Raw genomic sequence first — 57,671 nt, 5'->3', positions numbered from 1 at the left:
GCCCGCTCACCGCGACCATGGTCGCCGACAACATCAACTTCGTCGGCGACCCGAAGAACGCGTCGTCGCGGATCGGGGCGTTCGTCCCGGCGGGCGCCACCGCGAAGGCTGACGACGCGGCCGGCACCGTGACGGTCACGTCGCCCGCGCCGGCCTCGTTCCTCGCCCGGATGGTCGGCGGCCTGCCGATCGTGTGCGACAAGGGCATGAAGGACCGCAACCTGCTCAAGCAGGGCGGCGACGGCACCGGCATGTTCACGCTGACCGAGGCGGTGGCGAACGACCACTACACGTTCACCCGGCGCAAGGACTACGCGTGGGGCCCCGGCGACTGGAAGGCCGACCAGCGCGGCCTGCCCGACACGGCGGTCCTCAAGGTCGTCACCAACGAGTCGACCGCGGCCAACCTGCTGATGTCCAAGCAGGCGAACGCGGCGCAGCTGGTCGGTCCGGACCGGCAGCGGGTGCAGGCGGCGAACCTGCACCAGCGGCAGATCGAGGCGACGCTCGGCGAGCTGTGGTTCAACCACAAGAGCGGGCTGCCCGGCGCCGACGAGCAGGTGCGCAAGGCGCTGGTCCAGGCGCTGGACCTCACCGAGCTGGGCAAGGTCGTCAGCAGCGGCAACGGCAAGCCGCCGACCGGCCTCGTCTCGTCGGGCGGCGCGCCGTGCAAGCAGAACACGGTCGAGGGGAACCTGCCCGGGCACGACCTGGACGCGGCGAAGGCCGCGCTGGACGCCGCCGGCTGGACGGCCGGCGCGGGCGGCGTGCGCGCGAAGGGCGGGCAGAAGCTCACCATCGCGATCGCGTACCCGGCCAGCCTGGGCACCGGCTCGCAGGCCGGCGCCGAGCTCACGCAGAAGGTCTGGACGAGCGTCGGCGCGGAGGTCACCGTGAAGCCGGTGACCGACGCCGAGATCGGCACCGGCCTCCTCGGCGGGCAGCTCGCCTGGGAGGCGGCGTTCCTGCCGCTCAACACGCCACTGCCCAGCCAGGTCGTGCCCTACGTGTCCGGGCCGTCCGCGCCGAACGGCGTCAACTTCTCCAGCATCGACAACGCCGAGTACACCAAGGCGGTCACGGAGGCGTCGGCGGTCGCCGGCACGGCCGGCTGCGAGCAGTGGGCCGCCGCCGAGAAGGCCATCTTCAAGCACGTCGACGTGGTGCCGTTCGTCAACTCGACGGTGCCGATCTTCGGTCAGGGCGCGCGGTTCGAGATCGGCGACGGCGCGATGATCCCGCAGTCCATCCGGATGCTGGTGTAAGGAGGTGACCGGCGTGCGAGCCAGGACGGAAAAACTGACGGAGAAACTCACGGAGAAACTGACGGACAACGCGTGGGTGCGGTTCGCCGCACGCCGGTCGCGCAGGCTGCTGCTGTCGGTCTGGGTGCTGCTGACCGCGGCGTTCGGCATGATCCACCTGATCCCGGGTGACCCGGTGCGGGCGGCGCTCGGCGTCGCCGCACCGGCCGAGCTGGTCGCCGCGCGCCGGGAGCAGCTGGGCCTGGACGACCCGCTGTGGCGGCAGTACCTGGACTACCTGGGCGACCTGTCCGCCGGACGGTTCGGCACCTCGACGGTCTCCGGCCTGCCGGTCTCCCAGGTCATCGCGGAGCGCTACCCGGCGACGCTGGAGCTCGCCGTGTACGCGTTCCTGGTCGCCGTCGCGCTCTCGGTCCCGCTCGGGCTGACCATGGCGGTGCTGACCCGGGGCGGCCGGCGCCGGCGGCTGGAGCTCGGCTTCACCTCGACCAGCGTGTTCTTCGGCGCGGTGCCGGAGTTCCTGGTCGGCGCCGGGCTGGTGTACCTGTTCGGGGTCCAGCTCGGGCTGGTGCCGATCGCCGGGCGGGCCGGGCCGGACTCCTACGTGCTGCCGGTCCTTGCCCTGGCCCTCGGCCCGGCCGCGGTGCTCGCCCGGATCATGCGGGTGGAGACCCTGGCGGTGCTGGACGCCGACTACATCCGCACCGCCCGCGCGAAGCGGCTGCCGGACCGGCGGCTGTACCTGCGGCACGCGCTGCCCAACTCGGTGACGGCCACGGTCACCATCGCCGGGCTGCTGCTGGGCGGGCTGGTCGCGGCGACCGTCCTGGTGGAGAACGTGTTCGCGTGGCCGGGCCTGGGCAGCACCATCGTCCAGTCGATCCTGGCCAAGGACTACCCGGTGGTGCAGGGCATCGTGCTGATCTACGGCCTCGGCGTGCTCCTGGTCAACCTCGTGGTCGACGTCGGCCTCGCGCTGCTCGACCCGCGCTCGACGATCCGGGAGAGCTGAACCGTGCCGAAGCGACTGCGTACCCCGCTCGGCGTGACCGCGGCGGTCCTGCTCACGGCGGTGCTGGCCCTGGCGGTCCTGGCGCCTCTGCTCCTGCGCGGGCGGGCCGACGCCGTGGACACCGCGAACATCCTGCAGGGCCCGTCGGCGGCACACTGGGCCGGCACCGACGGGCTCGGCCGGGACATCTTCTTCCGGGTCCTGGTCGCCACCCGGCTCTCGGTGGTGCTGGCGCTGCTGTCGACCGGCCTGGGCGTCGTCATCGGGCTGCTGCTCGGCGCCGCGCCGCAGCTGATCGGCGCGCGCCTCGGCCGCCTCGTGACCGCCGGCGTGAACGTCGCGGTCGCGTTCCCCGGGCTGCTGCTCGCGCTGAGCTTCGCGGTCATCTTCGGGGTGGGCACCAAGGGCTCCGTCCTCGCGATCGGCTTCGCGGTCGCGCCCGCCTTCGCGCGGCTGACCGGCACGCTGGTCGCCTCGGTCGCCGAGCGGGACTTCGTCGCCGCCGCCCGGATCGCGGGGGTGGGCCGGCTCCGCGTCCTGGTCCGGCACGTCCTGCCCAACATCGGCGAGCCGCTCGTCGTCAACGCGACCGTCGCGGCCGGCGGCTCGCTGCTCGCCTTCGCCGGCCTGTCCTACCTCGGCCTCGGCGTGCAGGCACCGTCGTACGACTGGGGGCGGCTGCTCGGCGAGGGCCTCAACAGCCTGTACGTCCACCCGCTCGCGGCCCTGGTCCCGGGCGCCGCGGTGGTGCTCGCCGGGCTGGCGTTCAACCTCACCGGCGAGGCGGTCGCCCGGCAGATCGGCCAGAGCACGCCGCTGTTCACCGCCGTGCGCCGCTCGCCCCGGCAGGAGCCGGCCGCGCCGTCCACAGTGGACAAGGACGGCGACACCGTGCTCGCCGTGGAGAACCTCCGCGTCTCGTTCGGCGAGCTGACGCCGGTCCGCGGGCTGAGCTTCACGATCCGCCGCGGCGAGGCGGTCGGCGTGGTCGGCGAGTCCGGCTCCGGCAAGAGCCTCACCGCCCTGGCGGTCGCCCAGCTGATCGAGGCGCCCGGCGAGGTGCGCGCCGACCGGCTGGAGTTCGCCGGGGAGGACCTGCGGCACGGGCCGAGCCGGGCCCAGCGGCGCCTGCTCGGCACCTCGTTCGCGATGGTGTTCCAGGACCCGATGTCGTCGTTCAACCCGACCCAGCGCATCGGCCGGCAGCTCGCCGAGCCCGCTGTCCAGCATCAGGGCCTCAGCCGCCGGGAGGCGTTCGCGCGGGCCGTCGACCGGCTGCGCGCCGTCCGGCTGCCCGCGCCCGAGCGGCGCGCGCACCAGTTCCCGCACGAGTTCTCCGGCGGCATGCGGCAGCGGGCGATGATCGGGATGGGCCTGATGGGCACCCCCGCGCTCATCGTCGCCGACGAGCCGACCACCGCGCTGGACGTGACCGTGCAGCGGCAGGTGCTGGCGCTGCTGGAGGACATCCGGGCCGCCGACTCGGTCGCGTTGCTGCTGATCAGCCACGACATCACCGTCGTCGGTCAGGTCTGCCAACGGGTGCTGGTGATGTACGCGGGGCGCCTGGTCGAGGACGTGGACGCCGCGGCGCTGCCGGGCGGGGCGCGGCACCCGTACACCCGGGCGCTGCTCGCGGCGGTGCCGCACCTCGGCACCGACCGGGACCTGCCGCTGACCGTCATCCCGGGCAGGCCGGTCGAGCCCGGCGAGGTGCCCGCCGGCTGCGCGTTCGCGCCCCGCTGCGGGTACGCCGACGAGCAGTGCCGGCGCGAGGAGCCACCGTTGGAGACCGACGCCACCGGGGCGCGGGTCGCCTGCTGGCACGTGGGTGAGGTCCGGTGAACGAGCTGCGCTTCCGGGACGTGTCGGTCCGCTTCGGCGGGCGGCGGCGCGGCGTCACCGCCGTCGACCGCGTCGACCTCACCGTCCCCGCCGGCAGCGTCGTGGGGCTCGTCGGCGAGTCCGGCTCCGGCAAGTCGACCCTCGCCCGCTCGGCGGTCGGCCTCGCCCCGCTGTCCGGCGGGGAGATCCTGCTGGACGGGCGGCGGCTGCCGCGCACCCCCGGCACCGACGCCGGGCGCCGCGTGCAGATGGTGTTCCAGGACCCGTACTCGTCGCTCGACCCGCGGATGACGATCGGCGCCTCCATCGCCGAGGCGGTGCCGCGCGGCACGGCCGCCGCCGCCCGCCGCGCCGAGGTCGCCCGGCTCCTCGACCTGGTCGAGCTGGCGCCGGAGCGGGCCCGGCAGTACCCGGCGCAGCTGTCCGGCGGGCAGCGGCAGCGGGTCGCCCTCGCCCGCGCCCTCGCCGCCCGCCCCGACGTGATCGTCGCCGACGAGATCACCTCCGCGCTGGACGTGTCCATCCAGGGCACCGTGCTGAACCTGGTGCGCGACCTGCAGCGCCGGCTGGGCCTGTCGATGCTGTTCATCTCGCACAACCTGGCGGTCGTCCGCTACGTCAGCGACGTCCTCGCCGTCATGTACCTCGGCCGGATCGTCGAGTGCGGGCCGGTCGACGACGTGCTCGGCGACCCGCAGCACCCGTACACCCGGCAGCTGCTCGCCTCGGCGCCGCAGCCCGGCGGCCCCCGGCCGGCGCTGCTCGGCACGCTGACCGGCACCAAGGCCGTCCTGGACGCCGCGGAGCCCACGGACCCGCACCACCCGCCGGCCGGCTGCCGGTTCCACCCCCGCTGCCCGGCCGGCCCGCTCGTGCTCCAGCGCGACGTCTGCCGCGACACCGAACCGGACGGCGCCGCCCACCGGCACCTGGCCGCCTGCCACTTCGCCGCGCCGCGACCCGGCCTTGAAAAGCAAGCCCCGCTTCCCACGAGGAGTCTGTCGTGACCCGACGCCAGCGCATCGACGACCTGCCCACCCTCGCCGCGCCGGAGCAGCCGGCGATCGCGCCGGACGGCTCACGGGTCGTCTATGTGCTCCGCACCGTGGACGCCGGGGCGGACCGCACCCTGCACAACCTCTGGTGGGCCGGCACCCGCTCGGGCGGGCCGGAGCAGCTCACCCGGGGCGGCGCCGACACGGCGCCGGCGTGGTCGCCGGACGGCACGCGGATCGCGTTCCTGCGGGCCGGCGGCGGCGCCACAGGGGGCGCGGCGCAGGTGTGGCTGCTGCCCGCCGGCGGCGGCGAGCCCGAGCAGCTGACGACGCTGCCGCTGGGCGCCGGCCGGCCGGTGTGGAGCCCGGACGGCACGGCCATCGCGTTCGCCGCGCCGGTCGACCTGCACGCCTCCGACGGCGAGGACGACGCGGCCCGGCAGCGGCGCGGCGCCGCGCCGATCGTCGCGGACCGGCTCGACTACCTCGCCGACGGCGCCGGCTACCTGCGCACCATGCGCAGCCACGTGCACGTCGTGGACGTGGCCACCAAGGCGTGCCGCCGGTTCACCGACGGCGACTGGCACGCGGGCGACCCCGCCTGGTCGCCGGACGGCACGCGGCTCGCCTACGCGGCGGCCACCGCGCCCGACGCGGACCGGACGATGCATTGCCCGGTGTACGTGCGCTCCGCCACCGACCCGGCGGCGCCGCCACGGCTCGCCGGGCTCGCCGACGGCACCGGCGGCCCGGTCACCTGGGCCGCGGACGGCGGGACGCTGCTGGTCACCGGGTTCCCCGGCCCGCTCACCGGCCACGCGCACCTGCTGCGCGTGCCGCTGGACGGCGGGCCCGTCACCAGCCTGTCCGCCCCGCTGGACCGCAACGTCATGCCGGGCGGGCCGGGCTACCCGGGCGCGCTCCCGGTGACCGTCGACAGTGGACGGTCGGTGCTGTTCTGCGCCCGCGACCGCGGCGACACCCACCTCTACACCGTCCCGGTCGGCGGCGGCGACCCGCGACCGGTCCTCGCCGGCGCCGGACGCTCGGTCGCCGGCCTGTCCGTCGCCGGCGGCACCGCGGTCGTCCTGCTGCTCACCCCGACCTCCCTCGGCTCGCTCGTCGCCCTCGACCTGAGCACCGGCGACGAGACGGTGCTGGTCGAGCGGGACGCCGAGGTCGACCTGTTCCCGCGGCTGGAGCGGGAGTTCACCATCTCCGACGGCACCGTGGTGCACGGCTGGCTGGTCCGCGACCCGGCGGCGACCGGGCCCGGCCCGCTGCTGCTGGACATCCACGGCGGCCCGCACAACGCGTGGAACGCCGCCACCGACGACGTCCACCTGTACCACCAGGAGCTCGCCGCGCGCGGCTGGACCGTGCTGCTGCTCAACCCGCGCGGCAGCGACGGCTACGGCGAGGCCTTCTACACCGCCGCGGTCGGCGCCTGGGGCGTCGCCGACGCCAAGGACTTCCTGGAGCCCGTCGACACCCTCGTCGCGGAAGGGGTCGCCGACCCGGCCCGGCTCGCCGTCGCCGGCTACAGCTACGGCGGCTACATGACCTGCTACCTGACCGGTGTCACCGACCGGTTCGCCGCGGCCGTCGCCGGCGGCGTCGTCAGCGACCTGACCAGCGAGTCCGGCACCGCCGACGCGGGCCACTTCCTCAACGCCTTCGAGCTCGCCGGTGGCTCGGTCGCCGACATGTCCCCCATCACCCGGGTGGACCAGGTCCGCACCCCGACCCTGATCCTGCACGGCGCCGCCGACGTGCGGTGCCCCGCCGGGCAGGCGCAGCAGTGGCACACCGCGCTGCGCGAGCGGGACGTGCCGACCCGCCTCGTCCTCTACCCGGACGCCTCGCACCTGTTCATCCTCCAGGGCCGGCCGTCGCACCGGATCGACTTCAACCGCCGGATCGTCGACTGGGTCGAGCGGTTCGCCGCCGACCGCGAGCCCCGCCGGCCCGCCCTGGACGCGGCGCACTGGCAGCGCCGGCTGACCGCCCTCGCCCAGCGGCACAAGGTGCCCGGCGCGACGCTCGGCATCCTGCGCCTGCGCCCTGGAGCCGACAGCGGTGGCGACGAGCTGGTGGAGGCGGCGTACGGCGTCGTCAACAAGGACACCGGCGTCGCCACCACCACCGACTCGGTGTTCCAGATCGGGTCGATCTCGAAGGTGTGGACCGCGACCGTGGTCCTGCAGCTCGTCGACGAGGGCCTGCTCGACCTGGACGCGCCGGTCGCCGACGTGCTGCCCGAGTTCCGCCTCGCCGACCCGGAGGTCACCAAGCAGGTCACCATGCGGCACCTGCTCACCCACACCAGCGGCATCGACGGCGACGTGTTCACCGACACCGGGCGCGGCGACGACTGTCTCGAGCGGTACGTGGCGCTGCTCGCCGAGCAGACCCAGAACCACCCGCTCGGCGTCACCTGGTCGTACTGCAACGCCGGTTTCTCCCTCGCCGGCCGGGTCATCGAGAAGCTGACCGGCGGCACCTGGGACGCCGCGCTACGGGCCAGGCTGTCCGGCCCGCTCGGGCTGCGCCGCACCGGCACGCTGCCGGAGGAGGCCCTCGCCCACCGGACCGCGATCGGCCACGTCGGTGAGGACCCCGACGACCTGAAGGTCGCGCCGGCGTGGGCGCTGCCCCGCTCGCTCGGGCCGGCCGGCCTGATCAACGCCACCGCCGCCGACGTGCTCGCGTTCGCCCGGCTGCACCTCACCGGCGGGCTCGCCGCCGACGGCACCCGGGTGCTGAGCGAGGCGAGCGCCGCCGCGATGGCCGCCGAGCACGCCGAGCTGCCCGACAAGTACTCCCTCGGCGACTCGTGGGGGCTCGGCTGGATCCGGTTCGGCTGGGACGGCCACCGGCTCATCGGGCACGACGGCAACACCATCGGCCAGTCCGCGTTCCTGCGCCTGCTGCCCGAGCAGGGCCTCGCCGTCACCCTGCTCACCAACGGCGGCAACGGCCGCGACCTCTACGACGAGCTCTACCGGGAGATCTTCGCCGAGGCGGCCGGCGTCGCGATGCCGCGCCCGATCGCGCCGCCCGCCGAGCCGGTCCAGGTCGACTTCCAGCGGTACCTCGGCACCTACGAGCGGGCCAGCGTCCGCATCGAGGTCTTCGAGCGCGACGGCGGGCCGGTCATGCGGAGCACCGTCACCGGCCCGATCGCCGAGCTGATCCCGGACCCGGTGAGCGAATACGCGATGGTCCCGGTCGAGGACAACCTGTTCCTGGTCAAGGAGCCGTCGGCGCAGAACTGGGCGCCGGTCACGTTCTACGCGCTGCCGACCGGTGAGCCGTACCTGCACTTCGGGGTGCGGGCGACGCCGAAGGTCCACAATGGACACTGAGCTGGACACCGTTTCCCTGCTGCGGTCGATGCGGGCGGCGCTGCCGGCGCTGCTCGCGGAGATCGAGACGCTCGTGCGGGCCGAGTCGCCGTCCACCGACCTCGCCGCCGTCGCCCGCAGCGCCGACGTGCTCGCCGGCGTCGGCGCCCGGCGCCTCGGCGTCGCGCCGGACCGGATCGTCGTCGACGGCCGCACCCACCTGCGCTGGCGGCTCGGCGCCGGACCGGACCGGGTCCTGCTGCTCGGCCACCACGACACGGTGTGGCCGGTCGGCACCCTCGCCACGCACCCGTTCGCCACGACCGGCGGGCGGCTGCGCGGCCCCGGCTGCTTCGACATGAAGGCCGGGGTCGTGATGGCGCTGCACGCGGCCGCCGCCGCGGCCGGGCGGGGCGCCGCCGTGACCGTGCTCATCACCGGCGACGAGGAGATCGGCTCGCCGAGCTCCCAGGCGCTCGTCGAGCAGGAGGCGGCCGGCGCCCGCGCCGCGCTCGTCCTCGAACCGTCCGCGGACGGCGGCGCGCTCAAGACCGCCCGCAAGGGCGCCGGGTTCTACCGGATCCGGATCGCCGGCCGGGCCGCCCACGCCGGGCTCGAGCCGGAGCGCGGGATCAACGCCGGCGTCGAGCTGGCCCACCAGGTCCTCGCCGTGCACCGGCTCGGCGACCCCGCCCTCGGCACCACCGTCACGCCGACCGCGGTGTCGGCCGGCACCACCACCAACACCGTGCCGGCCGCCGCCGAGCTCGCCGTGGACGTCCGCGTCCGCGACGAGGCCGAGCAGCACCGGGTCGCCGCCGCCCTCGCCGGGCTGCGCCCCGTGCTCGACGGCGCGACCCTCGAGGTCGAGGGCGGCGGCAACCGCCCGCCGCTGACCGCCGCCGCGTCCGCCGGGCTCTTCGCCCGCGCCACCGCGCTCGCCGCCGGGCTGGGCCTGCCGCCGCTGACCGGGGCCGCCGTGGGCGGGGCGTCCGACGGCAACTTCACCGCCGGCGTCGGCACGCCGACGCTCGACGGGCTCGGCGCGGTCGGTGGCGGCGCGCACGCCGACGACGAGCACGTCCTCGTCGACGCGCTGCCCGGGCGCACCGCCCTCGTCGCGGCCCTGGTGCTGGACGTCCTGGCCGCCGCGGGAGGTGCGTGATGGCGACCCTTGAAACCGCCGCTACCGCTGCCACCGCCGGCGACGCGGCCGTCGCCGCCGACGCCGCCGACGCGCAGGCGCGGGCCGCCGCGGACGCGGCCGGGGTGACCGTCCGCGAGATCACCGGCGACGACGGCTTCCAGGCGATGCACCGGCTGTTCGACCGGATCTGGCGGCCCGACCCGGCCAACCAGCCGGTCACCGCCGTGCTGCTGCGGGCGTTCAGCAAGGCCGACAACTACGTCGCCGGCGCGTACGACGGGGACGAGCTCGTCGGCGCGTGCGTCGCGTTCTTCGGCCCGCCGGCGCACGCGACCATGCACAGCCACATCACCGGCGTCGCGGCCGGTGGCGGGCGGCGGGCGGTCGGGTTCGCGCTCAAGACGCACCAGCGCGGCTGGGCCGTGCGCCGCGGGCTGCGGACCATCTCGTGGACCTACGACCCTCTCGTCGCCCGCAACTCCTACTTCAACCTGGCGAAGCTGGCCGCGACCCCGGCGGAGTACCTGACCAACTTCTACGGCGGCATGAACGACGGGCTCAACGGCGCCGACGACAGCGACCGGCTGCTGGTCAGCTGGGACCTGGCCGCGCCGGCCGTGGAGGCGGCGTGCGGCGGGCGGCCGGCTACCCGTACCGTCGAACACGAACTGCACCGGGGCGCGGTGGTCGGCCTGGGACGCTCCGCGGACGGCCGCCCCGCACCCGGTGACCTCGACAAGGACACAGACGGGCGGGCGATCCTGGTGGCGGTGCCGCCGGACATCGAGACGCTGCGGCGGACCGATCCGGACGCCGCCCACGCCTGGCGGATCGCGGTCCGCGAGACGCTCGGCACGCTCATGGCCAACGGCCGGCGGGTGACCGGCTTCGACCGGGCCGGCTGGTACGTGCTCACCGAAGGGAACGACGGGACATCATGAAACTCACCGGGGTCGAGCTGCGGCGCGTCAAGATGCCGCTGGTGGCGCCCTTCCGCACCTCCTTCGGCACCAGCACCGACCGGGACCTGCTGCTGCTGCGGGCGGTCACCCCCGACGCCGAGGGCTGGGGCGAGTGCGTGGCGATGGCCGACCCGCTGTACTCCTCGGAGTACGTCGAGGCCGCCATCGACGTGCTCACCCGGTTCCTCGTGCCGGCGCTCGGGGCGGCCCCGCGGCTCGACGCCAACGCGGTCGGGCCGGTGCTCGCGCCGTACAAGGGACACCGGATGGCGAAGGCGGCCCTGGAGATGGCCGTCCTCGACGCGGAGCTGCGCGCCGCCGGCCGGTCCTTCGCCCGGGAGCTCGGCGCGGTCCACGACCGCGTGCCGTGCGGGGTCTCCGTCGGGATCATGGACTCGATCGGCGAGCTGCTCGACGCGGTCGCCGGGTACGTCGCCGACGGGTACGTGCGGATCAAGCTGAAGATCGAGCCCGGCTGGGACGTCGAGCCCGTCCGGGCGGTCCGCGAGCGCTTCGGCGACGCGCTGCTGCTGCAGGTCGACGCCAACACCGCCTACACCCTCGCCGACGCCCGGCACCTGAGCCGGCTCGACCCGTTCGACCTGCTGCTCATCGAGCAGCCCCTCGACGAGGAGGACCTGCTCGGCCACGCCGCCCTGGCGAAGCTCATCCGCACCCCCGTCTGCCTCGACGAGTCGATCACGTCGGCCCGCAGCGCGGCCGCGGCGATCACGCTCGGCGCCTGCGAGATCGTGAACGTGAAGCCCGGGCGGGTCGGCGGCTACCTGGAGGCGCGCCGGATCCACGACGTCTGTGTGGCGCACGGCGTGCCGGTCTGGTGCGGCGGGATGCTGGAGACCGGCATCGGGCGGGCCGCGAACGTGGCGCTCGCCGCGCTGCCCGGTTTCACCCTGCCCGGCGACACGTCCGCCTCCGGCCGCTACTACCGCACCGACGTCACGGCGCCGTTCGTGCTCGACGACGGCCACCTGGCCGTGCCGGCCGGGCCGGGGCTCGGCGTCGAGCCGCTGCCGGACGTCCTCGCCGGGATCACCACCGAGACGACCTGGATCCGGATCTAGAATTCCTGGTGTGCGACCACAGGCCAGCCTCGGGCGTGTCCTGGACGACCTCGGCGCGACCCTGCTCGAGCTGGTCCACGGCGACCCGGACCTCCACCCGCGGCAGGCCGCCGCGATCGGCGGCGTGGTCATCCACGATCCCCTCGACGAGCCGGTGCTCCCCCAGCACGCGCTGGTCCTCGGGGTCGGCGTCGGCGACGCCGCGGAGACCGCCCGGCTGCTGCGCATGCTCGGCCGGCAGGAGGCCGTCGCGCTGGTCGTGCGGGCGCCGGTGCCGGCCGACCCCGACCTGGCCGCCGCCGCGGCGGAGTCCGGGGTGGCGCTGCTCGGGCTGACCCGCGGCGCGTCGTGGGCGCAGCTCGCCGCGCTGCTGCGCTCGCTGCTGGCCGAGGGCGACGTCGGCGACGCCGAGCCGCAGACCCTCGGCGGGGTGCCGGCCGGCGACCTGTTCGCGCTCGCCAACGCGATCGCGGCGCTGCTCGACGCGCCGGTCACCATCGAGGACCGCAGCTCCCGCGTCCTGGCCTACTCGGGCCGGCAGGACGAGGCCGACCGGTCCCGCATCGAGACGATCCTCGGCCGGCAGGTGCCCGAGCGGTACTCGCGCCAGCTCACCGACCGGGGCATCTTCCGCGACCTGTACCGCAGCGACCAACCCGTCTACGTCGAGCCCGGCGGCGACGACTTCTTCCTGCTGCCCCGGGTCGCGGTCGCGGTCCGGGCCGGCGACGAGATCCTCGGCTCGATCTGGGCGGCCGTGCAGGGGCCCCCGAACCTCGACCGGATGCAGGCGCTGCGGGACGCGGCCCGGGTCGTCGCGCTGCACATGCTGCGCATCCGGGCCGGCGCCGACGTCGAGCGCCGGCTGCGCACCGACCTGCTCAGCACCGCCCTGGAGGGTGGGCCGGGGGCGCTGGACGCGCTGACCCGCCTCGGGCTCGCCGACCGGCCGGTCGCCGTGCTCGGGCTCGCGCTCCTCCCCCGCCCCGACGACCCGTCCGGCGTCACCGCCGACGCGGGCCTCGCCACCGAGCGGCAGCGGCTGGCCGACGCGCTCGCCATGCACATCGGCGCGGTGCACCCGCGCTCGGCGGCGGCCCTCGTCGGCGACGTCGTCTACGGGCTCGTCCCGGTCGCCCGCGGCCGCGCCGACGGCGCCGTCCGCATCGCCACCGACTTCCTCGACCGGGTCGGCGAGCGCACCCCCGCGGTCGCCGGCATCGGCCCGGTCGCGCAGGACGTGGCGGGGCTCGCCGCGGCGAGGGCGGAGGCGGACCGGGCGCTGCGGGTCCTGCGCACCGGCAACACCGCCGGGCGCCGGGTCGCCCGGCTCGCCGACGTGCACGTGGAGGCGCTGCTGCTGGACCTCGCCGACGTCGTGTCGGCCCGCGGTGACCGGCCCAGCGGCGCGGTGGCGAACCTGCTCGCCTACGACGCCAAGCACAACACCAACCTCGTCGACACGCTGCGGGCCTGGCTGGACGCCTTCGGCGACGCGGTCGCCGCCGCCGCGGCCATGTACGTGCACCCGAACACCTTCCGGTACCGGCTGCGCCGGGTGGCCGAGGTCGGCCCGCTCGACCTGCACGACCCCGACGCCCGCTTCGCCGCGATGCTGGAGCTGCGCCTCGCCGCCCGCCCGACCGAGTGACCCGTCGAGGCCGGCGCCAGGTCAGGCGACGGCGGCGAGCAGGCGGTCCGGGGCCTCCAGCTGCGGCAGGTGCCCGGCGCCCGGCAGCAGCGTGAACCGGGCGCCGGGGATGGCCTTGGCGTAGGCGCGGCCGTAGTCGGGCGGGGCGATGCCGTCGGACTCGCCCCACACCACGTGCACCGGCAGGTCGACCGCGGCGAGCCGGTCCCGCAGGCCCGGGTCGGTCATCGACATCCGGGTGTACGCGGCGAGCGCCGCCAGGTCGGGCTTCGGGCGGTCCGGGTCCGGCGGGAAGCGCGCCGGGTCGTGGAACGACAGCGCGGCCAGCCCGGCCGGGGTCAGGCCGGACACGTCGGTGACCGGGTGCTCCGGCACGTCGAGGCCGACCGCGTTCACCAGCACGACCCGGTCGACCCGCGGGCTGCGCAGCAGCGCCAGCTCGGCGGCGACCCAGCCGCCGATCGAGTTGCCGAGCACCGTCACGGCCCCGACGTCCAGGCGGTCGAGCAGGCCGGCGTACAGCGCGGCGAGCCCCGCGACGGTGGTGAGGCCCGCGGGCCGGGGCGTGCCCGCGAAGCCGGGGTGCGTCGGCACGATCACCCGCGCGTCCCGGGACGCGGCGAGCAGCCCGGCGAAGGGCAGCATCGAGCGCGGGCCGGCACCGCCGTGCAGGAGCAGGAACGGCTCGGCGCCCGCGCCGAGCTCGAGGAAGGTCACGTCGTCATCGGTCACCGGTCCAGGATTCGGTCCCGGAGCGGGCGGCGGGAGAGGATGGTCCATCGTGGGACCCGCACCAACACCCAACGCCGCCCGTCGCGCCGCCCTGGCGGACTTCCTCCGGACCCGCCGCGCAGCGCGGCGCCCGCAGGACGCCGGCCTGGACCCCGGCCCGGGCCGCCGCCGCACGCCCGGCCTGCGCCGCGAGGAGGTCGCGCAGCTGTCCGGCGTGGGCCTGTCCTGGTACACGTGGCTCGAGCAGGGCCGCGACGTCGCGCCGTCCGCGCAGGTGCTGCTCGCGCTGAGCCGCGCGCTCGCGCTCACCCCGTCGGAGCGCGACCACCTGTTCCTGCTCGCCGCCGTGGCCCCGCCGCAGCCCGGGGACGGTCCGGTCGACGAGGAGACGGCCGCGTTCGTCGACGCGCTGCTGCCGCACGTCGCGTTCGTGCTGGACCCCCGGTTCGACGTGGTCGCGCACAACCGGGCCGCCGAGATCATCATGTCGGGCCTGGTCGCGCCCCCGGCGGGCGGCCGGCGCAACCTGCTGCTGTGGCTCTTCGACCCGCCGGCCTGGGACACCGGGTCGCCGGCGTGGCAGCGGACCGCCCACGCGAACCTGCTCGACTTCCGCAGCGAATACGCCCGGCACCCCGGCGACCCCGCCTCCGTGGCGCTGGTCGAGGAGCTCATCGCGCGCAGCCCGGCGTTCCGGGACTGGTGGGCCGGGCACGACGTGCGGGTCCTGGAGCCGTCCCGCAAGCGGATCCCGCACCCGGTGCTCGGCGACCTCGCGTTCCTGTCGGCCCAGAGCCGCCCGGCCCATGCGCCGTGGCTGCGCCTGCGGATCCTGGTGCCCGCGGACGACCGCACCCGTGCGGCGATCGGGGACCGCCGGCTATGACGGCTGGAGGCAGGGGTCTCGGCGGTGGCGAGCGGGGCGGCGGTCTGCGGGGCGGTGATCTCGACCGACACCGCGACGCAGCCCGGCCGGCGCCCAGGACGTTGCCGAAGACGCTGAAGACCTGGGGCGGGACCATGTACGGGTAGTCGAACCCGCTCGTCCCGCCGTCGGCGGGGCGGGTGGCGCGCAGCCGGATCGTGGCGCCGGTCGGGACCCGTTCGGTGGAGACGAACAGCGGCCACGCGGCGTGCGGCGAGAACCGCAGGGTGAGGCTGCCGTACGGCGGCTGGGCCGCGTCGCGGTCCGGGACGGGCACGGTGCGGGTGCTGACCGCGTCGAGCTGGCAGCGCTGCTCCTGCGGGTCGCTGCCGTCCGCGGCGGCGGACCCGGCCGCCGATGCCGCCCCGGAGGCGTTCGCGGCGGGTGTACCGGACGTGCCGGCGGACGGGGAGGTCGCCGGCCCGGACGTGAACGCGCCGGTGGTGGCGGCGACCGCGACGACCAGCGACCCGACCAGGGCGGCGATCCCGACCGTCAGCGCGAGGGGGCCACGGGCGGGGCGGTCCGGGGATCCGGGCGAGGCGACCACGTCCGCCGGCCCGGACAGGGCGGCGGCGGCCCGCCGGAACTTCCGTTTTGACCCGTCATGGACGCTCCCTGCCGTGTAAAGCCTGGTGTCAACCGGCCCGTCGCTGAACATCCGGTCCGGCCCGGGCACCGGCTACGGCTCGGTCGGCTCCGCCGCGTACGGCGCCGTCGTGAACATCACCTGCTACACCTTCGGCGAGTACGTCGGCGGCGGCTACTGGCCGTCCTCCACGTGGGACCGGATCACCAACCCGGCCACCGGCGCCACCGGCTACGCGGCCGACACGTGGATCTCCACGACGTACGACGTCAAGACCATGGTGCCGCAGTGCTGAGGCGGGCCCTGGCCGCCCTGGCCACCACCGCGCTGCTCGGCGCCGTCCTGGTCGCGCCGCAGCCGGCCACGGCGGCGGAGTACGTCAGCAACGGCACCTTCTCCGGCGGGACGGCGAGCTGGCTTCAAAGTCGTGGCGGTAAATATTATAATTCACAATCGCCTATGTAATAGGCCGTTCGGCCCCCTGGTGAATGCGCCTTTTCCACTTGCACGCCATGCATTCGGCAGGAATCAGGTCGATGCCGCGAGGGCGGTCCAGGCGGCGGAGACCGGGGTGAAGCCGCGCAGGTCGCCCGGGCCGCCCATCCTGTTCATGGCGTAGGCGTAGGTCGCCCGGGCGCCGAGGTCGATGACGGCCAGGGAGCCGCCGGCGCCGCCCCAGTACAGCGTGTCCGGGCCGGGCATGAACGGCCCGCCGACCGCGAAGCCGAGCCCGAAGCGCACCGGCATGCCGAGCACGAGGTCGGTGCCCTCGACCTGGACCTCCAGGGCGCTGCGGCAGGTCGCCTCGGACAGGAGGCGGCGGCCCCGGGCGACGCCGCCGCAGGCGAGGACCGTGTGCACCAGGGCGACGGACCGCGCGTTGCCGGTGCCGCCGCCGGCGGGGATCTCCGCGGCCCGCCACGCCCGCGAGTCGGCCACGGCCGTGTCCAGCCGCGGGTTGTGCGCCGCGTTGTCCTGCAGCTCGGTCAGGCCGTCGGTGAACGGCTCCTCGTCCGGCGGGACCAGGTCGGCGACCCGGGGCTCCTCGGACGCCGGCAGCCCGATGTGGAAGTCCGCGCCGAGCGGCTCCGCGAGCTCCTGCCGGAACACGGTGCCCAGCGTCCGCCCGGTGATCCGCCGGACGATCTCGCCGATCAGGAACCCCTGCGTGACCACGTGGTAGCCGGAGGCGGTGCCGGGCGGCCAGAACGGCTCCTGCGCCGCCAGCAGGGCGGTCACCTTCTCCCAGTCGTACAGGTCCGCGGGTGCGAGGGGCTCGCGCCAGCCGGACAGCCCGGCGGAGTGGCTCATCACCTGCGCGACGGTGACGTCACCCTTGCCGCCGGCCGCGAACTGCGGCCAGTACCGGGCGACCGGCGCGTGGAAGTCCAGCTCGCCCCGGTCGGCGACCAGCAGCGCCGTCAGTGCCGCCATCGTCTTGGTGATCGAGTAGACGTTGACGATCGTGTCCCGCTCCCAGGGCCGGGCCCCGGCCGCGTCGGCGTGCCCGCCCCACAGGTCGGCGACGATCTCACCGTCGACGGTGGCGCAGAAGGACGCCCCCGCCTCGGCGCCGTCGGCGAAGTTCCGCTCGAACGCGGCGCGGACGGCCGCCAGGTCCTGCCGCACGAACCCCCGTACGTCGGTCACGGGCCGACCGTAACGCCGCCCGCGCCCCGCCCCAACCGAAATACCGGCCCGGGGCTGAACGTTTCATCGGCCGGACGGTCGGCTAGTCGACAGATACGCGTCGATGTTGACGGGGCGTTCACGGACAGTTCACGTGGCCGCCGCGGGGAAGGGTGACTTGCCGCTTCTGTCCGCATCGACCAGTTGCGATGTGTTGGAAGGCTGTCGGTGCCCGGGCACGCTGCGTGCCCCACCGACGACCGCGAGGTGATGATGGACCGAAAGCGGAGAACCCGGACGGTGGTGCTCTGCGCCTTCCTGGCGCTCATGGGCGCCTGTACGCCGGACGGCGGGCCCGGCGGGCCCCATCAGGACGCCGTCAAGCTCACCGTCCCGGCGGACACCGACCGCGGCAGTGTCGTCGTCGCCGGCCGGACCTTCGCCCGCGGCGCCGTCCGCGTCGACGGCGGGGTCCTGCCGGCGACCACGTTCGCCGGGCCGGACGGGAAGTTCGCCGTCGAGGTGCTGCTGCACCCGCAGCGCGCCAACGGCCTCGACGTGCGCGCCTGGGACCCGTCGGGCGGCCGCACCGGCACGGCCCGCGCCCAGGTGCGGCAGCGGATCGCGGCCACCGCCGCCGGCCAGGTCGCCGGCCGGGTCGTCGACCCGGTCACGAAGCTGCCCGTCGCCGCCGCGGTCGTCTCGTACGGCGGCCGGACCGCCACCACCGGCGCCGACGGCGGCTACGTCCTGCGCGGCCTGCCCGACGGCGGGATCGCCCTGGTCGCGAAGAAGGCCGGCCGGCTCGGCGGCCTGAGCGTCGCCCGCGTCGACAAGGCCGCCGGGACCGCGCCGGACCTGACCGTGCAGGCGCTCGCGGCGCCGGTGCGGCTGAGCCCCGACGGCGGCGTGTTCACCGGCCCCGGCTGGCGGGTCGTGGTCCCCCGCGGCGCCGTCAGCCGGCCGACCGACCTGCACATCACGCCGCTCGGCTACAGCGGCGCCAAGGATGTGTTCGGCGCGCCGATCGTCGACCTGTCACCCGACGGGCTGCGCTTCGCCAAGCCGATCACCGTCGCCGTCGACCCGTCCGTCCTCGGCCTGGAGCCGGCGACCGCCAGGATCGTCGGCGTGAACCCGGGCGGCCCGACCGCCACGGTCATCCCGTCGCGGGTCGTCGGGCGGGAGCGGGTCGTCCAGCTGTCGGTGCTCGACGGCGAGGAGATCCGCACCGAGCCAGAGCCCGGCGTCCTCAACCAGTGGGGCGGGCCGGCCGCGTACTGCACGCCCTTCGCCACCTCCGCCGACGCCGACCGGGCCGTCGCCTACCTGCGCGCGACGCTGCTGCCGTTCCTCGGCGCGGTCATCGGCGCGACGTCGCGCGACCTGTGGACCAAGTACCTGCTCGGCGGCGTGCCGACCACGGCCCGCGAGACGATCACCGACGCCGACACGATCCGCCAGTTCCGCTGGAACGCCCCGACCATCGACGCCCGCGACAAGGTCGTCGACCAGCTCGTCGCCGCGCTCGGCACCCCGCCGCAGCTCGCCGCGCCGGCCACCCCGACCACCAAGCAGGTGTCGGACTACCCGCCGATCGGCCGCGGGGTCGACGTCAACTTCAGCTGGCCCTACGACGTGCCGGGCAACATCGCCGGCGCGGTCGGCGGGGTCCAGCTGCCGTCCGGCTACGTCCGCGACGACCGCACCTTCACCGGCGACCTGCGCTTCGTGCCGGCCGCCGACGCCAAGGGCGTCCGGACGAAGGTCGAGCTCGTCGCCGACCTCACCATGACCGTGCAGGACTCGATCGACCTGTGCGACGGCGACCCCGGCGCCTGGCTGGAGACCAACGCCACGATCCCGCTCAGCCGCCTCGAGGCGACGCCGCTGCCGTCCGGCACCGGCACCTATGCAAGGCCGATCCTCTTCGAGGCCGCCGTCCCGCTGAAGGACGACCTGCTCCAGCCGAAGCGGCGCGACATCACCGCGCTGTACCCGACGAACGACAAGGACGGCGACGGCGTCCCCGACGCGCAGCCGTGGAACGGCGCCGCCTTCACCCTCGACAACTGCCCGGCGGTCGCCAACCCCACCCAGGCCGACGCCGACGGGGACGGGGCCGGCGACGCCTGTGACGAGCCCGACGACCCGGACCCGGGCGACGGCGGGCTCCCGCCCGGCGGCACCGAACCCCCGCCCGGCGGGGACGGCGGCACCACCGGCGACACCGGCGAGGGCGGCGGCCGCGGCACCGGCGGCTCCTACGGCGACCCGCACCTGGTGAGCTTCGACGGCGGCTCGTTCGGCTTCCACGCCGCCGGCGACTACGTCCTCGCCGAGTCCACAGTGGACGGCTTCGCGGTCCACGGCCGGTTCGTGCGCCGGCCCGGCACCACGGCGATCAGCCTCAACCGGGCCGTCGCCGCCCGCGTCGGCACCTCGGTCATCGCGTTCGGCGACACCGCGACCGGCGAACGCTTCGACCCGCTCGTCGCGACCCTCGACGGGCAACCGGTCCCGCTCACCCCCGGCATGCGCACCACGCTGCCCGGCGGCGCGGCGCTCACGTTCACCACCGCCGGCGGCGCCGTCGTCACCTGGCCCGACGGCACGAGACTCGCCGCCGGGCGGTGGACCGGCGACAACATGTTCGTCACCCTCGCCGAGTCCCGCTACGGGAAGGTCCGCGGCGTGCTCGGCGACGCCGACGGCAACCCGCGCGACGACCTCACCGCCCGCGACGGCACGCTCGTGCGCGACATCCGGGACCGCGCGCAGCTGTACGGGTCGTTCGCCGCGAGCTGGCGGGTGACCGGGCAGGCCTCCCTGCTGCGCAGCGTCCTGCCGGCCGACCGGGTCACCCCGGTGGACCCGGTGGACCAGGCGTCGGTGGCGGCGCTGCCGGCCGCGGCCCGGGCGCACGCCGAGACCGTCTGCCGGGCGCTGCGGCCGGGCGCCGGGCTCGAACAGTGCGTGCTGGACGTCGGCATCACCGGCGACGACACGTTCGCCGCCGACGCCGGCGTGGTGGCGAACCGGCTGCGGTCCACGGTGGACCTCGCCGCGCTGGCGCGAACCGTGGAGACCACCACCGAGATCACCCTGGGGCAGAAGGTGACCGGGTCGCTCGACGCGCCGTTCGCGGTCGACGTCCTCACCGTCACCCTCCAGGCCGGTGACTCGGTCACGGTGTCCACGTTCGGGGTCTGCCCGGGCGACGGCACGTTCGCGGTCACGCTGGTCGCGCCGAGCGGCCGCCCGGTCGGCCGGACCCGCGGCGAGGGCTGCGGCACGCTCGGGTTCACCGGGCTGCGCGAGTCCGGCCGGTACGAGCTGCGCGTCACCGACCAGGGCGGCTTCACCGGCCGGTACGAGCTGCGGGCCGACGGCCGGCAGCTGGACCTCACCTGCAACGCCACGGAGGTCGCCCCCAACGACGACCAGTCGAGCCCGGAGGTGACCCTGCCGTTCGACCTGAACTTCCACGGCCGGACGTTCGGCTCGCTGTGGGTCAACAACAACGGCAACGTCACGTTCGACGGTCCGCTGTCGACGTTCACCGCGGTGCCGATGGACACCATCCGCACCCCGATCGTCGCGGCCTGGTTCGCCGACGTCGACACCCGCGGCGCGGGCTCCCAGCCGGTCCGCTACGGCGGCGGCACCGTCGACGGCCGGCGCGCCTTCTGCGTCGACTTCAACAGGGTCGGCTACTACGACCGGCACGACGACAAGCTCAACGCGTTCCAGCTGTACCTCGTCGACCGCGGCGACGTCGCACCCGGCGCGTTCGACATCGTGCTGCGGTACACCCGCCTCCAATGGGACAAGGGTGACCTCAGCTCCGTGCCCGCCGGGGTCGGCTACTCCAACGGCACGGGGCAGCCGGGGACGTTCGTCGAGCTGCCGGGGTCCCGCACCGACGGCGCGCTGCTGGACCCGTCGCCGACGGGGCTGACCCGCACCTCGACCGGCGGCACCCAGCCGGGCGTGCACATCCTGCCGGTCCGCCCGTAGCGGCGCGACGTCGAGGAAGCCTCAGCGCCTGACGGTGAGCCGGAGGGCGTTGAGGCGCTCGGCGGGGGTGTCGGACCACGCGCCGCCGTCCAGATCGCCGGGCGCGGTGACGCCGGCGCGGTCGAGGGCGGCGGCCACCCGGGCGGCGAGGTCGGCGGCGACGTCCCCGCCCGGGACGGTCTCCATCCGCTCGCCGAACTCGTCGGACCAGCCGAACCGGGCCGTCACCCGCTCACGGGTGAACTCGCCCTCGGCGACCATGGTCCCGCTGGTGCGGCGCAACCGCCAGCGGGCGCTGCTGGCGTACGGGTGCAGCATCGGCAGCGCGGAGCACCACGACGCGAACAGGACCCGCAGCTCGTCCACGGTCCCGTCGAGGGTCTCCGACGGCGAGTGCCAGTAGGTCATCATGCCGTGCAGGGCCTTCGCCTGCGGCGCCTCGACGTCGGGCTCGGTGAACCACAGCTCGTCCGGGGCCCAGTCGTCCGGCGTCATCATCCACTTCTGCTTGTTGTAGATGACGTTCTCGCGCGGGCCGGTCGGCTCCGCCGTCAGCCGGATGTGCCGGCCCCACAGGGCCTCGAGGGTGAGCGTGGTGTCCTCGCCGCGCCAGCGCGCGAGGGGCATCCGGCCCTCGGAGCCGACGATCGGCGGGTGGCCGAGCACCGCGACGGCGGCGGCGAGCGCCCGGCGGAAGTCGTCGGCGACGCCGGCCTCGCCGACCGGCAGCCGCGCGCTCAGCGAGCTGATCTCGCCGTGCCCGTAGTACCCGGCGTCCCAGTCGTGCGCCTCGATCCGCTCGCCGCCGGCGGCCAGGAGCTCGTCGCCGTCCGGCTGCCAGCCCTGCTCGGCGACGAGCCGGTCGAACGCGCCGCGGGACCAGTCGCCGAGCCCGCCGGCGAAGACCGCGCACAGCCGCCGCCACGCCGGTGAGGGCGCCGGCAGCAGCGTGGCCGGGTCCCGGTCGTCGGGCACCTCCTGCCCGGCCTCGGCCGCGACCGTGCGCAGCTGCGGCGCCCGCATCCCGTTGTTGTCGAACGACGTGTACGTCACCTCGGCCGGGTCGGCGAAGCCGTGCACGTCGCGCAGTGTCCGGACGATCACGTCGGCGAGCCGCCGGGCCGTGGCGGGCTCCACCGGCGCCGGGACCTCCGGGAAGCACAGGGTCTCCGTCCCGTCCTCGTCCGGCTGCCACCCCAGCGCGGCGAGGTCCGCCGCCCGCTCCGGCACGTCCCGGGTGAGCATGTACACCGACGGCACGTCCAGCCTGTAGCCACGGGTGAAGCGGATGAACTGCACGAACCCGTCGCCGCCGGAGAGGGAGATCGCCGCCTCGGGCCGCAGCGCCGCGAGCGCCCCGACGAGCTCGTCGGCCACTTCCGGCCACCCCGCTGCTGCCATCACGCACTCCCCCCGTCGTCCGGTGACGGGTTGGAGCATAGGCGTCCGGGAGCCGGCCGCCGGTGTGAGGGCGGGTGAGGGCGGGTGAGGGCGTCCGGCAAAGCCGCCGGTGGTCGATGCGGTGGCGGTTAGACTCGCCGCAGCCCTGCCATCCGGGAGGCCTCATGGCCACTGCGCCGCAGATCCACGGCTACCGCGACCTGACGCTGATCAGCGCCCGGGGCGGGCAGGCGCACGTGTACCGGGCGCGCAAGGCGACCATGGACTCCTCCGCCGTCGCGATCAAGGTGTACCGGCGGGACCTCGACGACGCCGACCGGCGGCGGTTCCGCCGCGAGGTCCAGGCACTCCAGGCGCTGCAGGGCCGCCCGCACGTCGTGCGGCTGCTGGAGGCCGACTTCACCGCCGACGGCCGCGGATACGTGGTCATGGACCTCTACGCCGGGTCGGTCGCCGACCGGCTGGCGGTGGAGGGGACGCTGCCCGTCGGCGACGCGCTGCGCATCGGCGCGGAGGTGGCCGAGGCCCTCACCCACACGCACGAGGCGGCGGCGCGCATCCTGCACCGCGACATCAAACCGGGCAACATCCTGCTCACCGGCGACGGCGCGGCGGTGCTGTCCGACTTCGGCATCTCCGCGATCCACCGCGACGACGGCCGGTTCACGGCGACGGCGCGGATCGGCACGCTGGGGTACACGGCGCCGGAGGTGCACGCCGGGGACTCCGAGAGCGTCGCGTCGGACATCTACTCCCTCGGCGCCACCCTGCACACGCTGCTGACCGGCGGCCCGCCGGCCGGGCCGGGCCGGTCGGCGCTCGACGCGGTGCCCGAGCCGGCCGCCACGGTGCTGCGCCGGGCCCTGTCGCCCGACCCGGCGCACCGGCAGGAGTCCGCCCGGCGGCTGCGCGAGGACCTGCTGCGCGCCGCGGACCTCGTGACCACCCGGGAGTCGTCGTTCGCCAGTCCCGCGCCGGCGTCGACCAGGGTCCTGCCGGACGACCCGCCCGGGGCCGTCCGTCCGCGGCTGATCGAGCCGCCGACCACCGACCCGGACCTGGGCCGCAACATCGCCGCCGGCGTGCTCGCCCTGGCCGGCGGGCTCGGCGGGCTGGTGCTGCTCGACTGGGCCTGGTGGGGCGGCGCGCTGATCGTCGCGGCGCCGGTCGGCGTCGCCGCGGCCCTGCGCCGGGGGCTGGGCACCCGGCGGCTGTTCGGCCCGGCCGCCGCGGCGACGCTCGCCTGCTACGCGGTGCCGGGCGTGACCTACCTGACCCGCATCGACGAGGACCCGTTCATCAACCTCGTGATGGTCGTGTTCACGCTGGTCGCGTTCGGCGGCCAGGTCGCCGCGGTGCACGAGGTCGAGCGGTACGCCCGGCAGGACATGGCGCAGTCGGAGACCGCCCGCGCGAACCAGGAGCGCGGGCAGCTGTTCGAGCGGTTCCGCGAGCGGTACTGGCTGGACGGCGCCCATCCGCCGGACTGGCTCGACGACGTGCTCGGGCCGCTGCCCGCGGCCCGGGCGATGCCCTGGCGGGGCGGCGGCGCGCTCCGGTTCGCGGTGGTGTGCGACCGGAGCGTGGCGTTCGTGGCCGTGCTCGACGGTGTGCGCCCCGGCCGGTACGAGCTGAACCCCGCGAACGGGCACCCCTGCCGGGTGTTCGCCGACGGGCGGCCCAACACGTCCGTCGACACGCGGCTCAAGGACCTCGCCCGCGGCGTCGACGCCGCCGGCTGGGGCACCGCCGGGGTCAGCGCCGGCTGCGTCGTCGTGCTGACCACCGACGGCGCGCAGTCCGACGGCATCCGGCTCGCGCCGGCGCAGCTCGAGTCGACGAGCCTGACGGTCGTCGTGGCGCGGGACGCCGGGCCGGCGCTCGTGCGGCTGCTGGCGGGCGCGGACCCGCAGGTCATCGACCCCGTGCTCCTGCAGATGGTCACCGAGCGCGCCCAGCAGGCCTGACCCCCGCCCGGCACACACTCGGCACACGCTCGGTGTAACGCAACCCACACGTCTTGACACCCGTCGCTCCGCAACTATTCTATTCCTACCTACTAACTAGACAAGATAGGCAATGGCAGTACCGGGGGACCCGATCGGAGCACAGCGAGGTGCACATCTCTGTCCGTGCCGACTACGCGATCAGGGCGATGCTCGCGATCGCCGCGGCGGAGCCGGGCCGGATCACGGCATCGGAGCTGGCGCACAGCGAGCGGATGTCCATCGGATCCCTGCAGACGGTGCTTCTTGAACTACGCCGCGTCGGGCTCGTGCACAGCCACCGCGGCACGGAGCGGGGATACGGCCTCGCCCGACCGGCGGCAGCCATCACGGTCGGCGAGATCCTCCGCGCCATGAACGGCGCACTGACCACGGTGCGTGGCCTGCCGACCGGGCAGGCGACGTACGACGGGGTCGGCCGCGGGTTGCGCAAGGTCTGGCTGTCGGTCGACGACGCGGTCAACGCGATCGTCGACCGGGCCACCCTCGCCGACCTGCTCGCCGACCCCGGGCTGGAACTTGACGACGACCACCGCAGCACCCCCTTGAGCACAGCCGACCCCAGGAGGACAGGTTCCCCATGAAGCACCGGATCAGAGCGGCCGCCGCTCTCATGCTCACCGCCGGCTTACTGCTGTCGGCGTGCGCGGGGACCACCAAGAAGGACGACGCCGGCGCCGCCGGCGCGTCGACCACGCTCAACATCGTCGGTTTCGCGGTGCCCGAGGCCGCGAACAAGGCCATCGCCGCGGAGTGGAACAAGACCCCGGCCGGTAAGGGCGTCAAGTTCCAGACCTCCTACGGCGCCTCCGGCGACCAGAGCCGCGCGGTCGTCGCCGGCCTCAAGGCCGACTACGTGCACTTCTCGGTGTCCAGCGACGTGACCCGCCTGGTCGACGCCAAGCTGGTCGACCCGAGCTGGAACGCCGGGCCCACCAAGGGCATCGTGTCCTCGTCGGTCGTGGTCCTCGCGGTGCGCCCCGGCAACCCGAAGGGCATCAAGGGCTGGGACGACCTGGTCAAGCCCGGTATCGGCATCGTCACCCCGAACCCGGCCTCCTCGGGCGCGGCCCGCTGGAACGCCCTGGCGGCATGGGGTCACGTCACCGCCAACGGCGGCACCGACGCCCAGGCCGGCGAGTTCCTCACCAAGCTCTTCGGCAACGTCGTCGCGCTGCCCGGCAGCGGCCGCGACGCCACCACCGCGTTCCTCGGCGGCACCGGCGACGTGCTGCTCGCCTACGAGAACGAGGCCATCCTGGCCCGGCAGAGCGGCGAGAAGCTGGACTGGGTCTACCCGGACACCACGATCCTGATCGAGAACCCGGGCGCGATCCTCACCAACGCCGACCCGAAGGCGAAGGAGTGGCTCGACTTCGTGCTGAGCGTCAACGGTCAGCGCCAGTTCGCGCTCAAGGGCTTCCGGCCGATCATCTCCGGGGTCGACACCAAGGGCGTCGAGGGCGCCATCGACCCCGCCAACCCGTTCCCGGCGCCGAAGAAGCTGCTCACCGTCGACAAGGACTTCGAGAGCTGGTCGAAGCTGTCCAAGAAGTTCTTCGACGAGAAAGAGGGCCTCATCGTCAAGATCATCGCCGCTTCGGGCAAGGCCAAGTGACATCCGAGACCACGGTCACGGGCCGGTCGGCGGGCAACCGCCGGCCGGCCCGGTCGGCCGTGTCCGGGCACCCCCTCACGCGCGTCTCCGGGCTCGGGCTCGGGGTCGCGATGCTGTGGTTCAGCCTCCTGGTGCTCATCCCGCTCGCCGCGGTCGTGGCCGTCGCCGGCTCCGAGGGGTGGAGCGGCTTCTGGGACGCGATCACCGCCGAGCAGACCCTCGCGTCGATCGAGCTCACCATCTTCACCTCGATCGGCGTCACGCTGGTCAACGTCGTCATGGGCACGCTCATCGCGTGGGTGCTGGTCCGGGACCGCTTCTTCGGCAAGCGCGTCCTGGAGGTCCTCGTCGACATCCCGTTCGCGCTGCCGACGATCGTCGCCGGTCTGGTGCTGCTGTCGCTGTACGGGCCGAACAGCCCCATCGGGGTCGACATCGCCAACACCAGGGTCGCGGTCTTCGTCGCGTTCCTGTTCGTGACGCTGCCGTTCATCGTGCGGACCGTGCAGCCGGTCCTCGCCGAGATCGACCAGGACGTCGAGGAGGCCGCCGCCTCGCTGGGCGCCAGCCGGTTCACGATCTTCTGGCGGGTCATCCTGCCCAGCCTCACCCCGGCGATCACCGCCGGGGCCGCGCTGTCCTTCGCCCGCGGCGTCAGCGAGTACGGCTCGCTGGTCCTGCTGTCAGGCAACCTCCCGATGCGCACCGAGGTCACCTCGGTGCGCATCTTCAGCAGCATCGAGAACGACCACCTGGAGAACGCGGCCGCCGTCGCCACCGTGCTGCTGGTGATCTCGTTCGCCGTCATCGTGATCCTCGACGTGATCCAGCGAAGGACGGTCCGCCGTGGCTGACACCGCCGTTGTGGAGAAGACCGCCGCACCCCCGGTCAGGAAGGGCGGCGGCAAGGCCTGGACCCGCCGCCGCGGCCCGGTCACCTACCTGGTCCGGCTGGTCGTCGTGGTCTACCTGTTCTTCCTGGTGGCCTGGCCGGTGTACCTCGTCGGCCAGAACACCTTCAAGAACGGCTTCGACGACCTGCAGGCCATCCTCACCGACCCGGACATCGTGCACGCGCTGCACCTGTCGGTCGAGATCGCAATCATCGCGGTGCTCATCAACACGGTCTTCGGCGTCGGCATCTCGATCCTGCTCGTGCGCTACCGCTTCCCCGGCAAGCGCCTGCTCAACGCCCTGCTCGACGTGCCGCTGTCGGTGTCGCCCGTCGTCGTCGGCCTGTCGCTGGTGCTCGTCTACGGCGGCCGCAACGGCTGGTTCGGCCCGACCCTGGAGAGCTGGGGCCTGCAGATCATCTTCGCCGAGGCCGGCATGGTGATGGCCACCGTCTTCGTGGCCCTGCCGCTGGTCATCCGCGAGGTCGTGCCGGTCCTCGAGGAGATCGGCGAGGAGCAGGAGCAGGCCGCCCGCAGCCTCGGCGCCAACGCGTGGCAGACCTTCCGCCGCATCACCCTGCCGTCGATCAAGTGGGGCATCATCTACGGCGTCGTGCTGAGCCTCGCCCGCTCGCTCGGCGAGTTCGGCGCGGTGAAGATCGTGTCCGGCAACGTGCTGGGGCTCACCCGCACCGCACCGCTCGTGGTCGAGGAGAAGTACCTCAACTTCGACAAGGGCGGCGCCTACGCGACCGCGTTCCTCCTCGCCCTCGTCGCGGTGGCGAGCATCATCGTCGTATCCGTCCTCCGGCCGAAGGAAGACCGTTGAGCATCGAAATCGCAGGGGTCGGCAAGCGCTTCGGGGACTTCGTCGCGCTCGACAACGTGTCGGTGAGCATCCCCTCGGGCCGCCTCACGGCGCTGCTCGGCCCGTCCGGCGGCGGCAAGTCCACGCTGCTGCGCATCATCGCGGGCCTCGAACGCGCCGACACCGGCCGGGTCGAGATCGAGGGCGTCGACGCGACGGACCTCCCGCCGCAGAAGCGCAACGTCGGCTTCGTGTTCCAGCACTACGCCGCGTTCAAGCACATGTCGGTGCGCCGCAACGTCGCCTTCGGCCTGCAGATCCGCAAGCGCCCGAAGGACGAGATCGCCGAGCGCGTCGACGAGCTGCTCAAGCTGGTGCACCTGCAGCAGTTCGCCGACCGGCTGCCCGCGCAGCTGTCCGGCGGCCAGCGGCAGCGCATGGCCCTGGCCCGGGCCCTCGCCATCAAGCCGACGGTGCTGCTGCTCGACGAGCCCTTCGGCGCCCTGGACGCCAAGGTCCGCAAGGAGCTGCGCGACTGGCTGCGCCGCCTGCACGACGAGGTCGAGGTCACCACCGTCTTCGTCACCCACGACCAGGAGGAGGCCCTCGAGGTCGCCGACGAGATCGTGGTCATCAACGACGGGCGGATCGAGCAGATCGGCTCGCCCGACGACCTCTACGACCGCCCCGCCAACGACTTCGTCATGCGCTTCCTCGGCCCGGTCACCCAGCTCGGCGGCCGCCTGGTGCGCCCGCACGACCTGCAGATCGGCGCCGGCCCCGCGGACCCGTCCGCCCCGGACGACGTGACCGGGCAGGTCGCGCGGATCACCCGGATCGGCTTCGAGATCCGCATCGACGTGACCACCGCCGCCGGCGAGGACGTCATCGTGACCGTGACCCGCAACGAGTTCCTCGCCCTGGGCATCGACACCGGCGCGACGGTCCACCTGCGGATCGCGCCCGGCAGCCCGACCACCCCGGTCGCCGGGAGGCCCGCCGCCGAGCCCGACCTCGCGAAGACCGGCAGCCACTGAAGCGCCGGGCCGCGCGGCGGGTGCCGCACGGCCCGGCCCCGGAAGACCGGGTCAGGACGGCTTGATCAGGACGGCGGCCTGATCCGGAAGGTGACGTAGGCCCAGTCGGAGACCGGCCCGCCGTCGCTGGTGCTGCGGACGAGGAGGTCCACCCAGCCGCCGGTGACGGCCGGGTACTCCAGCGGCGTCCACCGCACCGTGGCCGTGCCGTCCGCCGCGGCGGCGACCGTCTGCTGCGGCTCCGCGCCGAACTGGTAGGTGTAGGACACGACACCGGCCGCGGTCGGGTGGAACACGAACGTGCCCTCGACGCCGGGCCCGCCGCCGCCCTGCCAGTCGCCGGGCGGGTAGTCCGCGGACGTCACGGCCGGCGCGATCGACGCCGGGAAGAACGAGACGCCGGTGGTCTCCGACTCGGTGCCGTCGGCCGTCCTGGAGGTGACCGTCAGCGTATTGTTGCCCGCCCGGCTCGGGGTGAAGCGGACCGTCGCGGTGCCGTCGGCGCCGGCGGCGACCGTCCCCTGCGGCTGCTCGTCCACCTGCCCCTGGTTGAACTGGTACGTGTAGGCGACCACGCCGTGCATGTGCGGCTTCAGCGTGAAGACGCCCTCGGTGCCGACCGGCCTGCCCGGGGAGCCGTCGGTCGGGTAGTCCGCCGACTCGACGAAGGGCTCCGAGTCGACGAACAGCGTCCGCGAGCTCGTGCCCGATCGCAACCCGGACGCGGCGGTGCTGAACACCGAGACCGTGGTGCCCTCGGCGCCGGGCACCACCGTGACGCGCGCCTTGCCGTCCGCCTCCGCCGGCACCGTCTGCTGGGTGCCGCCGTCGATCTGGTACGTGTAGCTGACCGTGCCGTCCAGGTTGGCGGCGAACGTCAGGCGGTGCGGGTCGCCCAGCCACGCGTCGGGGTCGGCGTCCTCGATCGCCGGTGCCGTGTTCCGGACCAGGAACCGGTAGGACACCATCTCGGAGAGGTTGCCCGCGCGGTCGACGCTCTGCACGTACAGCGTCAGGATCCCCGCCCGGGACGGCGCGAGCTGGATCGTGACCGGCCCGCCCAGGGTGGGGGCGGCGACGCTGGTCATGCTGAAGTAGGACTCGCCGTACTGGTAGCCGGCGACGTCGGCGACGCCGTTGGCCGTGAACGTGAAGGCGCCGGGGATCCCCGGGCCGCCGTGCGCGGGGGCGCCGGGCGGGTAGTCGGCGGAGGACACGACCGGCGGCGCGGGGTGGCTGGTGTCGACGGTGAAGCGGCACTCGGCGCTCCACGGCGACACGTCCATGTCGTCGCGGGACTGGGCGGCGACCGCGTAGGTGCCGCCGTCGGTGAGGATGCCGGCCGGGATGGTGCCCCACGACCGGGCCGGCGTGTACCCGGCGAAGTTCTCCGGCAGCTCGACCCGGTCCTGTGGCCGGTCGACCGGCCACACCGCGAACCTGCCGTAGGCGACGTCACCGCCGCCGGTGTCGTTGATGTCGGCGTCGGTGAGCAGCGCGGTCAGCTGCGGCGTGTCGGTCGTGACCCACAGCGGGCCACCCGTGTCGCAGGACCGCCCGTCGACGGTGACCTGGGCGGGTGTGCCGGGGATGCCGTTGGCGTTGATGATCAGCACCGGATCGTTGCGGACGTGCCGCCCGTAGTGCAGGTTGCCCTCCAGGCGGTCGGGGACCCGCAGCTCGAACGTGACCGTGTGCCGGCCCGCGGCGAGCGCGTCGCGCACGACGGTGCCGAGGTCGACGCCGATGTAGCTGGACGGGCAGGCGTCGGCGCCGGTCACCTCGAACCGCTGCCGCTCGCGCGGCGGCCGGTTCCACGACGTCGTGGACGTGACCGGGTCCGTGCTCCACAGCTGCCAGGTGCGTTCCTTGCGGCAGTCGGTGACCTGCGTCTCGGCGAGGACGAAGCCGGCCGCGTTGATCCGCATCCCCCGGTAGGCGCTGATGTCGTAGCTGAAGTAGGACCGGGACTTGTGCTTGCCCGCGGCGTCCCGCCAGGCCCCGACGGGCGCGTCGGCGGCGCTGCCGGTGTAGGCCTTGTCGGGCGTGCGGGAGTCGGTGTAGGTCCAGCTGGTCGGCCGGAGCGCCTGCTGGCTGGTGGCGGAGGCGGCCGGCGGGTGGATGAGCACCGCACCGCCGGCCGCGACGAGTACCGCGACGAGCCCGGCCCGCCGACTTCGTGATGACGCAGGGTTTCGTGACATTGGAGACCCCCCGTGACGATGGACGTCTGTCGAGGCGAACCATAGACCCGCGCCACGGTCCCCGTCGCCCCGTTATCTCCAATGTGGACAGAGGCCGCGAAGTCACCAGCGCTCGGGATGCTCCAGGTCCTGGACGGGCAGGTAGCCCGCCAGGAGCTGCAGGCCGTCCTGCTCGGTGTAGCCCTTGCCGCGGTCGGTGAGGAACAGGTCGACGAGGCACGGCTGCACGAGCATCTCCAGCAGGCCGTCGCCGGCGCGGGCCACCCGGTAGGGGCCCGCGACCAGGTCGCCGGTGGTGTGCTCCATCCCCGGCGGGGTGCGCTCGGCCCGGACCGTGAGCCAGCGGTCGTGGTCGCCGATCGTGAGGGCGCCCTCGGCGAAGCCGGTCTGCCGCCCGAGCGTCAGCGAGCAGCCCAGGACGTCCGCGCCGGCGGGGAACCGCTCGATGCCGAAGGGCACCACGCAGCGGTGCGCGGTGTCGAAGGTGATCCGGGCCGCGGCGGCCGTCGCCTCGTCGCTGCCGCCGGCGTACAGGTCGAGCCTGGCCCACAGGGTGCCCACGGGCTGCCAGCGCACGGACCACAGGGCCTGGCCGCCGGCGGGTCCCGCGTCCGCCCGCGCCGTCCCCGGCCGGTCGCCCACGGTCACGCCGACCGGCGCCCCCGGCGTCCCCGCCGACTCCAGCTGCGACCCCGCCGCGTCGAGCTTGTCGGCGGTGGCGGCGAGCGTGACCGTGGCGCGGCGCAGGAACTGGACGCTCTCGATGCCCGGGCCGGTGCTCCAGGTCGCGTACTCGGCGCCGGCCGCGAGGTCGTCGGCGGCGAAGTGGACGGTGCCCGGGTCGGATCCGACCGCGTCCGGCTGCTCCAGCGCGCCGGGCACGTCGGGGGCCGGCGGCAGGCCGAGCGCCACGGCCGGCGCGGCGGGCCCGTCCGGCACGGGCTTCGTCGGTACCGACGCCGCCAACGCGACGAGAACGGCACAGGCGACCGCGGCGGCCACGGCACCGGCCCTGCGCCGCAACCGGATCCGCTGCCCGCGGCGGCGGGCGTGCGCGACGATCGGCGCCGGGTCGGCGTCGCCGCCGGCGCGGTCCCGCAGCATGGTGGTGAGCCGATCGTCGAGGTTCATCGGGACCCTCCCGTGGAGATGGCAGACGGCGCGGCGCGCAGCGTGTCGAGGGCCCGTTTCGCGTGGGTGCGCACGGTGCCGGTGGAGCAGTCCAGGATCTCGGCGATCCGCGCGTCGTCCAGGTCCTCGTAGTAGCGCAGGACGATGACGGTGCGCTGCCTCTTGGGCAGCTGCCGGACCAGGCGCCACAGCGCGTCGCGCTCGGCCACCTCGGCGGCCTCGTCCCCGGTCGCGGGCCGCTCGCCGACGGCCTCGACGGTCACCTCGCGGCTGCTGCGCCTCCGCCACCACGAGTGGTGGGTGTTGACCAGCATCCGGCGCACGTAGACGTCCGGCCGGTCGGTGCGTGCGATGCGGCCCCAGCGGGCGTAGGCCTTGGCCAGGACGTCCTGCACCAGGTCCTCGGCGCGGTGCTCGTCATCGGTGAGCAGCCTGGCGAAGCGCAGCAGCGCCCCGGCGCGGGCGAACGCGTACTCCTCGAACGTCACGTCCCTATACACGCGGCGGGCCGCCCGTGCCGTAGACACGGGCGGCCACATTTCTTTCGTCAGGACTGCCGGATGACGACGTTGTCGACGCCGGCCTCGACCAGGCTGGCCGTCGACGCGTCCGCCGCCTCGAACAGGATCCGGACGCTCTGCCCGGCGTACGCGCTGAGGTTGACGCTGCCGGTCGACCAGGACGCGTCCCGGTCGGAGGCGGCGCCGGCCACCGTGGCCAGCACGGTCGTCCCGCTCGCCGTGACGACGCTGACCCGGAAGAAGTCCGCCGACGAGGCGTTGCTGCCGTGGCCGAGGTACCAGGAGTAGCTCAGCGTCAGCGTCCCGCTCGACGGCAGCGTGATGCTCGGCGAGCGCACGCTCGTCGTGCCGCCGTCGACGTCGTTGGCCCCGGCGTCGGCGCCGGCCAGGCGCGCCGTCACCAGGTCGTTGCTGCCGCTGACCGTGGTGCCGAGCTGCTTCGGGCCGCTGGAGTCGGTGGCCTCGGGGTCGCCGCGCTCCCAGGCGCCGGTGGTCGCGGTGTCGGTGCCCGACGGGTTGGTGGTCCAGCCGAGGTTCGTCTCGAAGTCGTCGGACCAGACCGTGGTGCCGGGCGCGGTGCCGCAGTACTGGGCCTCCTTGCCGATCACCCGGTACGGGCAGTCGGCGTACTCGGCGATCTGCAGGCTCGCCTCCCGGTTGAGCGCGGTCTGCGCGGCGATGACCTCGTCCGGCGGGTAGAAGCCGCCGCCGCCGGAGTTGCCCGGGTACATCTCGAACGTGTAGGACCACACGCCCTGGTCGGCCCACAGCCAGTCGTCGATGGTGCCGTCGGTGATGTACAGGTCGCTGGCCTGCTCCGGGGTGTAGCCGTTGGTGGCGGCCATCTGGGTGCCGAGGGTTCGGAAGGTGAGCTCCTGGTCGGCGTCCAGGCCCGGTGCGGTGTTCGAGGTGGTGTACCCGAAGGGCCAGAGCACGAGCTTGCCGTAGGTGTGGAAGTCGATGTGCGTCTTGATCTGCTGCACCCCGCCGACGCGCCGGCTCAGCACGAGGTCGCGCACCCGCTGGGTCTCCGGCGCGGAGAACGCCGACGGCCCGCGGTAGGTCTCCGAGCTGGTCGAGCTCGACGACCCGCCGCAGCAGCCGAAGTTGTAGCCCCAGTTGCGGTTCAGGTCGGTGCCGACGTTGCTGCTGCCGCTGTTCGGCTGCCGGTTCTTGCGCCACGACCGGTAGGCGCCGGTGGCGATGTCGTACTCGCCGCCGTCGGGGTTCATGTCCGGCACGATCCAGATCTCGCGCGAGTTCACCACGTTCGTGATCCGGGTGTCGGTGCCGTAGCCGTCGGTGAGCTGCTTGATCAGGTACAGCGCCATCTCGACGGTGAGGTGCTCGCGGGCGTGCTGGTGCGCCGTGTAGAGCACCTCCGGCTCGTTCTCGTCGACCGCGACGTTGTCGGAGATCTTGATGACCGGGATGTCCCGGCCCTCGTACGACGTGCCGAGGCTGCTCTTGCGCAGGATCGCCGGGTGGTCGGCGACGGCCTGGTTGAGCTCGGCGGTCATCTCCGCGTAGTTGTGGTACATCGAGTCCGCCGACGGGAAGTCGAGGATCGTCGCGGGCCCGCCCGGCGTCGCCGGCCGCAGCGCGCGGGTGACGGTGAAGCCCAGCTGCCGCAGCCTCGCGACCTCGGACGGGGTCGCGGTGATGTCCGCGACGCCGTGGTCGATGCCGTCGATCGCGGCGCCGGTCCCGGCGACCTGGTTGCGCTGGTCGAGCGTGCCGACCCCGCTCACCAGGTAGGGAGCGGACGTCTCGGCGGTCACCGCGTCGGCCGGCGCGGCGCCGGCCGGGCTGATCGCGGCGACCACGAGCGCGACGGCACCGGCCATCGCGAGTGGGATGGTGCCCCTGCGGGGGTGGCTCATCTAGCCTCCTTGGGTGGTGGAGGTGAACGAGCTACCAGGTGACCACCCAAGGCATGGTCATATCAACATCCGTCTTTCTCCCTACCGCGCGGGCCATGCCCGCATGGCCAGATCGGCGACCGCCTCCAGGGCCTCCCGGTCGGCGCCGTCGCGGGCCTGATGGGCCATGCCCTGCACGAGCACCGTCCACCGGTCGCCGAGCCGGGCGAGGAGGTCGCGGATGCCGCAGTCGTCGTCGCACGGCCCGGCCTGCGGGGTTACCCCGGTGTTCGCGACCGACACGGAAGTGCCTCCTTCTCCGCCCGCGCACCGCCGTCGATGCTCAGGACCATGATTCCCGTCAGCGGCGTCCCCGGCGACACCACCACCGTGCCCGGCGCCGGCCCGCAGCCCACTCCGACACTCGCCGTCACGGGCGTCGACGTGCTGGTCGGCCCCCTGGTCGGCCCCGCCGGCGTCCGGCACGCCGCACGCGTGGACGGCCGCGCGCCGGCGCCCGGCACGGCGGTCCTGCGGTGCGCGCCCGTCGCCGAGTCCTTCGCCGCGCTCGCCGCGGCCGCGGCCGTCTCCGCCGCGGTCACCGGGGTCCTCACCGCCCCGCTCGGCGACCGCCGGTGGCCACTCGTCGCCCTGCGGGACGTGACCGGCGCCGCCGCCCGCGTCGCCGCCGAGTCGGCCGCGGACCTCGCCGCCGGCCGCCCGGACCGGCACGCCGGCGCCACGTACCACCTGCACGGCGACACCCTCCTCGGCGGCGCGGACATCGCCGCACTGCTCGCCTGGCTGCTCGACCGTCCCGTCCGCTACGCCCCCTCCCCCGGCGACCCGCCCCCGCACACGCCACCCGCCGACCCTCGGCGCCTGCTGCCCGCGCCGGCCCCCGCCCTCGACGTCATCGAGCGCGCCGTCGCCGCCGCGATCGCCTCCGCCGTCGGCGGGAGCGAGGCCCGATCTTGTGGTGGGGCGGGCCCGGCGCCTATCGTGACCCCAGGACCGTAAGGGAAACACTGTTTCCCTACCGAGGAGGCCGCCATGGGCACCGAGACCGACCGTGGCGGGACCGTGCTGGTGGAGGCGTACGCCGGGCGGCCGAAGGTGGCGGTCGAGCCCGCGCGGACCGCGCCGCTCGGGTGGTGGCCGGCGATCTGCGTGGCGCTGGTCGCGTTCGTCGACCGGGTCGAATACAACCTCCTGGCCGGGGTCGTGCCGCAGATCCAGGCGGAGTTCGGGCTCAGCGACAAGGCGGTCGGCGCCATCCCCACCGCGGGGGCGATCGCGGGCGTGGTGCTGCTGCTGCCGGCCGGCCGGCTCGCCGACACCGGCCGGCGCAACTGGATCATCGCCGGCGTCGTCGGCACGTGGGCGGTGCTGACCCTCGGAACGGGGCTGGCCACGTCCTACGCGGTGCTCTTCGCGATCCGGGTGCTGCTCGGCGCGGCGGGGCAGCTCTACAACCCGCCCGCCTCCAGCCTGCTCGCGGACTACTTCCCGCCCGGCGGCCGGGCGCGCGCGTTCGGGCTGGAGCGCCTCGGCTACTTCGTCGGGCTGCCGGTCGGGGTGCTCGTCGGCGGTTCGCTCGCGCAGGCGGTCGGGTGGCGGCACGCGTTCCTGTTCGTGGCCGTGCCGGGGGCCGTCATCGCGCTGCTGTGCCTCACCGTCCGCGAGCCGGTCCGCGGCCTCGGCGACCGTATCGGCGCGCTGGCCGCCGGTGTCGCACCCGTCGAACGACCGGCGGAGGCCGCGGCGGTGCCCGTACACCGGCAGCTGCGGCAGCTCGTGCGGATCCCGACGCTGCGGTCGGTGGTCGCGGGGCTGACCATCATGTTCTTCGGCCTCGGCGGGCTGTTCTTCTGGATGCCGACGTTCTACCAGCGGGAGTTCGGCCTGGAGGAGGCGGCCGCGACCGGGATCGCGGGCGGGGTCGGCGGCGTCGGCATCGTCCTCGGGGTGATCGTCGGCGGCCGGTACGGCGACCGCTTCCACGGCCGGCGCCCAGGCTGGCGGATGGTCCTGGCCGGCACGGCCCTGTTCATCGGCGCGCTGGGCCTCGCCGTCGCCGCGCTCGTGCCGGTGCTGCCCGTGCAGATCGCCGGCTACTTCCTCGCCAACGCCGGGTTCTCCGCGGCGATCCCGAACCTGACGGCGGCCAACGCCGACGTGGTGCCCGCGCACCGGCGCGGCCTGGGCTTCGCGGTCCTCAACGCGGTCGTCACCCTCGGCGGCGCCGCCGGCCCGTTCCTCGTCGGGGCCGCCTCCGACGCGCTCGGCGGCGGCGGGTCCGGCTCGCTGCGCGGCGCGTTCACCGTGCTGCTGCTGCCGCTGGGGCTCGGCGCCTGGATCATCCTCCGGGCGCGGCGCACCTTCGACGCCGACATCCTGCGCGCCACCGGCGACCCCCGCCCGTCCGGCGATTGACGGCCGGCGGGCGGACAGCGCCGCCGGGGGTTACCCGCGACAGTTGAGTCGGCCCCTGTACCGATGACGGACCCCGGCGGGCGGCTGTGCGAGGCCTGCCCGCCGGGGTCAACAACGCTGTGCTTCGGACACCGTGATGCCGGACGGCGCCGGACGCCGTGCCGTGGTCTTGCCGGACGCCCAGCGCTGGACGCGCGACCCTGGGCGTCCAGCGCTGGGACACTCAGCGCTGGACGCGGGCGCCGCCGCCGCGCACCAGGGACTCGACCTCGGCGAGGCTCGCCATCGAGGTGTCGCCGGGGGTGGTCATGGCCAGGGCGCCGTGCGCCGCGCCGTACTCGACCGCGGTGGCGATGCCGCCGTCGCGCTCGAGCAGGCCGAAGATGAGCCCGGACGCGAAGCTGTCGCCGCCGCCGACCCGGTCGAGGATCTCCAGGGCCGGCCGGTGGGTCGCCTCGGCGAACTCGCCGCCCGCCCAGGCGACGGCGCCCCAGTCGTTGACGGTGGCGCTGTGCACGGCGCGCAGCGTGGTCGCGACGACCGCGAAGTTCGGGTACTCCTCGACGACCTCCTTGATCATCGCCTTGAAGTTGCCGGCGTCGAGCGCGCCGGCGTGGATGTCGGTGTCGGGCACGGCGAAGCCGAGGCAGGCGGTGAAGTCCTCCTCGTTGCCGATCATCACGTCGACGAGGCCGGCGAGGCGGCGGTTCACCTCCTGCGCGCGGGCCTTGCCACCGACCGCCTTCCACAGCGACGGGCGGTAGTTCAGGTCGTACGAGACGACCGTGCCGTGCCTGCGCGCGGCGGTCATCGCGGCCTCGACGGTGGCCGGCGCGGTCTCCGACAGCGCCGCGTAGATGCCGCCGGTGTGCAGCCAGCGGACCCCGAGCGTGCCGAAGAGGTGATCCCAGTCCACGTCCTCGGGGCGCAACTGGCTGGCGGCGGTGTGCCCGCGGTCGGACGTGCCGACGGCGCCGCGGACACCGAAGCCGCGCTCGGTGAAGTTGAGCCCGTTGCGGGTGGCGCGGCCGATCCCGTCATACGGCACCCAGCGCACGAACGACGTGTCGACCCCGCCCTGCAGGATGAGGTCCTCCAGGAGGCGGCCGATCTCGTTGTCGGCGAACGCGGTGACGATCGCGGTGCGCAGGCCGAAGCAGCGGCGCAGGCCGCGGGCGACGTTGTACTCCCCGCCGCCCTCCCACGCCTGGAAGGTGCGGGCGGTGCGGACCCGGCCGGCACCGGGGTCGAGGCGCAGCATCACCTCGCCGAGCGAGACGAGGTCGTAACGGCACTCGTCCTTGGGGCGCAGCGTGAGCGTCATGCCGCCGCCTCCACCGCGGCGGCGGCCCGCTCGGTCACCGTGTCCCAGCGCCCGGCCTGCAGGAGGTCGGGGGCGACGATCCAGCTCGCGCCGACCGCGAGGACCTGCGGCAGGGCGAGGTAGTCCGGCATCACCTCGGGGGTGATGCCGCCGGTGGGGATGAACCGCACCCCGCGGAACGGCGCCGCGAGAGCCTTGATCATCGGTGCGCCGCCGAGCTGCTGGGCCGGGAAGAACTTCACGATGTCCAGGCCGGCGTCGAGGGCCATCTGGATCTCGGTGGCGGTGGCGGCGCCGGGCACGACGAGCACGCCGGCGTCCTGGCACGCGGCGACGACGGCGGGCGCGAAGCCCGGCGTCACCACGAACCGGGCGCCGGCGGCGATGGCCCGCTCGGCCTGCCGGGCGGTGAGCACCGTGCCGGCGCCGACGACCAGGTCGTCGCGGCCGGCGATGGCCTCGATCGCGTCGAGGCCGGCGGCGGTGCGCAGGGTGATCTCGGCGGCCTTGAGGCCGCCCTTGACGAGGGCGTCGCCGAGCGCCGCCGCGTGCCGGGCGTCCTCGAGGACCACCACCGGCACGACCCGTCCCATATCGAGCTGTTCAGCCTGTTGAACGTCAGTCACGGGTATGAACATAGTGCACGCGCGGCGTGTTCGCTACAGTGGCGCCGTGCAGGACGACTTCCAGCCGGTCAAGTCAGCGGGGCGCACCCTTGACGTGCTCGAGGTCCTCGCGGATCAGCCGCGCGCCTGGACGCTCGTCGACCTCGCCCGCGCGCTGGACATCCCGAAGAGCAGCCTGCACGGGCTCATGCGGACCATGACCGCCCGCGGCTGGGTCCGCGCCGACGAGACCGGCACCCGCTTCCGGCTCGGCATGCGCGCCCTGCAGGTCGGCGCCGCCTACCTCGACGGCGACGACAGCGTCGCGGTGATGTCTGGGGTCCTCGACGAGCTCTCCCGCCGGCTCGGCGAGACCGTCCACCTCGGCCGGATCGAGGGCGACCAGATCGTGTACCTCGCCAAGCGGGACTCCACCCACCGCCTGCGCCTCTACAGCGCCGTCGGCCGCCGGCTGCCCGCGCACGCGACGGCCCTCGGCAAGGCGCTGCTGGCCCAGCACGCCGACGCCGACGCCGACGCGATGCTCAGCTGGCCGCTGCAGCGGCTGACCGCCGGCACCATCACCGACCGCGACGCGCTGCACCGGGCCCTCGCCACGGTCCGCGAGACGGGGTACGCCGTCGACCGCGAGGAGAACGCGGACGGCATCATGTGCTTCGCGATGGCGGTGCCGCTGACGGTGCCGGCGACCGACGCCGTCTCGGTCTCGGTGCCGACCACCCGGATGACCGCCGGGGTGGAGGAGGGCGTCGTCGCCGCCCTCACCGACCTGCTCCAGCCGCTCGGTCAGGCCCGCAGCATGCTGTAGGCGTCCGTCAGCGCCGCCGTGACCGCCTCGACCGTCACGGTCTCCAGGGCACCGGCGGTGGCGGGGTCGAAGTCGTAGCCGAGCGCGGCGTAGGCGGCGGTCAGCGGCGCCCGGAGCAGGCCGGCGCCCGTCACCTGGAAGACGGAGCTGAACAGCCACCCGTCCCGGGTGACCCGCTGGGCCGAGCCGACGACCTTGACCGTGCCGCCGAGGTTGATGCTGTACTCGCCGGGGCAGTACTCGCCCGGGACGGCGCCGATCCGGGCGTCGGCGCCGAGCCCGGTGAGGACGGCGGCGTGCATGGCCGCGAACCGCCGGAACCGCCCGACCGGGTCACGGGACGCGTCCGGGGTGCGGCACACGTGGTCCACGACGACGCTGCCCTCGTGGTAGAGCGCCAGGGTGCCGCCCTGCGGGCGGATCACCGGGGTGAAGCCGGCCGCGAGCACTGCCGCCTCGGCGTCCGGGTAGCCCGGGCGCAGGGTGTCGCGCCGGCTGAACGCGGCCGTCGGCGCCGGCGAGAAGATCCGCAGGAACTCCCGGCCGGCGCCGGCCCGCAGCAGGTGCGGGCCGAGGGCGACGTCGGCGGACGGGCCGCCCGGCAGGGGCGACCCGTCGAGCAGGACGACCGTCACAGCCTGGCGATGACGGAGGCGGGCTCCTCGATGGCGTCGGCGACGCTGCGCATGAACCCGGCGGCGGTGCCGCCGTCGCACACGCGGTGGTCGAACACGAAGCTCATCTGCGCGATCTTACGGACGCACAGCTGGCCGTCGACGACCCACGGCCGGTCGATGATCCGGCCCAGGCCGAGGATCGCGACCTGCGGGTGGTTGATGATGGCCGCGCTGCCGTCGACCCGGAACGCGCCGTAGTTGTTGAGCGTGAACGTGCCCGCCGACAGCTCCTGCGCCGTCGAACGGCCTTCCCGCGCCCTGGCCGTGACCGCGCGGATCTCCTGGTCGAGCCGGGCGGTCGTCATCGCGCCGGCGTCCATGACCGCGGGCACCACGAGGCCGCGGGCGCCCTGCACGGCGATGCCGAGGTCGACCCGGTCGAGCTCGACGATCTCCTGGCGCACGGTGTCGAGGCGGGCGTTGAACACCGGGTACTCGTGCAGGGCCGCGACCACGAACCGGGCGACGTACGCGATCAGGCCCGGCCCGGCGGGGACGCTCTCGCGCAGCTGCCACAGCTTCGTCGCGTCGACGTCGACCCAGACGGTCGCCTCGGGGATCTCTGCCCGGCTGCGGCTCAGTGCCGCCGAGACGCTGCGGCGGAAGCCGCTGAGCGGGATCCGGCGCTCCCCCGGTACCGACGCGGCGACGGCTGTCGTGACGCAGGCGCGCTCCACGTCGGCGCGGGTGATGACGCCGCCCTCACCCGTCCCCTGCACGGTGCGCAGGTCCACGCCGTTGGCGCGGGCCAGGTTGCGCACCAGCGGCGAGACGACGAGGGGGACCTTCCGGGCCGCCGGGGCGGGGAACGCGGGCGCGGCCGGGCGGACGTTGGCGCGCGGGCGGCGGGTGCGGCCGGTTGTGGTGGCGCCGGTGGTGCCGTAGCCGATGAGGACGTTGCCGGAGCCGGCCCGCTCCTCCTCCCGGTAGGCCTCCTTGGCGGCCGCCGCCACGCTCACGGGCTCGCGCTCCGCGGCGGCGATCGAGATGAGCGGCTTGCCGACCTGGACCGTGGCGCCGGGCCGGGCGTGCAGGGTCTCGACCCGGCCCGCGTACGGCGACGGCACCTCCACCACGGACTTCGCCGTCTCGACCTCGACGACGCTCTGGTCGACGGTCACCGTGTCGCCCTCGGCGACGAGCCACCGCACGACCTCCGCCTCGGTGAGCCCCTCACCGAGGTCCGGCAGCAGGAACGTCGCCATCACTGCTCCCACTGCAGGTCGTCGACGGCGTCCAGGACCCGGTCCACGCCGGGCAGCTGGAAGTGCTCCAGCTTCGGCGGCGGGTACGGGATGTCGAACCCGCCGACCCGGCGGATCGGCGCGGCCAGGGCGTTGAAGCAGCGCTCGGTGACCCGGGCGACGATCTCGGCGGAGACCCCGGCGAACCCGGCGGCCTCCGCGACGACCACGGCCCGGCCGGTGGAGCGCACCGCCGCGCACACGGTCTCGTCGTCGAACGGCACGATCGAGCGCAGGTCGACCACCTGCAGGCTCCGCCCCTCCTGCGCGGCGGCCTCGGCGGCCTCCAGCGCGACGGGGACGGCGGGTCCGTAGGCGATGAGGGTCGCGTCGGTGCCGTCGCGGCGGATGACGGCGGTGCCGATGCCGGGCGCCCCGGACGGCAGCTCGACCTCCTCCTTGCTCCAGTAGAGCTTCTTCGGCTCGAGGAAGACGACCGGGTCCGGCGACGCGATCGCCGCCCGCAGCAGCGTGTAGGCGTCCGACGGCGTCGACGGCGCGACCACGTGCAGCCCGGGGGTGTGGGCGTAGTAGGCCTCCGACGAGTCGCAGTGGTGCTCGACGCCGCCGATGCCGCCGGCGTACGGGACGCGGATGACCATCGGCAGCGCCACCCGCCCGCGGGTGCGGTTGCGCATCTTCGCGACGTGGCTGACGATCTGCTCGAACGCGGGGTAGGCGAACGCGTCGAACTGCATCTCGACGACGGGACGCATCCCGTTCATCGCCATCCCCACGGCCATCCCGACGATCCCGGACTCCGCGAGCGGCGTGTCGAAGCAGCGCGCCTCGCCGAAGTCGGCGGTGATGCCGTCGGTGATCCGGAAGACGCCGCCGAGCGCGCCGACGTCCTCGCCGAACACGACCACCGTGGGGTCTGCTTCGAGCGCGTCGCGCAGGGCCCGGTTGAGCGCCTGCGCCATCGACAGCTTCTCGTGCGTGGTTGTGGTCATCGGGGGCTTCCTTCGCGGCTCAGCTCGTCCGCCACCATCGCCGCCTGCTCGCGCAGCTGGGGTGTGGGGGTCGCGTACACGTGGGCGAACAGGTCGGCGGGGTCCGGCTCGACGTCCCGGTTGAGGCCGTCGCGCAGGTGCGTGGCGACCCGCTCGGCCTCCTCGGTGAAGGCCGCGATCGTCGCGTCGTCGATCAGCCCCTGGCCGGTCAGGTACGCCCGCAGCCGGGCGATCGGGTCGCGCTCGACCCACGCCGCGACCTCGGCGTCGTCGCGGTACCGGGTGGCGTCGTCGGCGTTGGTGTGCGCCTGCATCCGGTACGTGTGCGCCTCGACCAGCTGCGGCCCGCCGCCGGACCGGGCCCGCTCGACGGCGGCGCCGAGCACGGCGAGCAGGGCGGCCATGTCGTTGCCGTCGACGCGTTCGCCCTTGATGCCGTAGCCGATCCCCTTGTGCGCCAGGGACGGCGCCGCGGTCTGCCGCGACAGCGGGACGCTGATGGCGTAGCCGTTGTTCTGGATGAAGAAGACCACCGGCGCCTGGAACACGGCGGCGAAGTTGAGCGCCTCGTGGAAGTCGCCCTCGCTGGTGCCGCCGTCGCCGCACATCGCCATGACGACGGTCGGCTCGCCGCGGAGCCTGGCCGCGTGCGCGACCCCGACCGCGTGCGGCAGCTGGGTGGCCAGCGGCGTCGCGTGCGGGGCGACGTTGTGCTCGTACGGGTCGTACCCGCAGTGCCAGTCGCCCTTGAGCAGGCTGAGCGCCTCGACGGGGTCGACGCCCTTGACGGCCGCGGCGACCGTGTCCCGGTAGGTGGGGAAGAGCCAGTCGCCGGCGTCGAGGACCTGCGCCGCGGCGACCTGGCACGCCTCCTGCCCGTGCGACGACGGGTACACGGCGAGCCGCCCCTGCCGCACGAGCGCGTAGGCCTGGTCGTTGAGCCGCCGCGCGGTGAGCAGCGCGCCGAGCGCCGTGACGAGTGCTTCGTTGTCCGGAAGCGCGTGGCGCCCTGGGTCGAGGGCCTGGCCGTGCGCGTCGATGAGGGCGACCGGTTCGTCGCCCGGTAGCAGGTGACTCGGGTCACGCGTCATGCCGCAATCCTGGGCCTCGCGCCATTCGCGTTCCACTTCCGGCGCCAAACCGAGAAGATGTTCGTGTTCAGGGCGTCGTACGATGCCAAACGTCCAACCTAAGGGCTCGTTCAGGAAGGTGGGCGAGACAGGTGGCCGCCCCGCTCGACGACATCGACCGGCGTATCCTCGTGGAGCTCAGCCGGGACGGCCGCATGTCGATGCGCACCCTGGCCGAGCTGCTGCACATCTCCCGCGCGAACGCCTACGCCCGGGTCCAGCGCCTGCGCGACACCGGGGTCATCCGCGGCTTCCACGCCGACGTCGACCACGTGGCGGCCGGCATGGGCACGTCGGCGTACGTGACGGTCAACCTGCGCCAGGCCGAGTGGCGGGTGGTCGGCGAGCGCCTGCGGGCCCTGCCGGGCGTCGTGCACATCGCCCTCGTCGGCGGCGAGTTCGACGTGATCCTCCTGGTCCGCGCCAAGGACAACGCGGACCTGCGCCGCCTCGTCCTCGACGTCATCCAGGGCATGCCCGGCGTGGTGAACACCCGCACCCTCCTGGTCTTCGAGGAGTTCGAGCCACCCACCTCGGCCTCGATGTGGGAGACACGCTGACCGCGCGGCGCCGGGGATGACTGCGCAGTGTCGGAGATGAACGAAGTGGGTACGCAAGGTGATAGTTGGGTGATGCCGGTCACTGTCCACCCGCGCGTCGACCCGGAAGTCCTTTGTAGGATTCTTACAACGCGAGGGGTGCGGGATGCGTCGTGCGGCACAGTGGCGTACTCGGCGGTAATCACGCAGGGTGTAGCCAGGTGCAGGCGGCGCTCCGGGACCCGGACGTCGCCTGCTGCGTGTGGGGCAATTGGGAGGCTCAACCGGTGTTCAGTCGTGTCGCCATCGTCAACCGTGGTGAGGCCGCGATGCGGCTCATCCACGCCGTCCGGGATCTTTCGGCCGAAACCGGGGAGCGGATCGAGACGATCGCCCTCTACACCGACGCCGACCGCACCGCGACGTTCGTGCGGGAGGCCGACGTCGCCTACCCGCTCGGCCCCGCCTCCGCCCGGCCGTACCTGGACCACGCCGTCCTCGAACGGGCCCTCGTCGAGACCCGGGCCGACGCCGCCTGGGTCGGCTGGGGCTTCGTCGCCGAGGACCCCGCGTTCGCGGAGCTGTGCGAGAAGCTCGGGGTGACGTTCGTCGGCCCGAGCGCCGAGGCGATGCGCAAGCTCGGCGACAAGATCGGCTCGAAGCTGGTGGCCGAGGAGGTGGGGGTGCCGGTCGCGCCGTGGAGCCGCGGCGCGGTGTCCACGCTGGACGAGGCGCTGCGCGCGGGCGAGCAGATCGGCTACCCGCTGATGCTCAAGGCGACCGCCGGCGGCGGCGGGCGCGGCATCCGCAAGGTCACCTCCGCCGAGGACCTGACCGACGCCTACGAGCGGACCAGCCAGGAGGCGCTGCGCGCGTTCGGGTCCGGCGTGGTCTTCCTGGAGCGCCTCGTCACCGGCGCCCGGCACGTCGAGGTGCAGGTCATCGCCGACGGGCAGGGCACCGCCTGGGCGCTCGGCGTGCGCGACTGCTCCGTGCAGCGGCGCAACCAGAAGATCATCGAGGAGTCCGCGTCGCCGGTCCTGTCGCCCTCACAGGCCGCCGACCTCAAGGCGTCCGCGGAGCGGCTCGCCGTCAGCGTCGGGTACCGCGGCGCGTGCACCGTCGAGTTCCTCTACCACCCGGGTGAGCGGCTGTTCGCGTTCCTCGAGGTCAACACCCGGCTGCAGGTCGAGCACCCGATCACCGAGATCACCACCGGCACCGACCTGGTCAAGCTGCAGCTGCACGTCGCCGGCGGCGGGCGCCTGGAAGGACCGAAGCCGGGCGAGGCCGGCCACGCCGTCGAGGCGCGGCTCAACGCCGAGGACCCCGACCGGGACTTCGCGCCGTCACCCGGCCGCATCACCCGCCTGGTTCTGCCCGCCGGCCCCGGCATCCGCGTCGACACCGGCGTCAGCGAGGGCGACTCCATCCCCGCCGACTTCGACTCCATGATCGCGAAGATCATCGCGTACGGCCGGGACCGCGACGAGGCCCTCGGCCGCCTGCGCCGCGCGATGGCCGAGACGACCGTCGTCATCGAGGGCGGCACCACGAACAAGAGCTTCGTGCTCGACCTGCTCGACCAGCCCGAGGTCATCGACGCCAGCGCCGACACCGGCTGGATCGACCGGGTCCGCGCCGAGGGCCGGCTCGTCAGCCACCGCCACTCCGCGGTCGCCCTCGCCGCCGCCGCGATCGAGGCCTACCAGGACGAGGAGGAGATCAGCCGGCACCGGCTGCTGTCCACCGCGCACGGCGGGCGCCCCCAGGTCCAGCACGAGACCGGGCGCCCCCTCGACCTGAAGCTGCGCGGCGTCGGGTATCGGGTGAGCGTCGCCCGCGTGGGCCAGAAGCGCTACCGGGTCGGCGTCTCCGGCGGCGGCGACGTGCACCCCGTCGACGTCGAGATCGAGCGCTTCGACGCCCACAGCGGCCGGATCGTCGTCAACGGCCACCGCTTCCGGCTCGTCACCGCCACCCACGGCCCGGTCCACCTGGTCGAGGTCGACGGCATCACCCACCGCGTCAGCCGCGACGAGGGCGGCGTCGTGCGCTCCCCCGCGCCCGCGCTGGTCGTCGCGACCCCCCTCACGGTCGGCGACGAGGTCGAGGCCGGCGCGCCGATCCTCGTGCTGGAGAGCATGAAGATGGAGACGGTGCTGCGCGCGCCGTTCCGCGCCCGGGTCCGCGAGTGCCCCGTGTCCGTCGGCAGCCAGGTGGAGACCGGCGCGCCGCTGATGCGCCTGGAGCCCCTCGCCGACGACGCCTCCGCCGACGAGGTCGTCGAGACCCAGACGGTCGACATCGAGCTGCCGCCCGAGCGCGACGGCGTGAGCGTGGCCGAGCGGGTCGAGCGCGGCCTGCAGGACCTGTGCAGCCTGCTGCTCGGCTTCGACGTCGACCCGCAGGACGGGCGGCGGCTGCTGACCGGCTACCTCGCCGCCCGCGCCGAGCTGGGCGGGCGGCCGCTGCAGGGCGAGATCGACCTGCTCACCACGTTCGCCGACCTGTCGGAGCTCAGCCGCAACAAGCCCGGCGGCGAGTTCGAGGAGGAGCCGGGCAGCCCCGTGCACAGCCCGCGCGAGTACTTCCACAGCTACCTGCAGAGCCTCGACGTCGACCGGGCCGGCCTCCCCGACGGGTTCCAGGCCAAGCTGCGCAAGGCGCTGGGCCACTACGGCGTCACCGAGCTGGACCGCACCCCGGAGCTGGAGTCCGCGGTCTTCCGCATCTTCCTCGCCCAGCAGCGGATGTCCACCGACGTCGCCGTCGTGCTGGAGCTGCTGCGCCAGTGGCTGGCCGGCCCGCCGCCGGTGGAGTCGATGAACGAGCGGGCGGGCCTGGCCCTCGAGCACCTCGTCGAGGCCACCCAGGTGCGCTTCCCCGCCGTGTCGGACCTCGCCCGCGGTGTCGTCTTCCGCTGGTTCGCCCAGCCGCTGCTGCGCCGCAACCGCGCCAAGGTCTACGCCGCGGTCCGCGCCGACCTGCAGCACCTCGACCGCAACCCCGACGCACCCGACCGCGCCGAGCGGATCCAGGCGATGGTCGCCAGCGCCGAGCCGCTCGTGCGGCTCATCGGCCAGCGGATCGGGCGCCCCGGCCGCGACGCCTTGGCGCTGCTGGAGGTCGTGACCCGCCGGTACTACGGCAACCGGGCGCTGTCCGGCGTCACCGTGCGGGAGGCGGGCGGCTGCCGGTTCGTGACCGCGGAACGCACCGACGGATCCGGCACCGTCCGGGTCGTCACCACCGCCGTCGACATCGCCGCCCTGCCGGCCGCGATCGGGGCGGTCGGCGAGCTGGCCGCGGGCGTCGCCGAGCACGGTCTCGTCGCGGACCTCTACGTCACCTGGGAGGACCAGCCGGACGCGGACGCGATGGCCGTACGGCTGCGGCAACTGCTGACGGAGCAGCCGCTGCCCAACGGGGTCCGGCGCATCACCACCACCGTGGCCGGCACCAGCGGCGCCGTCATGCACCACCACTTCACCTTCCGCCCCTCCGCCGGTGGCTTTGATGAGGACCGGCTGCTGCGCGGGCTGCACCCGCAGATCGCGCAGCGGCTGCAGCTGCACCGGCTGCGCGAGTTCGACCTCACCCGCCTGCCGTCCGCGGATGAGGAGATCTACCTGTTCAAGGCGGTCGCGCGCAGCAACCCGGCCGACGAGCGGCTCATCGCGATGGGCCAGGTCCGTGACCTGACGCCGCTGCGCGAGGCCGACGGCCGCCTGGTCGCGCTGCCCGCCGTCGAGGACGCGATCACCGCCGGGCTCGACGCGATCCGCAACATCCAGGCGCAGCGCCCGCAGAACAAGCGGTTCGACACCAACCGGATCCTCATGTACGTGTGGCCGTCGACCGAGCTGACCGGCGACGAGCTCAACGCGCTCGTCCAGCGCATCCTGCCGACGACGGCCGGCGCCGGCCTCGAGGAGGTGCAGTTCATCGCCCGCCAGCGCACCTCGGCGGGTGACCTCAGCGAGGTCGCGGTCCGCATCACCCTCAACCACGGCCACGGCGTGCAGGTGTCCGTCGACAAGCCGTCGACCGAGCCGCTGCGGCCCCTGGACGACTACCGTCAGAAGGTCCTGCAGGCGGCCCGGCGCGGCAACGTCTACCCGTACGAGCTGACCTCGCTGCTCGGCTCCTTCGTCGAGCACGACCTCGTCGACGGTGTCCTGGTGCCGGTCGACCGGCCGAAGGGGCGCAACACCGCGGCGATCGTCTGCGGTGTCGTCACCACGCCGACCGACCGGCACCCCGAGGGCATCACCCGCGTCGTGCTCCTCGGCGACCCGACCAAGGCGCTCGGCGCCCTCGCCGAGCCCGAGTGCTCCCGGGTGATCGCCGCCCTCGACCTCGCCGCCTCGATGCAGGTGCCCCTGGAGTGGTTCGCGCTGTCCGCGGGCGCGAAGATCTCGATGAGCTCCGGCACCGAGAACATGGACTGGGTCGCCGCCGCCCTCAAGCGGATCGTCACGTTCACCCAGGCCGGCGGTGAGATCAACATCGTGGTCGCCGGGATCAACGTCGGCGCCCAGCCGTACTGGAACGCCGAGGCGACGATGCTCATGCACACCAAGGGCATCCTGGTCATGACCCCCGACTCGGCGATGGTCCTCACCGGCAAGCAGTCGCTGGACTTCTCCGGCGGCGTCTCCGCCGAGGACAACTACGGCATCGGCGGCTACGACCGGGTCATGGGCCCCAACGGCCAGGCGCAGTACTGGGCGCCGCACCTGCCGGCCGCCCGGGACATCCTCATGGCGCACTACGACCACACGTACGTGGTGCCCGGCGAGTCCGGTCCGCGTAAGGCTTTGACCGCGGACGCCGTCGATCGGGACATTTCGGACTTCCCGCACAATGTCGCGGGCAGTGACTTCACCACGGTCGGGCAGATCTTCTCCGCCACGCACAACCCCGACCGGAAGAAGCCCTTCGACATCCGGACCGTCATGCGGGCCGTCTCCGACCAGGACCACTTGGTCCTGGAGCGCTGGGCCGGCATGGCCGACGCGGAGACGTCCGCGGTGCAGGACGTGCACATCGGCGGCTGGCCCGTCTGCCTCATCGGCATCGAGTCCCGCTCCGTGCCGCGGCGGGGTTTCCCGCCCACCGACGGCCCCGACACGTACACCGCCGGCACGCTCTTCCCGCGCTCGTCGAAGAAGACCGCCCGCGCGATCAACGCCGCCTCCGGCAACCGCCCGCTCGTCGTCCTCGCCAACCTGTCGGGCTTCGACGGCTCCCCCGAGTCGATGCGCAAGCTGCAGCTGGAGTACGGCGCCGAGATCGGCCGCGCGATCGTCAACTTCGACGGCCCGATCGTCTTCTGCGTCATCTCCCGCTACCACGGCGGCGCGTTCGTCGTCTTCTCCAAGGCCCTCAACCCGAACATGACCGTGCTCGCCCTTGAGGGTTCGTTCGCGTCGGTACTGGGTGGCGCCCCGGCCGCCGCGGTGGTCTTCACGGGCGACGTCAACAACCGCACCGCCACCGACCCGCGGGTCACCGACCTGCAGGCCCGGGTCGCCGCCGCGACCGGCGCGGAACGGGCGGCACTCAACGCGCAGCTCGCCGAGGTGCACTCCGCGGTCCGCGCCGAGAAGCTGGGCGAGGTGGCCGCCGAGTTCGACCGCGTGCACAACATCCAGCGCGCCGTCACCGTCGGCTCCGTGGACGCCATCATCAGCGCCGCCGAGCTGCGCCCCCGCATCATCGAGGCGATCGAGCACGGCATGAAGCGCTGACAACCCTGCGGACCGGCACGCCGCCCCCACGGGACGTGCCGGTCCCTTCACCTTCCGCAAGCCCCTGTCAGCCAGACGGAGCAGCGTAGACTACGGACAGCAACGACTCCGGAGATCAATTTCCATCGCTGGGGTAAGGTTTGCTTGCAAGCGGTCCACGGCACACCGGCCTCGACCAGTTCCTCATCTCACACATCGACAACTGCGCCCATCGACCCCGGCGACGCTCACCAGCCCGGCAGCACTCACCCCCCGGGCAACCGCGTTCACCGGCAGGCAGCGCCTATCGACCGGCGACGCTCACCAGTGCGGCGGCGCCCCACCAAGACAGCAGTTGCTCACCAGAGGCAGCGGTGCCCACCAGGGCAGCGCCGTCCATCGGCTGGAGGCACCGACGAGTCCGCAAGGCCCTGTTCGCCAGGCGACGCCTCCCGGGCAGCATCGTCGACCAGGTGCGAGGCGGTGCCTCGCGGGCAGCGTCGACCAGGTGGTGGCACTCACCGGCCGGCGCCCACCGGACAGGAAGACCCGCCAGGCGTTGACAGTCGCTCGGGGGCGTCACTCACCAGACAGGGCGCCCACTGGACAAGGGGCGCCCACCGGACGGGGGGCATTCACCAAGCGGCGTTCGCTGACCGACGTCCACGAACTGAGCGCCCCACCAGGAACTGAGCGCCCACCAGGAACTGAGCGCCCACCAGGCGGCGCGCACCGGCCATCGACGCACACCGGGCGGCGGCGTCCACGAAACACGCCGTCCGCCGCGGACGGCGACGCCTGCCCGACGGGGACATTCACCAAGCGGCATGCACCGGCCAGCAGCGTCGACCAGGCAGCGCCCGCCGGACAGCGGCCGGCTCCTCCCGACCGGATAGCGACCCGCTCCTGGGCAGCGGCGCATACCCGGATGGGACAAAGCCAGGCCGCCGTGCCGGTCGGGCGGCGCGCACGGTCACGTCCATGAGGATGGCGTGCTAATTGTCTGGCTTTGAGGTGGTTTGGAAGATGGAGGCGGTCGCTGCTTGATCTTCGAATGTCGCCCGGGCGGCGGTGACCGCGGGCAGTTCGGCAAGCACCCGGGCGCACTCGCACAGGAAGGCGACGGTCTCCTCCGGTGGGACGACGAGCCAGTCGTCGGCGAGGCAGGGCAGGTAGACGGCGCCCAGGTCGCGCACGATCTGTGAGGAGTGCAGCCGCTGGCAGGCGCTCTCGCCGCCGGCGCTGGCGTTGACGCCGGGCGGGACGGCGCGGAAGGTGAGGGGGCCGGCCTGGCCATCGTGATGTTCAGGCTCACCGGTGTCCCCTGCGGTCGGAGCTGAGTCGGTTCACGGGTACACAGGCGGCCACGCGAGAAAGCCACCCAGGATGGGCAGCCAAGATCGAAGGGCTAGCCTCGCAGGGTGACGACGCACCGGATATCGATCGTTGAGGCGCGGCGGATCGCCGTGCGGGCGCAGCTGCTGGGCGGCGAGCGGCCGGCGGGGCTGCTCGAGACGGTGCGGCACCTGGCGCTGCTGCAGATCGACCCGACCGCCGCCATCGCGCCCACCGCGGACCTCGTGGCGTGGAGCAGGCTCGGCGCCGGCGGGTACGCGCCCGCGGAGCTGGTCGGGGCGTTGCAGCGCAGGGAGCTGATCGAGCTGGCGGCGACGGTCCGGCCGGCGGAGGACCTGGCGCTGTACACGGCGGAGATGGCGCTGCGCCGCGACGACGCGCCCGGGGCGTTCAAGTACCGGCGGCACCCGGAGTGGATGCGGGCCAACGACGCGTGCCGGAAGGACATCCTCGCCAGGCTGACGGCGGAGGGGCCGCTGCCGTCGCGGGCCATCCCCGACACGTGCGCGATGCCGTGGGCGTCGACGGGCTGGACCAACGACCAGAACGTCATCCGGCTGCTCGACCTGATGGCGGCGTGCGGTGAGGTGGCGGTCGCGGGGCGGCAGGGGCGGGACCGGCTGTGGGACCTGGCCGGGCGGGTGTACCCGGACCACCCGCCGGTGCCGGCGGAGGAGGTGGTCCGGCTGCGGGGCGAGCGGCGGCTGCGGGCGCTGGGCGTCGCGCGGGCGAAGACGACCGAGGTGCCGATCGAGCCGTGGGGCGTCGGCGACGTCGGCGAGCCGGCCGTGGTCGAGGGGGTCAAGGGCGTCTGGCGGGTCGACCCGGCGCAGCTGGAGCGCCTGGGCGAGCCCTTCGAGGGCAGGGCCGCGCTGCTGTCGCCGTTCGACCGGCTCATCCACGACCGGAAGCGGACCCTGGAGCTGTTCGGGTTCGACTACGGCCTGGAGATGTACAAGCCGGCCGCGAAACGCCGGTGGGGCTACTACGCGCTGCCGATCCTGGTCGGCGACCGGCTCGTCGGCAAGCTCGACGCCACCGCGGACCGGAAGCAGCGTGTCCTGCGGATCAACGCGGTCCACGAGGACGAGCCGTTCGACGCCGAGACGAGGGCAGCGGTCGACAAGGAGATCGAAGACCTCGCGACCTGGCAGGCCCTCGAAATCCAGCGCAGCTGAAGAAATCCAGGAAGTTAGATCCGGGCGCCCTTGGCGAGGTTGCAGCGGCGGCACAGCAGCTGCAGGTTGCCGACGCTGGTCGCGCCGCCGCGGCTCCACGGGATGACGTGGTCGAACTCGAGGTACTCGGTGGCCTGGCACTCCACGCACGCGCCGCCGTCGCGGCGCCACACCTCGGCCCGGATCGCCGGCGACACGGAGCGGGAGTCGCGCTGCGCCGGCGCCACCGCGGTGCGTTTCGCCACGCGCAGCACCCCGGTGAGCACGGCGGCCACGTACTCGGGGTCGCCGACCTCGTACGTGCCGCCGCCCCGGGAGGTGGTCGCGGCGACGACGACGGTGCTGTACTCGGGGCGCGCCTCGATGACCTTCGCCCAGACGAGGTCGGAGCCGGCGCTGTCGCCGACGAAGCGCAGCTTGGTGTTGGTGACGATCAGCCGGCCGCCGTCGCGCTTCGTGCCGCTGGCCAGCTGCCGTACCCGCGTCGCCGGCACCTCCAGGTGCAGGATCTCCTCCGCGTCGAGGTGCAGGGTGCTGGAGGTGACCCGGGGCACCTCGCCGCCGCTGATCAGCCCGAGCTCCAGGCCGCGCCGCAGCCGGCGGCGCATCTGGCTGATCGCGGGGTCGACGACGCCGAGCGCGCGGACCGCGTCGTCGAAGGCGTCCATCTCGTGCTGCTCGATCACCTCGTCCGCGAACGCGAACGTCAGCAGCTGGTGCAGGTGGTGCAGGGCGACGGGGCGCAGCGTCTCGCGGCCGGCGTCCTCGCGCACCCGGTGGTAGCGCAGCTCGGCCCACAGCTCCGACCAGGCCGGCTCGGCCGTGCCGGTGGCGGCGAGGACCCGGGTCGCCCTGGCCCGCCACACGTTGAGCACGTTGGCGATCTCGGGGTCGCACCGGCGGCAGGTGGACGGTATGCCGGCGTAGCTGCGGTACTTCGGCCCGCCGCACCGGCCGCAGACCGCCGGCGTGTCGTGGATGAGCGGAACCGTCTGCATCGTCCACTCGGTGCCGTTCCACCACCGCAGCAGCGAAGGGTCACGAGGTGCGACGTACCAGTCGGGGCGCGGGCGCTCCGCCGGCAACGCACCCGACGCCTCGGCGACGGAGTCGTCAGCGTCGACCGAGACGCCGTAGTCGGTCGCCAGGCCCGCGAGGCCGGAGGACCAGCCCTGCCCGACGGCGCGGAACTTCCACCTGCCCTGCCGCCGGTAGAACTCGCCGAACACCATCGCGGTGACCGGCTCCACGTCGCGGACGGGGAACCGCGCGACGACCTGCCCGCGGCGGCCCTTCACGGTGACCTCGAGGCCGGGCACGGTGTCGAACGTGCCGTCGTCCATCGACCCCGCGATGACGACGCTCGCCACGTCCGCGGGGACCCGGGCCAGGTCGACCGCGAGGGTCGCCGCGCGCGGGCCGTCGGCGCTGAGCGACACCGCGCCGGTGGCGTCCCGCGGCTGGTTGTAGAAGACGAAGTCGGCGTCGCCGCGCACCTTGCCGCCCTCGCCGACCAGCAGCGCGCACGCGTCGACGGTCGCGCCGGCGCGCCAGGCCACGAGGGCCGTGACCGCCGTCTCGTCGATCGCGGTGTTCGCACCGCGGGCAAGTGCTGCGGTCGTCATGCGGGGCCACCTCCGGGGCGTGAGCGTAGCGACACGGTATCTCGCAGTCGATCATCGCGTCATACTCCCGACCGTCCACTTTGGAGAAGGTAGGCTTCGCCGGCATGGAGCCGTTCCCGCTGCCGCCGTGCGAGCCCGGCGGGACGGATCCGTCCGCCGCGATCGAGGCCTGGGTCGCCTCGCCCCAGATGCGCGAGCTCGTGGCCAGGTTCGGTGGTGCGGTGCCCGACGCGCCGGCGCGGGAGGCGCTGGACCACGTCACGGAATTCTCGAAGGTCTGGGACTTCAGGGCCGGGACGAAGGAGCGGTTCGACACCGCCCGCGTCGGCTACGGCGCGGACGACGAGCGGATCCGCGACCTCATCCACGCCCTCGGCAACGGCGGCCGCCCGAAGCCCGTCCATGAGCACTACGACCACGTCGTCGTCCTCGGCGGCGGCATCCGGGTCACCCTCGGCCGCGTCGACTTCACGGCGAGGCTGCTCCGCAGCGGCACGACGGCCGCGACCGTCGCCGGGCTGGGCAGCCTGCGGCACCGCGACGACCGGGAGCACCGGGAAGGCCTCCGCCTCGGCCTCGGCGAGCTGGAGACCGAGGCCGACATGATGACGGCCGCGCTGCGCCGGTTCCTCGACCTGCCGGAGCCGGCGAGGACCGAGACCGGCGACGGCTGGTGGCACCAGACGTGGCCGGACGGCGGCATCCACGTCCTGGCGGCCGCGTCGACCCGGCTCCCGCTGCGGGCCAGCACCGCCTGCACCCTGATCGGCTGGGCCGAGCACGTCAGCAGGCCCCTGCGGACGGACCGGGTGCTGCTGGTGACCAACGACCCCTACGTGCGGCACCAGCACTGCGACGCGGTCCGGCTGCTCGGCCTCACGTACGGCTGCGGCATCGAGACCATCGGCATGGACGACCTCGCGACGGCCGAGTGGGGGCGCCCCCTGGCGACCACCGAGCTGCTCCAGGAGGTCCGGTCCTCGATCCTCGCGATGCGCAACCTGTACAGCGCAGTCAAACAGTAAACGAAAGAAATAAGTCGCGTACTAAGGCTCCGCTAAGGCTGGCTCTTGCGCACCCTCGTCGATGCCGTTATACATCTAGGACACTTTACTGTTAACTTTATTAACGGTTGGCGGAGGGTTCTATGCGACGACGCACCCTGCACCTCTTGTCCGCCGCGACGGCGGCCCTCGTGGCCGCGTCCGCGGCGTTCTTCGTGACCACCGCCAACGCGGAGGTCGACCACGCTGCCTGCCGCCCGGACGGGCTCTACCCGACCGCGGGCGTCACCGTGCCGTACTGCAAGGTCTACGACACCAACGGCCGGGAGAACCTGGGCGCCGACCACGGCCGCCGGATCATCGGCTACTTCACCAGCTGGCGGACCGGCAAGAACGGCGCGCCCGCGTACCTGGCCAGCAACATCCCGTGGGACAAGATCACCCACATCAACTACGCGTTCGCGCACGTCGACGGCGCCAACAAGATCTCGGTCGGCACGCCGACGGCGGCGAACAACGCGGCGACGAACATGACGTGGCCCGGCGTCGCCGGCGCGGAGATGGACCCGGCCTACTCGTACACCGGCCACTTCAACCTGCTCAACAAGTTCAAGAAGCAGCACCCGGCGGTCAAGACGCTGATCAGCGTCGGCGGCTGGGCCGAGACCGGCGGGTTCTTCAACGACAACGGCGACCGGGTCGACTCCGGCGGCTTCTACCGGATGACGACCAACGCCGACAACAGCATCAACACCGCCGGCATCAACACCTTCGCCGACTCGGTCGTGACGTTCCTGCGCACGTACGGCTTCGACGGCGTCGACATCGACTACGAGTACCCGACGTCGAACGCGAAGGCCGGCAACCCGCTCGACTTCGCCCAGGCGGACGCGAAGCGGGCCGGGCTCAACGCCTCCTACCACCTGCTGATGAAGACGCTGCGGGAGAAGCTCGACGCGGCCGCCGCGGCGGACGGCAAGTACTACATGGTGACCGTCGCCGCGCCCGCCTCCGGCTGGCTGCTGCGCGGCCTGGAGTCCTACCAGGCGCTGCAGTACCTCGACTACGTCAACATCATGTCCTACGACCTGCACGGCTCGTGGAACCACTTCGTCGGCCCGAACGCGGCGCTGTACGACAACGGCGACGACGCCGAGCTGTCCCAGGGCGGCGTGTACGGCGCGTACTCCAACATCGGTTACCTGAACACGGACTGGGCGTACCACTACTTCCGCGGCGCGATGCAGTCCGGCCGGATAAACATCGGCGTCCCGTACTACACCCGGGGCTGGCGCGGCGTGACAGGCGGCACCAACGGCCTGTGGGGACGCGCGGCGCTGCCCGACCAGACGAAGTGCCCGGCGGGCACCGGCGGGGCCATCGGCTCGACGACCCCGTGCGGCAACGGCGCGGTCGGCATCGACAACCTGTGGCACGACGAAGAGCTCAACGCCGAGGTGCCGGCCGGCGCCAACCCGATGTGGCACGCGAAGAACCTGCAGGAGGGGCGGGCCGGTGACTACCTGGAGGCCTACGGGCTGACCCCGGCCACCGACCCGGAGGACCGCATCACCGGCACGTACACCCGCAACTACTCCAGCGCCCTCGTCGCGCCGTGGCTGTGGAACGCGCAGAAGCAGGTGTTCCTGTCCACCGAGGACGACCAGTCGCTCGGTACCAAGGCCGACTACGTCGTGAACAAGGGCATCGGCGGCGTCATGATCTGGGAGCTCGCCGGCGACTACGCGTGGGACGCGGCCCGCAACGAGTGGTACATGGGCAACACGCTGACGAACCTGCTCTACGACAAGTTCAAGACCGCCGCACCGTACGGCGCGAAGAAGGCCAACATCACGCTGCCGACGCAGACGCTCAACGTCGGGGTGCAGATGGGCGGGTTCGCGCTGGGTGACAACAACTACCCGATCAACCCCGAGCTGCGGCTGATCAACAACACCGGTGCGGCGATCCCGGCCGGCTCGCAGCTGGAGTTCGACTACCCGACCACCGCGCCCGGCAACCTCGGCCAGCAGTCCGGCTGGGCGCTGACCACCGTGTCGACCGGCCACACCGGCAGCAACGTCGGCGGCCTCAAGGGCGACTTCCACCGGGTGCGGCTCAACGTGCCGGCGATCGCCGCGGGCTCCTACGCCGAGGTGACGCTCAACTACCAGCTGCCGATCTCGGGCCCGTCGAACTTCACGCTCACCATCGGCGGCCAGACCTACGCGCTCGCCGCCGACTACGGCCGCGGCGGCACCGCGCCGACCGTCTCCCCCACCGTCTCGGGCAACCCGTCGACCGGCACCTGCACGGCGCCGCCGTGGGCGGCGGGCACGGTGTACACCGGCGGG

At 73.8% G+C, this 57,671-nt stretch carries 44 protein-coding genes (2 of these 44 only partly in view); 28 read left to right on the top strand and 16 right to left on the bottom strand.

Translation table 11 applies throughout. The annotated features are described in order from the left end of the window. The 9 genes in view from ABZ321_RS13655 to ABZ321_RS13615 are tightly spaced (at most 13 nt apart) and all read left to right on the top strand, a layout consistent with a single transcriptional unit that may run on beyond the window. On the top strand, positions 1 to 1,265 hold the 3' portion of the coding sequence (locus tag ABZ321_RS13655; RefSeq protein ID WP_354891102.1) for an ABC transporter substrate-binding protein. Its footprint begins 319 nt before the window's first position; the window shows 1,265 of its 1,584 coding nt (coding positions 320-1,584); the start codon falls outside the window, past its left edge; it ends in the stop codon at positions 1,263 to 1,265. Between the two features lie 13 nt (positions 1,266 to 1,278). Continuing rightward, the gene (locus ABZ321_RS13650) at positions 1,279 to 2,277 is read left to right on the top strand and encodes an ABC transporter permease (protein WP_344502006.1); all 999 of its coding nucleotides are present in this window, start codon (positions 1,279 to 1,281) and stop codon (positions 2,275 to 2,277) included. A 3-nt stretch (positions 2,278 to 2,280) separates the two neighbouring features. After that, on the top strand, positions 2,281 to 4,122 hold the full coding sequence (locus ABZ321_RS13645) for a dipeptide/oligopeptide/nickel ABC transporter permease/ATP-binding protein (protein WP_354891101.1): 1,842 nt from the start codon (positions 2,281 to 2,283) through the stop codon (positions 4,120 to 4,122). Beyond that, positions 4,119 to 5,129 (top strand): ABC transporter ATP-binding protein, encoded by a 1,011-nt coding sequence (locus tag ABZ321_RS13640; protein ID WP_354891100.1) that lies wholly within the window; start codon positions 4,119 to 4,121, stop codon positions 5,127 to 5,129. Before ABZ321_RS13645 ends, ABZ321_RS13640 begins: the two co-directional genes overlap by 4 nt. Further along, positions 5,126 to 8,485 (top strand): serine hydrolase, encoded by a 3,360-nt coding sequence (locus ABZ321_RS13635; RefSeq protein ID WP_354891099.1) that lies wholly within the window; start codon positions 5,126 to 5,128, stop codon positions 8,483 to 8,485. The genes ABZ321_RS13640 and ABZ321_RS13635 overlap by 4 nt, the downstream gene beginning before the upstream one ends. Next, complete coding sequence (locus tag ABZ321_RS13630; protein ID WP_354891098.1) at positions 8,475 to 9,629, top strand: M20 family metallopeptidase; 1,155 nt, start codon at positions 8,475 to 8,477, stop codon at positions 9,627 to 9,629. Before ABZ321_RS13635 ends, ABZ321_RS13630 begins: the two co-directional genes overlap by 11 nt. Beyond that, positions 9,629 to 10,552 (top strand): GNAT family N-acetyltransferase, encoded by a 924-nt coding sequence (locus ABZ321_RS13625; protein WP_354891097.1) that lies wholly within the window; start codon positions 9,629 to 9,631, stop codon positions 10,550 to 10,552. The genes ABZ321_RS13630 and ABZ321_RS13625 overlap by 1 nt, the downstream gene beginning before the upstream one ends. Further along, positions 10,549 to 11,655: an o-succinylbenzoate synthase gene (menC, locus tag ABZ321_RS13620; RefSeq protein ID WP_344502000.1), complete on the top strand. Its 1,107-nt coding sequence runs from the start codon at positions 10,549 to 10,551 to the stop codon at positions 11,653 to 11,655. The genes ABZ321_RS13625 and menC overlap by 4 nt, the downstream gene beginning before the upstream one ends. A gap of 10 nt (positions 11,656 to 11,665) precedes the next feature. Further along, the gene (locus ABZ321_RS13615) at positions 11,666 to 13,306 is read left to right on the top strand and encodes a helix-turn-helix domain-containing protein (protein ID WP_344501999.1); all 1,641 of its coding nucleotides are present in this window, start codon (positions 11,666 to 11,668) and stop codon (positions 13,304 to 13,306) included. A gap of 21 nt (positions 13,307 to 13,327) precedes the next feature. Here the strand turns inward: ABZ321_RS13615 and ABZ321_RS13610 are convergent, their stop codons facing one another. Further along, positions 13,328 to 14,038 carry an alpha/beta fold hydrolase gene (locus ABZ321_RS13610; protein ID WP_354891096.1) on the bottom strand — a complete coding sequence of 237 codons (711 nt, stop codon included), beginning with the start codon at positions 14,036 to 14,038 and terminating at the stop codon, positions 13,328 to 13,330. A 49-nt stretch (positions 14,039 to 14,087) separates the two neighbouring features. On the opposite strand from ABZ321_RS13610, the gene ABZ321_RS13605 reads away from it, so the two are divergent. The 4 genes from ABZ321_RS13605 (at position 14,088) to ABZ321_RS13590 (ending at position 16,017) form a co-directional block, all read left to right on the top strand. Next, positions 14,088 to 14,924 carry a helix-turn-helix transcriptional regulator gene (locus tag ABZ321_RS13605; protein ID WP_354891095.1) on the top strand — a complete coding sequence of 279 codons (837 nt, stop codon included), beginning with the start codon at positions 14,088 to 14,090 and terminating at the stop codon, positions 14,922 to 14,924. A gap of 266 nt (positions 14,925 to 15,190) precedes the next feature. Continuing rightward, complete coding sequence (locus ABZ321_RS13600) at positions 15,191 to 15,592, top strand: hypothetical protein (protein ID WP_354891094.1); 402 nt, start codon at positions 15,191 to 15,193, stop codon at positions 15,590 to 15,592. A gap of 6 nt (positions 15,593 to 15,598) precedes the next feature. Then, the gene (locus ABZ321_RS13595; RefSeq protein WP_354891093.1) at positions 15,599 to 15,847 is read left to right on the top strand and encodes a hypothetical protein; all 249 of its coding nucleotides are present in this window, start codon (positions 15,599 to 15,601) and stop codon (positions 15,845 to 15,847) included. Further along, on the top strand, positions 15,841 to 16,017 hold the full coding sequence (locus ABZ321_RS13590) for a hypothetical protein (RefSeq protein ID WP_354891092.1): 177 nt from the start codon (positions 15,841 to 15,843) through the stop codon (positions 16,015 to 16,017). Before ABZ321_RS13595 ends, ABZ321_RS13590 begins: the two co-directional genes overlap by 7 nt. A gap of 63 nt (positions 16,018 to 16,080) precedes the next feature. Here ABZ321_RS13590 and ABZ321_RS13585 read toward each other — a convergent pair whose 3' ends face one another. Continuing rightward, positions 16,081 to 17,202 (bottom strand): serine hydrolase domain-containing protein, encoded by a 1,122-nt coding sequence (locus ABZ321_RS13585; RefSeq protein ID WP_354891091.1) that lies wholly within the window; start codon positions 17,200 to 17,202, stop codon positions 16,081 to 16,083. 279 nt (positions 17,203 to 17,481) lie between these two features. On the opposite strand from ABZ321_RS13585, the gene ABZ321_RS13580 reads away from it, so the two are divergent. Beyond that, positions 17,482 to 21,201, top strand: coding sequence for a nidogen-like domain-containing protein (locus ABZ321_RS13580; protein ID WP_354891090.1), 3,720 nt, complete (start codon positions 17,482 to 17,484; stop codon positions 21,199 to 21,201). A 21-nt stretch (positions 21,202 to 21,222) separates the two neighbouring features. On the opposite strand, the gene ABZ321_RS13575 is transcribed toward ABZ321_RS13580, so the two are convergent. Beyond that, complete coding sequence (locus ABZ321_RS13575) at positions 21,223 to 22,602, bottom strand: hypothetical protein (protein ID WP_354891089.1); 1,380 nt, start codon at positions 22,600 to 22,602, stop codon at positions 21,223 to 21,225. 164 nt (positions 22,603 to 22,766) lie between these two features. On the opposite strand from ABZ321_RS13575, the gene ABZ321_RS13570 reads away from it, so the two are divergent. The 6 genes from ABZ321_RS13570 to cysA all read left to right on the top strand — a co-directional run bounded on the left by ABZ321_RS13570 (position 22,767) and on the right by cysA (position 28,964). Next, complete coding sequence (locus ABZ321_RS13570) at positions 22,767 to 24,569, top strand: serine/threonine-protein kinase (protein ID WP_354891088.1); 1,803 nt, start codon at positions 22,767 to 22,769, stop codon at positions 24,567 to 24,569. Positions 24,570 to 24,718: 149 nt separating this feature from the next. After that, on the top strand, positions 24,719 to 25,192 hold the full coding sequence (locus ABZ321_RS13565) for an Rrf2 family transcriptional regulator (RefSeq protein ID WP_344501990.1): 474 nt from the start codon (positions 24,719 to 24,721) through the stop codon (positions 25,190 to 25,192). After that, positions 25,189 to 26,226, top strand: a complete 1,038-nt coding sequence (locus tag ABZ321_RS13560) for a sulfate ABC transporter substrate-binding protein (RefSeq protein ID WP_344501989.1) — start codon at positions 25,189 to 25,191, stop codon at positions 26,224 to 26,226. The genes ABZ321_RS13565 and ABZ321_RS13560 overlap by 4 nt, the downstream gene beginning before the upstream one ends. Beyond that, a complete protein-coding gene (gene cysT, locus ABZ321_RS13555) occupies positions 26,223 to 27,080 on the top strand; it encodes a sulfate ABC transporter permease subunit CysT (protein WP_344501988.1) in 858 nt (285 codons plus the stop codon). The genes ABZ321_RS13560 and cysT overlap by 4 nt, the downstream gene beginning before the upstream one ends. Then, positions 27,073 to 27,948 (top strand): sulfate ABC transporter permease subunit, encoded by an 876-nt coding sequence (locus ABZ321_RS13550; RefSeq protein ID WP_344501987.1) that lies wholly within the window; start codon positions 27,073 to 27,075, stop codon positions 27,946 to 27,948. The genes cysT and ABZ321_RS13550 overlap by 8 nt, the downstream gene beginning before the upstream one ends. Further along, on the top strand, positions 27,945 to 28,964 hold the full coding sequence (gene cysA, locus ABZ321_RS13545; protein WP_354891087.1) for a sulfate ABC transporter ATP-binding protein: 1,020 nt from the start codon (positions 27,945 to 27,947) through the stop codon (positions 28,962 to 28,964). Before ABZ321_RS13550 ends, cysA begins: the two co-directional genes overlap by 4 nt. Positions 28,965 to 29,029: 65 nt before the next feature. On the opposite strand, the gene ABZ321_RS13540 is transcribed toward cysA, so the two are convergent. From ABZ321_RS13540 to ABZ321_RS13520, 5 genes are all read right to left on the bottom strand, one after another. Further along, the gene (locus ABZ321_RS13540; protein WP_354891086.1) at positions 29,030 to 31,168 is read right to left on the bottom strand and encodes a hypothetical protein; all 2,139 of its coding nucleotides are present in this window, start codon (positions 31,166 to 31,168) and stop codon (positions 29,030 to 29,032) included. 102 nt (positions 31,169 to 31,270) lie between these two features. Continuing rightward, a complete protein-coding gene (locus ABZ321_RS13535; RefSeq protein WP_354891085.1) occupies positions 31,271 to 32,299 on the bottom strand; it encodes a hypothetical protein in 1,029 nt (342 codons plus the stop codon). Then, entirely contained in the window at positions 32,296 to 32,787 is a 492-nt protein-coding gene (locus tag ABZ321_RS13530) for a SigE family RNA polymerase sigma factor (RefSeq protein ID WP_344502337.1), read from the bottom strand. The genes ABZ321_RS13535 and ABZ321_RS13530 overlap by 4 nt, the downstream gene beginning before the upstream one ends. Before the next feature lie 59 nt (positions 32,788 to 32,846). Continuing rightward, on the bottom strand, positions 32,847 to 34,703 hold the full coding sequence (locus ABZ321_RS13525) for a M14 family zinc carboxypeptidase (protein ID WP_344501983.1): 1,857 nt from the start codon (positions 34,701 to 34,703) through the stop codon (positions 32,847 to 32,849). Between the two features lie 81 nt (positions 34,704 to 34,784). Beyond that, positions 34,785 to 34,985 (bottom strand): hypothetical protein, encoded by a 201-nt coding sequence (locus ABZ321_RS13520; RefSeq protein WP_344501982.1) that lies wholly within the window; start codon positions 34,983 to 34,985, stop codon positions 34,785 to 34,787. 48 nt (positions 34,986 to 35,033) lie between these two features. Here ABZ321_RS13520 and ABZ321_RS13515 point away from each other — a divergent pair, with 48 nt between their 5' ends. Both ABZ321_RS13515 and ABZ321_RS13510 read left to right on the top strand, forming a co-directional pair. Continuing rightward, positions 35,034 to 35,702: a hypothetical protein gene (locus tag ABZ321_RS13515; protein WP_354891084.1), complete on the top strand. Its 669-nt coding sequence runs from the start codon at positions 35,034 to 35,036 to the stop codon at positions 35,700 to 35,702. 33 nt (positions 35,703 to 35,735) lie between these two features. After that, positions 35,736 to 37,118 (top strand): MFS transporter, encoded by a 1,383-nt coding sequence (locus ABZ321_RS13510; RefSeq protein ID WP_354891083.1) that lies wholly within the window; start codon positions 35,736 to 35,738, stop codon positions 37,116 to 37,118. A gap of 223 nt (positions 37,119 to 37,341) precedes the next feature. On the opposite strand, the gene ABZ321_RS13505 is transcribed toward ABZ321_RS13510, so the two are convergent. Continuing rightward, entirely contained in the window at positions 37,342 to 38,442 is a 1,101-nt protein-coding gene (locus tag ABZ321_RS13505) for a sugar kinase (protein WP_344501979.1), read from the bottom strand. Then, positions 38,439 to 39,068 (bottom strand): bifunctional 4-hydroxy-2-oxoglutarate aldolase/2-dehydro-3-deoxy-phosphogluconate aldolase, encoded by a 630-nt coding sequence (eda, locus tag ABZ321_RS13500; RefSeq protein ID WP_354891082.1) that lies wholly within the window; start codon positions 39,066 to 39,068, stop codon positions 38,439 to 38,441. Before eda ends, ABZ321_RS13505 begins: the two co-directional genes overlap by 4 nt. Before the next feature lie 46 nt (positions 39,069 to 39,114). Here eda and ABZ321_RS13495 point away from each other — a divergent pair, with 46 nt between their 5' ends. Beyond that, complete coding sequence (locus tag ABZ321_RS13495; protein ID WP_354891081.1) at positions 39,115 to 39,876, top strand: IclR family transcriptional regulator; 762 nt, start codon at positions 39,115 to 39,117, stop codon at positions 39,874 to 39,876. Here the strand turns inward: ABZ321_RS13495 and ABZ321_RS13490 are convergent. The 4 genes from ABZ321_RS13490 to pdhA are packed head-to-tail and all read right to left on the bottom strand — an operon-like array spanning position 39,855 to position 43,841. Then, complete coding sequence (locus ABZ321_RS13490) at positions 39,855 to 40,511, bottom strand: hypothetical protein (protein WP_354891080.1); 657 nt, start codon at positions 40,509 to 40,511, stop codon at positions 39,855 to 39,857. The genes ABZ321_RS13495 and ABZ321_RS13490 overlap by 22 nt on opposite strands. Continuing rightward, a complete protein-coding gene (locus tag ABZ321_RS13485) occupies positions 40,508 to 41,758 on the bottom strand; it encodes a dihydrolipoamide acetyltransferase family protein (protein WP_354891079.1) in 1,251 nt (416 codons plus the stop codon). Before ABZ321_RS13485 ends, ABZ321_RS13490 begins: the two co-directional genes overlap by 4 nt. Beyond that, positions 41,758 to 42,750 carry an alpha-ketoacid dehydrogenase subunit beta gene (locus ABZ321_RS13480; protein WP_354891078.1) on the bottom strand — a complete coding sequence of 331 codons (993 nt, stop codon included), beginning with the start codon at positions 42,748 to 42,750 and terminating at the stop codon, positions 41,758 to 41,760. Before ABZ321_RS13480 ends, ABZ321_RS13485 begins: the two co-directional genes overlap by 1 nt. Then, positions 42,747 to 43,841, bottom strand: a complete 1,095-nt coding sequence (gene pdhA / locus ABZ321_RS13475; protein ID WP_344501972.1) for a pyruvate dehydrogenase (acetyl-transferring) E1 component subunit alpha — start codon at positions 43,839 to 43,841, stop codon at positions 42,747 to 42,749. The genes ABZ321_RS13480 and pdhA overlap by 4 nt, the downstream gene beginning before the upstream one ends. A gap of 131 nt (positions 43,842 to 43,972) precedes the next feature. On the opposite strand from pdhA, the gene ABZ321_RS13470 reads away from it, so the two are divergent. Together ABZ321_RS13470 and ABZ321_RS13465 are read left to right on the top strand one after the other, a co-directional pair. Then, on the top strand, positions 43,973 to 44,440 hold the full coding sequence (locus ABZ321_RS13470) for an Lrp/AsnC family transcriptional regulator (protein ID WP_344501971.1): 468 nt from the start codon (positions 43,973 to 43,975) through the stop codon (positions 44,438 to 44,440). A 266-nt stretch (positions 44,441 to 44,706) separates the two neighbouring features. After that, entirely contained in the window at positions 44,707 to 50,175 is a 5,469-nt protein-coding gene (locus tag ABZ321_RS13465) for a biotin carboxylase N-terminal domain-containing protein (protein ID WP_354891077.1), read from the top strand. Positions 50,176 to 51,149: 974 nt separating this feature from the next. Here the strand turns inward: ABZ321_RS13465 and ABZ321_RS13460 are convergent. Continuing rightward, entirely contained in the window at positions 51,150 to 51,350 is a 201-nt protein-coding gene (locus ABZ321_RS13460; protein ID WP_354891076.1) for a hypothetical protein, read from the bottom strand. A gap of 225 nt (positions 51,351 to 51,575) precedes the next feature. Here ABZ321_RS13460 and ABZ321_RS13455 point away from each other — a divergent pair, with 225 nt between their 5' ends. After that, positions 51,576 to 52,688, top strand: a complete 1,113-nt coding sequence (locus ABZ321_RS13455) for a crosslink repair DNA glycosylase YcaQ family protein (RefSeq protein ID WP_354891075.1) — start codon at positions 51,576 to 51,578, stop codon at positions 52,686 to 52,688. 14 nt (positions 52,689 to 52,702) lie between these two features. Here ABZ321_RS13455 and ABZ321_RS13450 read toward each other — a convergent pair whose 3' ends face one another. Then, positions 52,703 to 54,313: a TerD family protein gene (locus tag ABZ321_RS13450; protein WP_354891074.1), complete on the bottom strand. Its 1,611-nt coding sequence runs from the start codon at positions 54,311 to 54,313 to the stop codon at positions 52,703 to 52,705. Positions 54,314 to 54,417: 104 nt separating this feature from the next. Between ABZ321_RS13450 and ABZ321_RS13445 the strand changes: the two genes are divergently transcribed. Beyond that, positions 54,418 to 55,338 carry a hypothetical protein gene (locus ABZ321_RS13445; protein WP_354891073.1) on the top strand — a complete coding sequence of 307 codons (921 nt, stop codon included), beginning with the start codon at positions 54,418 to 54,420 and terminating at the stop codon, positions 55,336 to 55,338. A gap of 122 nt (positions 55,339 to 55,460) precedes the next feature. Next, positions 55,461 to 57,671 carry the 5' portion of a glycosyl hydrolase family 18 protein gene (locus ABZ321_RS13440; protein WP_354891072.1) on the top strand. Its footprint extends 390 nt past the window's final position, so only the first 2,211 of its 2,601 coding nucleotides appear in the window; the start codon lies at positions 55,461 to 55,463; its stop codon lies beyond the right edge, outside the window.

It is taken from the genome of Dactylosporangium sp. NPDC006015 (assembly GCF_040614215.1).
GTDB classification, from domain to species: domain Bacteria; phylum Actinomycetota; class Actinomycetes; order Mycobacteriales; family Micromonosporaceae; genus Dactylosporangium; species Dactylosporangium maewongense.
This window is presented reverse-complemented; position numbering and strand designations above follow the sequence as displayed.

Excerpts from the sequence above, each read along its gene's own strand:
- ABZ321_RS13630 (WP_354891098.1), top strand. The coding sequence starts at position 8,475 with ATGGACACTGAGCTGGACACCGTTTCCCTGCTGCGGTCGATGCGGGCG.
- ABZ321_RS13625 (WP_354891097.1), top strand. The coding sequence starts at position 9,629 with ATGGCGACCCTTGAAACCGCCGCTACCGCTGCCACCGCCGGCGACGCG.
- menC (WP_344502000.1), top strand. The coding sequence starts at position 10,549 with ATGAAACTCACCGGGGTCGAGCTGCGGCGCGTCAAGATGCCGCTGGTG.
- ABZ321_RS13575 (WP_354891089.1), bottom strand. The coding sequence starts at position 22,602 with ATGGCAGCAGCGGGGTGGCCGGAAGTGGCCGACGAGCTCGTCGGGGCG.
- ABZ321_RS13570 (WP_354891088.1), top strand. The coding sequence starts at position 22,767 with ATGGCCACTGCGCCGCAGATCCACGGCTACCGCGACCTGACGCTGATC.
- ABZ321_RS13560 (WP_344501989.1), top strand. The coding sequence starts at position 25,189 with ATGAAGCACCGGATCAGAGCGGCCGCCGCTCTCATGCTCACCGCCGGC.
- ABZ321_RS13540 (WP_354891086.1), bottom strand. The coding sequence starts at position 31,168 with ATGTCACGAAACCCTGCGTCATCACGAAGTCGGCGGGCCGGGCTCGTC.
- ABZ321_RS13535 (WP_354891085.1), bottom strand. The coding sequence starts at position 32,299 with ATGAACCTCGACGATCGGCTCACCACCATGCTGCGGGACCGCGCCGGC.
- ABZ321_RS13525 (WP_344501983.1), bottom strand. The coding sequence starts at position 34,703 with ATGAGCCACCCCCGCAGGGGCACCATCCCACTCGCGATGGCCGGTGCC.
- ABZ321_RS13515 (WP_354891084.1), top strand. The coding sequence starts at position 35,034 with ATGATTCCCGTCAGCGGCGTCCCCGGCGACACCACCACCGTGCCCGGC.
- ABZ321_RS13510 (WP_354891083.1), top strand. The coding sequence starts at position 35,736 with ATGGGCACCGAGACCGACCGTGGCGGGACCGTGCTGGTGGAGGCGTAC.
- ABZ321_RS13505 (WP_344501979.1), bottom strand. The coding sequence starts at position 38,442 with ATGACGCTCACGCTGCGCCCCAAGGACGAGTGCCGTTACGACCTCGTC.
- ABZ321_RS13485 (WP_354891079.1), bottom strand. The coding sequence starts at position 41,758 with ATGGCGACGTTCCTGCTGCCGGACCTCGGTGAGGGGCTCACCGAGGCG.
- ABZ321_RS13480 (WP_354891078.1), bottom strand. The coding sequence starts at position 42,750 with ATGACCACAACCACGCACGAGAAGCTGTCGATGGCGCAGGCGCTCAAC.
- pdhA (WP_344501972.1), bottom strand. The coding sequence starts at position 43,841 with ATGACGCGTGACCCGAGTCACCTGCTACCGGGCGACGAACCGGTCGCC.
- ABZ321_RS13450 (WP_354891074.1), bottom strand. The coding sequence starts at position 54,313 with ATGACGACCGCAGCACTTGCCCGCGGTGCGAACACCGCGATCGACGAG.
- ABZ321_RS13445 (WP_354891073.1), top strand. The coding sequence starts at position 54,418 with ATGGAGCCGTTCCCGCTGCCGCCGTGCGAGCCCGGCGGGACGGATCCG.